Here is a 57,671-nt window from a genome sequence, read left to right as displayed (position 1 = left end):
TCATCGCCGTCGTCTTTGCCGGCTGGCTGACCCGCAAGCGCTGGAGGGACGCGCTCATTGTCGGTCTGGTCATCGCGGCCCTGTGCGCGCTGGCCATGCTCTACGCGGGCTGGATCATGACGGGTGGGCTCGAGCAGCTGGGCGTGGACATGGACAGTGCCGAGGTCCAGGCTGGCACCGACGTCCTGGCGAGCATCCCCTGGTTTATCAGTAATATCATGATGTGGGCCGGGGGCACCGTGTCTGCCGTCTTCCTCTCCATGGCGGTTCCGGCGGCCTTCATCGGTGCCCGCCTGGCCGACACCGACCTGCTGTCCCACCCCGAGCGCCACCGCAGCAGGCTCGTGACCGTCGGCGCGGCTGGTATGGGGATCGGCGTCCTGGGCGCGCTGCACTCGGGGCTGGTTGGCGCGGGGTGGGCGCAGCCCTTCCTCCTGGACGAGGCCGCGACCTACGTGACCGGCCTGGCCGGTGCCTGCGGCTGGCTGGCCCTGCTGGCGCTCTACGCTGGCGGCCCCACTCCTGACGGGACCCTGCACGGCCTGCGGCGCATGGCCTCGGCGGTGGGGCGACGCTCCATGACCGCCTACCTGAGCCAGACGGTCCTCTTCCTCCTCATCTTCGTGGTGGTGCCTGCGGTGCTGGGCACCGAGCTGGTGGTGGGGCCAGCCACTGCGGGCATGATCGCCGTCGCCGTGTGGCTGGTGACCGTGGTGGTCTGCGTGCTGCTGGAGAACGCGGGACGTCCTGGCCCCTTTGAGGTCGCCCTGCGTACCGCCGTGGCGCGCAGCGCGCGGCCCCGGGCTGCTGTCCCGGCACCCGGGCAGGAGGCGTGGTCTCCCGCCGGGGCGGTCGGAGCCTGAGGGCCTGTTGCCCGGTCGGTGACCGCTGCCTCACAGCCCGGTGACGGCGCGGGTGGTGCGAGCGCCTCTCACGGTGGTACGGCCTGCAGCCGGGGCGCGAGCGGCCCGGGCGCGGCAGGCACAACCAGGGCGGACACACTGCGGGGTGGGGCACGGCCGCACCGTGCCCCACCCCGCAGTGTGTCCCGAATGTGCCCGGTGGCAGCCCGTGCGTCCCCGGTAGGCTGTCGACGCCGGAAGTGACGTCGGGTCGGGGCGTCTGCCGGGAGCCAGGGCGGGCGTCAGCGGATGCTGCCAGCGATGTCCTGGACCAGCTCCTCGGTGCGCTCGGCGCTTGAGGTAGTGACAGTGATGACGGCGTAGCCGCCGTCGCTGGTCGGAGCGATGAGGACCTCGCCCTGGGCGGGGTTGTCCGGGTTCGTGTAGGAGCCGGTGGCGGCCTCCCCGTTGGGTGTGTCCACAGTCCCGTACTGGGTCAGCTCAAGGCCCTGCTGGGCGAGGAAGTTGGTGACCTCCTCCTCGGTGGGGGGCTCGGTGTTGGAGTACACCCCTGGCTCGACGTTGACGTTCTCCGCGAAGTTGTTCTCGTCCGGCTCAGCGGCCCGGTAGAAGAGGTCCAGGGCCTCGATCTGCTGCTGGATGGTGGCGAGGTCGCTGCCCTGGGCCTCCGCGATGGCCTGAAGCTGCTCGTCGGAGTAGGCCTTGAAGTCCTCCCAGCCCTCCGGCACGGCCAGGGAGATCCCTGCCGTGGGCGCCTCCACCTCCTGGTAGCCCTCGGGGACCACCGCCTCGGCGTCCTCGGAGGAGCTCGCGGAGGCGTCCTCGGTAGAGTCCTCGCTCGCCGCAGACTCCTCAGCGTCTGTGCTCTCCTGACCCTCCTGGTCCGCCGTCTCCTCGCTTGCCGCAGCGGTCTCCTCTGCGGCAGCCCCGGTCTCCTCCTCAGAGCTGCTGCCGGCGCAGCCTGCCAGGGCCAGGGCGGCGCTGACCGCGCCGACTGCTACTGCTGTACGGATACGTGCTCGCATATGAGTTCCTCCTGGGTATTGGGTGCCGTTAACGATACGTGATCTTGTGTACGTCGGCTTGGAGGCCGGTGGGGGCGCATCCCACATCGAACTCAAGGGTTGAGCGGAATAGACTCAACTCTGATTGGGTTGGGGTGGTCAGAGCTCTCCCGGTCACGAGGCCGGGACCGACACGTCCTCACCACGCATCCTCACCACACGTCCTCAAGGAGGTCCCCATGGACACCAGCTACACCACCAAGTCCCAGGAGGCGATCGCGGGCGCCATGCAGGCTGCCGCCGCAGCGGGCAACCCCCAGATCGAGCCCGCCCACCTGCTCACCGAGCTCCTCACCCAGGAGGGCGGCGTCGCGGCAGCACTCCTGGAGGCCGTCGTCACGGACCCGGCCGCCCGACAGGGAGTAGGTGCCGCCACCCGGCGCATCCTCAGCCAGCTGCCCGCCTCCTCCGGCAGCTCGGTGGCCCAGCCCCAGCCCTCCCGCACCCTGCTGGCAGCCCTTGACGCCGCCAGCACGCAGGCGCGCGAGCTCGGGGACGACTACGTCTCCACCGAGCACCTCCTCATCGGCATCGCCGCAGGCACGGTCACGCCTGGCACCTCGGGGACCACCGCCAAGGTCCTGTGCGACGCCGGTGCCACCCCGCAGGCGCTGCGCGAGGCGCTGCCCCAGGTGCGCGGTGACGCGCGGGTCACCTCAGCCAACCCGGAGGGCACCTACAAGACCCTGGAGAAGTACGGGACCGACCTGACCGAGGCGGCCCGGGAAGGCCGCCTGGACCCCGTCATCGGTCGTGACACCGAGATCCGCCGCGTGGTCCAGGTCCTGAGCCGACGCACCAAGAACAACCCCGTCCTCATCGGTGAGCCAGGCGTGGGCAAGACCGCCGTCGTCGAGGGGCTGGCCCAGCGCATCGTCGCCGGGGACGTGCCCGAGTCGCTGACCGGCAAGCGCCTCATCGCCCTGGACCTGTCCGGGATGGTGGCCGGGGCCAGGTACCGTGGCGAGTTCGAGGAGCGCCTCAAGGCGGTGCTCAAGGAGATCAAGGACTCCGACGGCGAGGTCATCACCTTCATCGACGAGCTGCACACCGTGGTGGGCGCGGGGGCAGGCTCCGAGAGTGCCATGGACGCGGGCAACATGCTCAAGCCCATGCTGGCCCGTGGCGAGCTGCGGATGGTGGGTGCCACCACCCTGGACGAGTACCGCGAGCGCATCGAGAAGGACCCCGCCCTGGAGCGGCGCTTCCAGCAGGTCTTCGTCGGTGAGCCCAGCGTGGAGGACACCGTCGCCATCCTGCGCGGCATCGCTCCCAAGTACGAGGCGCACCACCAGGTGACCGTCTCCGACGGGGCGCTGGTGGCCGCCGCCACCCTCTCCGACCGCTACATCACCGGCCGCCAGCTGCCCGACAAGGCCATCGACCTGGTGGACGAGGCCGCCTCGCGCCTGCGCATGGAGCTGGACTCCAGCCCTGTGGAGCTCGACGAGCTGCGCCGCCGGGTGGACCGGATGCGGATGGAGGAGTCCTACCTGGAGGAGTCCGTGGGCCAGGACGACGCGGACCCGGCTGCTGCGGAGCGCCTGGAGCGCCTGCGCGGCGAGCTGGCCGACGCCACCGAGCAGCTCACCGCCCTCAACGCCCGCTGGGAGGCGGAGAAGGCCGGCCACAACAAGGTCGGAGAGCTGCGCGCCGCCCTGGACGAGATGCGCACCAGGGCGGACCTGGCCGAGCGCGAGGGCCGCTTCGAGGAGGCGGGCCGCCTGCGGTACGGCGAGATGCCGGGGCTGGAGCGCCAGATCCGGGAGGCCGAGGCCGACGACGCCCAGCAGCAGGCGGGCTCCAGCGAGCCTATGATCGCCGAGAAGGTGGGGGCCGGAGAGATCGCCGAGGTCGTGGCCTCCTGGACCGGCATCCCCGTGGGGCGACTCCTCCAGGGGGAGACGGAGAAGCTCCTCACCATGGAGGAGGTCATCGGGCAGCGCCTTATCGGCCAGCACGCCGCCGTGTCCGCAGTGGCCGACGCCGTGCGGCGCTCCCGGGCAGGCGTGTCCGACCCGGACCGCCCCACTGGCTCCTTCCTCTTCCTGGGACCCACGGGCGTGGGCAAGACCGAGCTGGCCAAGGCGCTGGCGGAGTTCCTCTTCGACGACGAGCGCGCCGTCGTGCGCATCGACATGTCGGAGTACTCCGAAAAGCACTCTGTGGCGCGCCTGGTGGGTGCTCCTCCCGGGTACGTGGGCTACGAGGAGGGCGGCCAGCTCACCGAGGCCGTGCGCCGTCGCCCCTACTCGGTGGTCCTGCTCGACGAGGTGGAGAAGGCCCACCCGGAGGTCTTCGACATCCTCCTGCAGGTCCTCGACGACGGACGGCTCACCGACGGCCAGGGGCGCACGGTGGACTTCCGCAACGTCATCTTGGTGCTCACCTCGAACCTGGGGTCGCAGTTCCTCATCGACCCGATCCTGTCTCCCCAGGAGAAGCGCAACGAGGTCATGAGCGTGGTGCAGGCCTCCTTCAAGCCAGAGTTCCTCAACCGGCTGGACGACACGATCGTCTTTGACTCCCTGACCAGGGAGGAGCTGGCGGGCATTGTCGACATCCAGCTGGAGCGCATGACCGAGCGCCTGGCCAGCCGTCGCCTGTCGTTGCGGGTGACCGAGGCCGCCCGGGCCTGGCTGGCGGACGAGGGCTACGACCCGGCCTACGGGGCGCGGCCGCTGCGCCGTCTGGTCCAGCGTGAGATCGGGGACCGCCTGGCCCGCATGATCCTCGCCGGTGAGGTCCTTGACGGCCAGGACGTGGTGGTGGACCGGCTCCCGGGGGAGACGGGACTGAGCCTGCGGGCCGAGGGGGAGGCCGCGCGCTCGGCCCCCTCAGCGCCCTCCGCCAGTTCGGCGCTGTGAGCCGGGGGCGACGTGGGTGGATGCCGGTGGCGGGGTGGCGCAGGCCCGTACGGCGTTCGCCGTCGGTGGAGCCGGTGGTCGGCATGGCGCTGATGTAGCCGAGCCGACCGCCGGTGCGGTCGAACCTGCGCACGACCAGGACGTTGCGCCCTCCCACGCGGGTGAGCCGTCGCCGGGGCACGCGGATCCCGGCGAGGTGTGCCAGGTCGAGCGCTGTGGCCTCCCAGGCCATGACGTCCCACTGGTCGTTGCTGTGCGGGAACTTGGCGATCGCGAGGCTGTCGTCCTCCAGCCGCGCGGACGCCTTTGGCCGGGCACCGCCCAGCCCCATGGTCCCCGTGTCCAGGAACTGCTTGACGGCGGCTGACGAGTCGTCACCTGAGGCCAGGTCGTCGAGTCTCCTGGAGGTCCTTCCCTCCTCGCGGGTGTGAGCGCGCTCTGCTTTCTCCATGAGGTTGCGGCCCCACCGGTCCGGGGCGCTGTCAGCGAAGGCCGGTACGAGCCCGTTGTGGTACCGGGAGCCCGCTACCAGCGGAAGAACGGGTCGATAACCGTGCCGCCGTTGGCGAGAGAGGTGGGGTCGTGGAGAAACGTCGTGGAGACCCGGCCACGGGTGCGGGTCACGTGTGCCTGGCCAACCAGCCGGGTACGTTCGGCCTCCTCGGCGAGCACCTCGACGGTGGTCACCGTGCCCGCCTCTTTGTCAGGCTCCCTGCTCGCAGGCGGCCAATGTCGCTGCTGAGCGGGTCGAGCGCCTCGACGGCCTGGTCAAGCACTCCCAGGGCGCGCAGCACCTGCGCAACCTTGCCAAAGCTGACCGAGGGGTCCCCGGTCTCGATCTTGCGCAAGGTGTCCCGCGTGGTACCAGCGCGCTCGGACACCTGCTGAGCGGTCAGTCCCAGGACCATGCGCCAGCCCCGTACGTGCTCACCGAGCTCGCTCAGCTGTCGGTCGATCCGGTAGCCGGCCATGTTCTTCTCCTTGTGCGGATATCGGTTCTCCAATGACGAGCATAGTAGTCTGACCGTGGCGTTGTGGCGGAGATTCTCGCCGTAGGAGGGCGGTGCCCCGGCTGGGGCTGTCTGCTGGCGCAGGGTGGCTGCGGCGTGCTGCTGGTGCGGAGACGAGGTTGCACATCTTCGGATGCCTGGTGGTCGCCCGGGGTGGAGGTCGGCTTGCCTGTTGAGGCTGAGCCAGGTTTAGAGATCCGCATGTTTCTGTGGGTTGCGGCAAGGTCAGTGCGTGGGGAGCGGAGGCTGCCATCCCGGGGTCCCTTGCGGTGCAGGCTCCATGATGTGCAGCAGAGTGCCTGGTGCACATCATGGGACCGGTGATGGTGTATGACCCGGGTGGTGGGCGGGTCGTTTTCCGCAGAATTGCGGGGGAGTCCGCGCCTCGCTGCGGCCAAAGATGTGCAGCCCCATACAGCAGCCAGCTAAGACAGGAGAGCTAGGGCAGGACCGTGTCCTTTTTCCGTGGGACGCCATGCCTTGGGCGTGTGTGCCGCTGCGGGTAGGGGCTTGTCGGTGTCGGTCCGGCTCCGGTGTGCTCCGGCTGGAGGGGTGGCTGAGGGTCGGTGGGGGCGGGTGTGTGGGTCGGGTCTTAGCGGCCTCTTATCGGCCTAGGTCGTGGTTGTGCTTCCGGTTTCTGGTGGGGGGCTGGGTGGGCTGGGGGGCCGTCTGGGTGGCTTGGGTGGTGATCCTGGCCAGGACCTCCTCGCGGGTCAGGGGCCGGGGTGGCTGGTCCGGCCTGGCTGGGGTGGCGCCCGTCTGGGGTGGCTGGCCTGCTTGGGGCGGCTGGGACGGCCAGGGTGGCCTGCTCCAGGACCGTGGCCACGGGCCTGCCCTGGCCGCCGATGGAGGAGCTGACCGCCCCGTGGCCCAGGGAGGGCCACCCCTCGGTGGTGGTGGCGGGCTGGGAGGGGCCGTAGGTGACCTGGTCGGACTCGTGGAGCACCACCAGCGCCCGGTCCACCTCAGCCGTCCTGGCGCGCGCGTCCTCCCGGGAGAGGTGGTGCACGTGCACCAGGTCGCCCACGACCTTGTCCATGAAGAGTTTTTTATCGTTGCGGGTGCTGGTGGAGGTGGGTTGGCGGCCCTGTGCCCTGTAGGCGCGGATGCCCTCCAGCAGGCGCTGCGCGCTGAGCAGGGACAAGGCGGAGAGCTGTCGGTCGAGCTGGCGGGTGAACTCCCTGGCCAGCTCCTGGGTGGAGTGGTGGTGGCCGGTGTGGAAGAACACCTCCACCGGCACCCGCGAGTGCCACCCCAGCGGGCTGGCCGGGGCAGCCACGGCCCCCTCCCACACCAGCACGCCCCTCCCACCCGCTCGGCCCGGGGTGAACATGTCAGACGCCACCAAGGCGGTACCCGCGCCCCCGCCACCGCCGTGGCCAGGGACCTGACCACCACCACCGCTGTGGTCGGGGGCCGGGCCACCACCACCGCTGTGGCCGGGGGCAGCGCCACCACCGGGCACACCGCCGCGGCCTGCGGGACCAGCAGTGGCGGTGGTGGGGTGGGTGGGCGCCCGCGCCTGAGCCAGCGGGGCCGGCCCCGCCAGCGCCCGGCCCCCACGACCCCACCCCCGGCCCGCCGGGGCCACCAGCACTGCCCGGGCCGCCCGCCCCCTCGTCGCTGCCGCTGCCGCCGGTGGCTCCGTTGCCCCGGTTGGGGTCGGCGCCTGCGGCGATGCTGGCGGCGACCTCGGCCGTGGCGGCGGAGAAGTCGGGGCCCAGGACGTGGTCCTGGGCCTGGGCAAGGAAGACCAGGTGCTCGACCACCCACTCGGCCCTGCTCACCCTCATAAACCCAGCCGTACCCGCATCCGCACCACCACAGCGCAGGTGTCTCAGGCAGCCACGTGGAAGCAGCGGGGTGGTCTCTTCGTGGTTCTGGGACGCGGTCCGCATGTGTATTGAGTGAGCGCAGCAAGCAACGATTATGGAAGGCGGAAGCCATGCTCGAGTTCGTAGACCTCGTTTCCCTCTGGGGCGACTTCGTCACCACCGCTGAGAGCGTCGCCGGCGCAGACGGACTGTTCACCGTCCTTGCTCGTACCGGCACGATCCCCCTCGTCCTCGCCGTCGGCTCCTGGGCACTCCAGAGGCGCCGGGGCGGGCAGGTCATCAAGGGGCGGCGCAGCACAGTCACGCTCGGCGCCCTCATCGCAGCCCTGACCCTGGCCGCGCCCAGGGTCGTCATCCCAGTCGCCCTGCTCATGCTACAGACCCTGGTGAACCTGGTTATCGCGCTCTTCAACCTGACTGGTAGTGGCGGCTGAGGGGGCAACCCGCGTCAGGCGGAGCGCGCGCTGTGGTGGATGGTGCCCGTGCCTGAGAGGTCGAGAGACAGGCACGTCAAGGCCAGCAGGGACACGGGGTAACGGCCCGGCAGGTGGGCGGTGAGCGAGGCCCGGCAAGTGAGCGAGTTGTTGAACGCGATCGCTCGCCTGGTCCGGGCCGCTGGTGTCCGTGTTGACGCCCTCGGCAGGTGGCTCAGCTGAATCACCAGCATCGGGGACCCACCCGGGATACAGCCAAGTGACTCCCCACCAGTATGTGCTACAGGCGACGGGGGCGTCAACGGCTCGAGGGTGCCCTCCCCTGGTATGCCCGCGAGGGGGCGGTGCCAGGACCCGGCCCCGTCCGGTCCGCCCCTGCCGACAGTTTGCGGGGTCGGGGTACGTCGTGCGAGGTCCGGGTGGTCGCAAGGCGCACCCCGGGTTCGTACAGCGGTTATCAGCGTGTCCTGGCGGCTGCCTGGCGTGCTGGCTCCGGAGTGGCCTGCGCTGGCTGGAGGGGCGGCTGAGGGTCTGTGGGGTGGGTGCGGGTGTGTGGGCGGGCCTAGCGGCCCAGGCCTTGGATGCGTGTGCGGTTCCTGGTGGGGGTCTGGGCCTGGTGCGGGGCTGCCGGGTCCTCGGGGGACGTCGGCGGCGACCCCGCTGGGGGTTCACAGTGGTGTCCTGGGGTGGTCAGCCAGTGCTGGTGCGGGAACGCTCCTCGTGCGGAGCCGCGAGGAGCGTTCCCGCACCAGCAATAAGGTGAAACTATGATGAATAGTTTCAAAGGGGGAAATTGCGTGGCCTTCACGAGATTCCCTAATTTTACCCACGCATCACTAAGTAGGCCTACCTCTAAATAGGGCCGGATGCTGCCTGCTTCTACCTCGACGGCTCAGGCGACGGGAGCCACCGGCGCCAGCTGACGGGCGTCTGTCACGCCGTTGGCGGCGGCGTTGTTGTTGTGGTTGTTGGCGACGTCCGTGGCGCCCGCCGCCAGGGCGTCCTCAAAGGCCATGAGCTTGGGCCTGAACTCCTCCCAGGCCGCCCGGAAGGCCTCCGCGTTGGGGCTCTCCCACACGGCGGAGGCCAGGGAGGAGTCCGTGGTGGTCTGGATGTCGTGGCACAGCTGGACGTTGTTGCTCAGGGTGTCGTAGAGCGCTGCCAGCGTGTCAAGGTCCGCCTGCAGGGACATGTCGGTGCTCCTTTGCTCGGTTGGTGGTCGGTCCGTGGGCGCGAGGACGCCTCGTGGTGCGCGCTGCTGCCGGGAGGTGCCAGGGCTGTGGGCCGCAGCTGGCTGGCAGCGCCCTGTAGTCGCGTTGCCACGCGCACCATGTCACAGGAGGGTGACGTTTCGCAAGGGTGGGTGTCAAGCAAAAAGTATAGTCATCGTCACACCCGCATCTGCCCCGCCAAAATCACGTCTGAGTTACGGTGCTGCCGGTATTTACTCAGCGACTGAGAGGTTTCTGCCCCATGGCCCAGCCCCAGGACGAACGAGGTCAGCGTCGCTTAGTGCGTGGCCTTCAGGGCGCGGGACCCGTGCGTGTCGGCCAGGGTGGTGGCGCGGCTCGCCTGCCCTCCGCGCCGCGCGAGCGGCGCCCGGCGCTGGCCGCGCTGGCCGTGTTGCTCATTCTCGGAGGTGCGCTGCTTGCTGGGATGCTGGCGCTGCGGATGGGGCAGCGCACAGAGGTGCTGGCCGCTGCCGTCACCATTGAGGCCGGGCAGGTCATCACCCAGGACGACCTGGCCTCCACGCTTGTCGCCTCCGACCTGGGCACTCTGGTCCGCCTCGATCAGGCGGAGCAGGTTATCGGCCAGACCGCGCGGGTGGAGATCAGCCAGGGACAACTGCTGGACACCTCTCAGGTCGCTGAGGACCCCCTCCCCGGGGAGGGGAGGCAGGTCGTCGGCGTCGCCCTGGAGGCGGGCCGTTTCCCGGCCACCGGCCTCAGCCCGGGGGACGTGGTTGACGTCGTTGACGTCAACGGCCGCGACGTCGTCGTCTCCGGTGCGCAGGTGCTGGATGCTGTGCCGTCCTCGGGGACGGAGGGGGAGTGGACCTCCGGGGCTGTCGTCTCCGTCATCGTTGACGCCGAGGACGCGGTCGAGCTGTCCGCCTCCGCCGCCGCCGGGGACATCGCCGTTGTCGTCACCGCGCCCGGCCGTCCCATCGGGGAGGACTGATGCTGGTCGCGATGGCCTCGGCCAAGGGGTCACCGGGAGCGTCCACCAGCGCGCACGTGCTGGCCGCCGTGTGGCCGCGGCAGGTCCTGCTGGCCGAGCTGGACCCCGTCGGCTCGGACCTGGCCTACCGGACCCGGACCCGTGAGGGTGCTCCTCCGGACGGGGACCGTGGGGTCGTCTCCCTGGCGGTCGCCCTGCGGCGCGACCCGGGTACACGGCTCCAGGACCACTTGACTGTCCTCGACGGGGGACTGGAGGCCTTGGTCGGGCTGTCGCGGCCTGACCAGGCCGCAGCGATCGGTGCCGGGTGGTCGGCCCTGGCCACCAGCCTCCGGGGGAGCGAGGGCGCCGGAGAGGCTGGAGCGGGCGCCGGGGGCGGCCGGGACGTGGTCGCCGACGTCGGCAGGATCGGCCCGGGCGTGCCCAGCCTGGGGGTGGCACTGACAGCCGACCTGACGGTCCTGGTGACCCGCCCCGGGGTAGAGCACTACGGCCACCTGCGTGAGCGCCTGGCCTGGCTCCGGGAGGAGACCGCTAGTCGCATGGGACCTGCCGCCCTGGGCGTGGTGCTGATCGCGCCGTGGAGGTCCCGTCACGAGGGAGCGGACCTGGCCCGCCTGCTCCAGGCTAGCGGCCTGGAGGTCCCCGTCCTGGGGGTCCTGGCCGAGGACGCCGCCGCAGCCGACGTCCTGGCGGGGCGCCGTCAGCGCCCCCTGGGCCGCAGCCTGCTGGTGCGCTCGGCGCGGGCACTGGCCTCCTCCATGTTGTCAATGTCCTCGACGGCTTCCACGGCTTCCATGGCCTCTGCGCCCGCTGCGCCCTCCCCGGCGTCCCCGGCCTCCGAGGCCGGGGCAACGACGGACGGAGCCCGCGCATGAGCCCCCACGGCCTTAGGGACACCGCCATCAGTTCTGTCATGACCGCCGGTGCCATCGGCGTGACCGGCAGGACCGGTGCTGCGGACACGGTGCCCGCAGGCGCCGGGGGGAGGGTGACGGACCAGGCCCTGGTGCGTGACATGCGTGAGGAGGTCGCCGACCTGCTGGCGCAGCAGCGGCGCGATGACGACGCCTCCGGTGTCCCGCCCATGACGCCGGAGGACGAGAGGCAGCTCGCCCGGGCGCTGATCGGGCGGGTCCTGGAGGAGCACGCCCGCTCCGAGGTCGCCGCCGGGCGGACCCCGATGACCGCGCAGGAGGAGGAGCAGGTCTCCCAGGGCATCCACGCCGCGCTGTTCGGCGTGGGGCGCCTCCAGCCGCTGCTGGAGGACCCGCAGGTGGAGAACATCGACATCAACGGCTGTGACAACGTCTTCATCCAGTACGCGGACGGCCGGGAGCAGCGGGGCGAGCCGGTGGCTGACTCCGACGAGGAGCTCGTCGAGCTGGTCCAGGTGCTCGGCTCCTACTCTGGTCTTGCCTCCCGGCCCTTCGACTCCGCCAACCCCCAGCTGGACCTGCGCCTGCCCGACGGCTCCCGTCTGTCGGCGGTGATGGAGGTCTGCTCCCGGCCCGCCGTCTCTGTGCGGCGCTCCCGCCTGGACCGGGTGGGCCTGGACGAGCTTGTGGGCCTGGGGACGCTGACCCCGCGCCTGGCGGCCTTCTGCTCGGCTGCGGTGCGCGCCCGCAAGAACATCATGATCGCAGGGGCCACCAACGCGGGCAAGACCACCTTCCTGCGTGCCCTGGCCAACGAGATCCCGCCCGGTGAGCGTCTGGTCACCGTGGAGCGGGCGCTGGAGCTGGGCCTGGGAGAGTTTGCCGACCTCCACCCCAACGTGGTCGCCTTTGAGGAGCGGCTGCCCAACTCCGAGGGCTCCGGCGCCATCTCGATGGCGGACCTGGTGCGCCGCTCCCTGCGCATGAACCCCTCCCGGGTCATCGTCGGGGAGGTGCTGGGCGACGAGATTGTCACCATGCTCAACGCCATGAGCCAGGGCAACGACGGCTCCCTGTCCACCATCCACGCCAACTCCTCCTCGGAGGTCTTCAACCGGATCGCCACCTACGCCATCCAGTCCGCCGAGCACCTGCCGCAGGAGGCCACCAACCTGCTCATCGCCGGGGCGGTGGACTTCGTCATCTTCCTCATCCGCGAGAACCGCTTCTCCCAGGGAGGCAGCCTGCGCCGCTACGTGGCCTCCGTGCGGGAGGTCAACGGCGTGGACGGGCGGGTGCTGTCCAGCGAGGTCTTCGCCGACGACGGATCGGGCACCGCCCAGCCAGCCGCACCTGTCGCCTGCGCGGGCGACCTGATGGAGGCCGGGTACGACCCGGCCGCCTCCTATGCGCAGGAGGCGGTATGAGCAGCGAGACGGTGGTGGGTGTCGCGGTCCTGTGCGGGCGCTGATCGGGGGAGGGTTGTTCCTCCTGGTCGGCTACCTTGTGGGCGCCGACCTGCGGCCTGCCAGGGTGAGTGGTTCCGTGGCGTCGCCCGCAGGCCTGGCCGGGCTGTCCCGCCGTGTCCTCCTGGCCGCAGGCGCCGGGGCGGCTGTCCTGGTGCTCACGCGCTGGGTGGTGCTGGCTGCGGCGGCGGCCTGCCTGGTGGGGGTGTGGCCGCTGCTGTTCGGCGGGGCCAGGCAGGAGAGGCTGGCAGCTGCCAGGATCGAGGCGCTGGCCACGTGGGCGGAGTCGCTGAGGGACACCATCGCCGGGGCGGTGGGCCTGGAGCAGGCTATCCCCGCCACCGTCCACGCCGCCGCCCCGGTCATCCGCCAGGACCTGGCCCTCCTGGCGGACCGCATGCGGGTGCGGGTTCCTCTTCCTACGGCGCTGCGCCAGCTTGCCGACGACCTCGACGACCCCACCGCCGACCTCATCGTGTCCGCCCTCATCATGAACGCCCGCCTGCGCGGGCCGGGGCTGCGCCAGCTGCTCGGCGCCCTGGCGGACACCGCCCGTGCCGAGCTGGACATGCGTCAGCGCGTGTCGGCGTCCCGCGCTGGGACCCGTCGCTCCGCCCAGATCGTCATCATCTTCTCCGTGGTGGTGATGCTGGGGCTGGCCCTGTTCAACCGGAGCTTTGTGGCCCCCTACGAGTCCGCCCAGGGCCAGCTGGTGCTCCTGGTGGTCGTCGGTCTGTTCGCTGCCGGGATGCTGTGGATGCGCCGCCTGTCCGGGGTCCGGCTGCCCCGGCGGTTCCTGACCGTGACCGCTGGCCAGGACGGGGGTGAGCGCACGTGATCACCTGGGTCCTCCTGGGCGGGGCGCTCAGCGGGGCGGGCCTGCTGCTCCTGCTCCTGGTCCTGCTGCCTCCTGCCGTCCAGCCGGCTGCCGGGCTGGCCGAGCTGGACACGCGGCGTGACCAGGAGCGGCTGCGCCGCGACGTGCGTCGCCTCGGCCCCGGGGAGGTCGCGCTGCCCGAGTGGGTGGACGTGCTGGGTATCCGCGCCGCCGCCGTGGTCCGGCGGCTGGGCACCGACCTGTTCTCCCTCAACGCGGACCTGGCCGTGGTGGGGCGCTCCCTGGAGCGTCACCTGGTGACCTCCGTGCTGGTGGGCCTGGGTGCCCTAGTGGCCCCGCTCCTGGTCGTCGGCCTCATGCAGCTGATGGGGGTGCCCCTGGGCTGGTCCGTCCCCGTGGTCGTCAGCCTGGTGCTGGGCCTGGCGGGACTGGCGCTGCCCACGCTGCGCCTGCGCAGCCAGGCCGAGGAGGCCCGCAGGGACTTCCGCCACGTGGTGGGCTCCTACCTGGATCTGGTCTCCATGTCCCTGTCGGCGGGGCGCGGCGTGCCCGAGGCGCTGGACGCCGCCTCCGCCCTGTGCGACGACCCGGCGATCGTGCGTATCCGTGACGCCCTGGCCGTGGCCCGGCTGCGCGGGGAGACCCCCTGGGCAGCCTTGGGCCAGCTGGGTACCCAGTTGCGCATTGACGAGCTGCGGGACCTCTCCGCCGCCCTGGCTCTGGTGGCGGAGGACGGGGCCAAGATCCGCGAGTCGCTGGCGGCACGGGCCTCCAGCATGCGCCGCAGGGACCTGGCCGACGCTGAGAGCAGGGCAGGAGAGGGCTCTGAGTCCATGCTCGTGGCCCAGCTCGTCATCGCCATGGGGTTCATCGTGTTCCTCGTCTACCCGGCGCTGAGAGGAATTATGGGCAGCACCTTGTGACACCGTCAGTACCCGGACCGCCCCGGGAAGAGGCGCCCCGGAAGGACAGCACCGGAAAGACGCTCCAGAAAGACAGTCCAGAAGACGGCACAGAAAAGACGGCACAGAAACACGACACAGAAAGAGAGGGCAACCCATGCTCCAGCTGCTGTGCACGCTCCAGGTGGTCGCGCAAGGCCTGCGTGACCACCTCACCCAGACCGCCCGGCACCTGCCCGACGACGACAGGGGCGTGTCCACCGTTGAGTGGGTCATCATCACCGGGTTCCTCATCGTGCTGGCCGCCGTGGTGGGGCGAGCCATCTACGCCATGGTTGACGGCGCTTCCAGCAACCTGCAGCTGCCCTCCCTCACCTGAGGCAGGCGCTCGGAAGCGCTCGATCGATGGGGCTGGGCACGCAACCTCCTTCCCCTGGCCCACGGGCGCTGTCAAGAGGCTCCGGGCAGGCGCCGCAGGCAGAGACAGGAGGGGCAGTGACGGAAGAGAGCCGGAAGAGAGACGGGGAAAATGATGAGGGGAGGACATGGCGTGCCGGACACACCGGGTGCCCAGGCCGTGCAGTCACGGCACCGTCTGCGCGTCCTGGCGGGGCGGCTGCGGGGGCAGGAGGGCGCCTCCAGCGTCGAGCTGCTGGTCTTCTTCCCGCTGCTCATGCTCATCATCCTGCTGACCGTCCAGGTCGCGCTGAGCTGGTACGGCAACGAGGTGGCGATGATGACGGCCCGTGAGGTTGCCCGCGAGGTACGCAACGGTGGCGAGGTCGCCTCCGCGCGGGAGGACGGACGCCGCTACGCCCACCAGGTCGGGGGCAGGGCGCTGACCGACCTGGACGTGCACGTCAGCGTCACCGGCCAGGAGGTCGTGGTCAACGTCGAGGGCGAGGCCATGACTGTCCTGGCAGGCCTGGTGCCGCGCGTCCACGCCTCAGTCACCGCGCAGCGCGAGACCTTCCGGGAGGACCTGTGAGACCACGCCTACCTGTCCGGGGAGACGGCCTCGACGGGCAGCGGGGGACGCTGTCGGTGGAGATGGTCGTCCTGGTCCCGGTCCTGCTGGTGATGGTGCTGCTGGCCGTGGCCGGGGGCAGGATGGTCTCCGCCGAGGGCATGGTCCAGGCAGCCTCCCGTGACGCTGCCCGGGCGGCCTCCATGGAGCGCTCCACCGGCCAGGCCCGTGCTGCGGCCGCCCGGAGCCTGGCCGCTGCGGACACCGCCCGCGCCCAGTGCTCGGCACGGGTTGTTGACGCGGACTTCGGGCGTGGGGGCACGGTCACGGTGGGGGTGGGCTGCCGGGTGCGTCTGTCCGACCTGGGCCTGGTCTTCCTGCCCGGGACCACCACCGTCACCGCCGAGTCCACGGCACCGGTGGACACGTGGAGGGGGACCCGATGAGCGCGGCCAGCCTGGTGGCAGGGGTGACGGGGGCGACGACAGTGGCAGGGATGACGGTGAGGAGGATGACAGTGGTGGCAGTGACGACGGCGGAGAGGGGAGACGGAACTGAGCTGAGCGGTCTGCGCCGCCAGCGCGGCTCCCTGTCCGTCTTCGTCGTTGTCATCGCTGCCGTGCTGCTCCTCCTGGCCGGGCTGTGCATTGAGGGCGGTCGCGTGCTCAACGCGCGCGCCACCCTGACCGACCAGGCGGAGCAGGCTGCGAGGTCCGGTGCCCAGCAGCTGGCGGACCACGGCGTGCGCCAGGGCAGCGAGGTCACCCTGGACACCCGGGCGGCAGGCCTGGCGGCCCGCTCCTACCTGGCAGGTGTCGGGTTGTCGGGCAGCTCGGAGGTCTCGGTGGGTCCGAGCACGGTGACGGTGACCGTGGAGCGTGACGTGCCCACCGCCATGCTGCGCCTGGTGGGACTGCGCTCGGTCCACGTCACCACCACCGGTGAGGCGCGTACCGCGACAGGAATCTACGAGGAGGGCGACCTGTGAGCCTCTCGGCTACCCGCCAGCACACCCGTGACCAGCCCCGGGGCCCCGAGCGCTTCCGGGTGCCCGAGGGAGGCTACCGCGCCCCGGTGTGGCGCTGCCTCCTGTCCGCCGTCGTCCTGGTGGCGGTGGTGGCCGGGGTCCCTGTCCTCCTGGTGCTCACGGCGGGTCTGCCCCCGGTGCCACAGGAGCCTGACCTCTCCGTGCTGACCCGGGCCGTCACCGTGGGGACACTCGTGGACCTGCTGGTGTGGGCGGCGTGGCTGGCCTGGCTGCAGTTCACGGTGTGCACCGTGGTCGAGGCGGCCTCCGCCCTGCGCGGTCGGGGAGTGCCCAGGCATCTGCCGCTGTCCGGCCTGACCCAGTCAGTGGTGCGCCGCCTGGTGGTCTCCACCCTGCTGCTGACCTCCCTGGGCACGGTGGCCGGACCCGTGGTGGCTGCTGCCCCGCAGCCCTCCCTCCCGGCGGTGGCCGCTGCCGACAGCGGCGCCGCGGCCAGTGCCTCCGGCGCAGCGGAGGAGGCTGCTGCCTCAGGCCAGGAGGGTGAGACGGGTCAGCCCCAGGAGGGCGTGCGCTACATGGTGGGTGACGTCGAGCTGGACCCTGGCACCGGCGCCGAGCTCGTGGGCCAGCGGGTCTACGTGGTCCAGCCGCCGCAGGGCCGTTACCACGACAACCTCTGGGACATCGCCGAGCGGACCCTGGGTGAGGGCCGCGCCTACAGCCAGGTCTACGAGCTCAACGCCGGGCGGGAGCAGCCTGACGGCCGCCGTCTGGAGCTGGCCCGGCTGATCCAGCCCGGGTGGCTGCTGGTCATGCCGGAGTCCGCGCAGACGGTGGACCGGGTGGTGGCGGTCCCGGTCCGGGAGCAGGCGCCACCCGCCCCGTCCCAGCGCGACGGCGCCTCCCAGGAGCAGGGCGCCGGTGCCCAGGAGGGGGCTGGCCGCCCTGACGGTGCTGACGGCATGAGCGGCAGTGGCGGTGCTGCCAGTGCTGATGATGTCGCCCCCGCCCGGGTCCCCGCCGTCGGGGGCCTGCTGGCGGCCGCCCTGGTGGGCCTGCTGGTGCGCAGGCGGCGCCTGGGGCTGGCCGGGGAGGTGGGTCAGGACGCGGCCGAGCTGGAGAGGCTCCTGCGGGTGGGGGCGGACGCGGAGCGGTCCCGCCGCCTGGACGCCGTGCTGCGGGGGCTGGGCGGGTTGTCCCCGGTGCCACGCCCCTACGCGGTGGTCCTCAGCGACGAGTCCTGCCTCCTGCACCTGCCTCGGCCCCTGCCTGAGGCACCCGCCCCCTGGCAGGTCCGCAACCAGGGCCTGACCTGGGTGCTGCCTGCGGGCCAGGAGCCCGAGCCGGGCGCGGCCCCGCCTCTGGTGCCCGGGCTGGTCACCATCGGGCGTGACGCCCAGGGGGCCGACGTCCTCATCGACCTGGCCTCCGCCGACGGTGACATCTGCGTGACCGGGGACCCCGCCATGGCTGCCGAGGTGGTGGGGGCGCTGGCCCTGGAGCTGTGCACCAACCCCTGGTCCTCCCAGGTGGTGGTGGCTGGGGCGGGGCTGCCTGCCGCCCTGCACGACATGCTGGGCGGCAGGCTGCACTCCCCTGAGGACCTGGTACGCGGCTCGCGTGCGCCCGGTGGCGATCCCGTGCTCAGCGGGCCACGGCCGGGGGCTGTCAACGCCGTCATGCTGGTGGCTGGCGGGGAGGTGCCGCTGCCGCTGCCGCCCGGGGGCAGGACCGCCCTGGTGCGTGCCGGCGCCAGCCAGGGCTCACGTTGGCGGATCGAGGTTGACGCCTCCGGCAGTGCCCGGATCGACCCGCTGGGCCTGGTGGTGACCGCGACCCGCGCCACGGGGGAGGAGGTCGCCGCGCTGGCCGAGCTCCTGGCTCCCGCCCCCGTGGACAGCACGCGGCCGCCCGTGCCCGACCCGCCCCGGCCCCCGGTGGACGCCGCCGCCCTGCGGGCCGCCCCGGTACGCGTCCACGTGCTGGGACGCACCCTGGTGGAGGCGGCGGGTCCGGTGGAGCGGCGCCGCCGCAGCCTGCTGACGGAGGCGGCGGTGTGCGTGGCCCTGCACCCGCAGGGGGTCCGTCCCGACGCGCTGGCGGCGATGCTGTGGCCCCTGGGGGTGACCGGCGACGTGGTCGAGGCGACTGTGGAGCGGCTGAGGCGGTGGCTGGGCCACGACGTCCAGGGGGTGCCCCACCTGCGTCAGGACGCACAGGGACGTCTGGTCATGGGGCCGGGCGTCGTGACCGACTGGGACGTGCTGCGCTGCCTGCTGGGCTCCTCGCGCTCCAGCCCGCCCGGGCGTGAGGCCGCCCTCCTGAGGGAGGCGCTGCGGCTGGTGCACGGGCCGGTGGGGCAGGACGCGCCCGCAGGGCGGTACAGCTGGCTGGCCCGGGTGCGGGTGGCCCGGCAGGTGGAGTCCCTGGTGGTGGACGCCGCGCACCGTCTGGTCGTGCTGATCGGGGACAGCGTCCCCGACGCCGCGGCCGAGGCTGTGGACCGCGGGCTGCGGGTGGTGGACCTTAGCCAGGTCCTGTGGCGTGACCGGCTGCGCCTGGCCGCCCGGAGAGGAGACGAGGAGCTGCGGTGCCAGGTGGACGCGCTCCTGGACGCTGCGGGTGCTGAGGACCTGGCGCTGGTGGACCCGGCCACGGCCGCGCTCGTGGAGGACCTGGCCCCGGGCCTGGGCGTGCGCAGGGAGCCCGCGTGAGCGGCCGGTGCCGCCAGGTCCGGGGGAGGAGGCGGGTGGCGTGCAGCTGTTTGTGAGCGCGGTGCGCCCGCAGGCGGGTGAGCCGGTGACCCGGGACCTTGTCGTGGCCGCCCAGGGCGACTCCACCGTGGGGGACCTGGCGGTGGCGCTGGACAGGAGCCTGCCCCTGGGGGACGTGGCAGCCGCTGAGGGGCAGGCTGGGGGCGCGGCGCTGCGGCTGGTGGTCTCGGCTGGCCAGGCCCGCAGGCAGGAGGGTCCCGTCGTGGACCTGTGGGCGGGCACGACCCTCCTGGACCCCGGGGAGCTGCTGGCTGGCGGGCCGGTCCACGACGGGATGGTCCTGGGGCTGGGGGCTGCGGTGCGGGAGGGTGCCGAGCTCGGCGAGCCCGGCGGGGTGGTCGAGCTGAGGGTGGTGTCGGGGTCGGGGGCAGGTGCCGTCCACCGGCTGGGCCTGGGCACCTACACCTTGGGCGGGATCGGCTGCGACATCGCCCTGGAGGGCCTGGAGGACCTGGCGGAGCGAGAAGCCCTGGAGTGCCCGGAGGGCCTGGGGGACCTGGACCCGGAGGGGGCGCAGGGGCCGGAGCCGCCCAGGGTGGCTGCCGTGGTGGCTACCGTCTCGGTTCGGGTGGGCGGTGCGGTGGTGCTGTCGGTGGACCCGGAGGTGGCCGGGCGCATGGCTCCTGTTCCGCCGCTGCGGCGTCGCCGCCTGCCCGGGCCGCTGGTGCTGGAGTCCCCAGACGAGGCGGGTGAGGGCAGGGACGGCGGCAGTACCAGGCGCAGGAGGCGCACGCTCAGAGGCGGGGCCGGCAGGCGCGGGCTGGGCAGGCGTGGCCGCCGCCGTGGGCAGGAGGAGGCCGCGCCCGTGCTCCGGGGGCGTGAGGAGGTGGACCCTGACGCCCCGCGCCACCTTGTCGAGCTGGACCGCCGCCCGGTCTCCCGGGAGGTCTCCTGGAGGGAGGGGGCGGTGCTGCGGGTGGGGCGGACCCTGCTGACCGTGGGGGCGCTGCCGGAGGCGGACGCGGTGACCAGCCCGACCCCGGAGGACACCACGCTGGACTTCAACCGGCCGCCGAGGCTGGCCCGGCCCGGGCGCAGGACGGAGTTCGCCCTGCCGCGTCCGCCCCAGCGGCCGCGCAGGCAGCCCTTCCCCTTCGCGATGATGGTCTCGCCCATGGTCATGGGGGCGGGCATGTACCTGGTCACGGGGCGGGTGTACTCGCTGCTGTTCATGGTGCTCTCCCCGGTCATGATGATCGCCAACCGCATCCAGGGCCGGTCGGGCGCCAGGCGGACCTACCGGGAGAACCTGCGCCGCTACGAGCAGCAGCGCGGCGAGGTGGAGGAGGCCGCCTTCAGGGCGCTGAGTGAGGAGCGCCGCCTGCGCCGCGCCGACTCCCCGGACCCGGCTGAGGTCCTGCTGCGTGCCACGGGGCCGCGCTCCACCCTGTGGGAGAGGCGGCCCACCGACCCGGACTGGCTGGAGCTGCGCGTGGGCACGGCGGACCTGCCCAGTGACGTGGTGCTCCAGGACCCCGACCGTGCCCGGCACGAGGAGGAGCTGCGGTGGACGGCCCCGGACGTGCCGGTGACGGTGCCGGTGGCCCGCACGGGCGTGGTGGGGGTGTGCGGGGCGCACCGCCACCGGCTGGCCTCCTGGTTGACCGCCCAGGCGGCGGCCCTGCACTCCCCTGCCGAGCTGGAGATGGTGCTCCTCATGGACCCGGGACAGGGGGAGGAGGCCCGCTGCCGGTGGGAGTGGGCGCGGTGGCTGCCGCACCTGCGCGGTGCCGAGGGCGTGGGCGCGCGGGTACGGGTGGGCGTGGACGAGGAGTCGGTGGCCCGGCGGGTGGCCGAGCTGGTTGACCTGGTGGACGCGCGCCGTGAGCAGGGGGAGGCTGCCGGGACGGGGGTCGTCCCGGCAGAGCAGGTGCTGGTGGTGCTGGACGGGGCGCACGCGCTGCGCCAGCGTCCCGGCATGGTCCACGTGCTGCGCGCTGGCCCGTCGGTGGGCGTGCGCGTGGCGTGCGTGGACACCGACCGCACCTGGCTGCCCGAGGAGTGCCGGGCGGTGGTGGAGGCGGGCCTGGCGGGTGCCAGCGTGTCTGTCACGGGCAAGGACGAGGTGGAGCAGGTCCTGGCCGACCTGGTCCCGCCCGGCTGGTGCGAGCGGCTGGCCCGCTGCCTGGCCCCGGTCAACGACGTCTCCACCCAGGGGGCCGAGGGTGCTGTGCCCTCCTCCTCGCGCCTGCTGGACGTGCTGGACCTGCCCGAGCCTGACGCCCAGGCGGTGCTGGAGAGGTGGCGCCAGGTGGGGCGCACCACCCGGGCTGTCATCGGTGAGGACGCCGAGGGGCTGTTCAGCGTGGACGTGAGCGCCCACGGCCCCCACGCCCTGGTGGCCGGGACCACCGGCTCAGGCAAGTCCGAGCTGCTGCAGACCCTCATCGCCTCCCTGTGCGTGGGCAACACCCCGGAGGCGATGACCTTTGTGCTGGTGGACTACAAGGGTGGGGCAGCCTTCAAGGACTGCGCCCGCCTGCCCCACACCGTGGGCATGGTCACCGACCTGGACGGGCACCTCACCTCGCGGGCGCTGGAGTCCCTGGGGGCGGAGCTGCGGCGGCGTGAGCACCAGCTGGCGCGGGCCGACGCCAAGGACATTGAGGACTACGTGGCCGCTGCGGGGCCCGACGACGAGCCCATGCCACGGCTGATGATCGTCATCGACGAGTTCGCGGCCCTGGTGGCTGAGCTGCCGGAGTTCGTGGAGGGCCTGGTGGACGTCGCCCGGCGGGGGCGCTCCTTGGGGGTGCACCTGGTGCTGGCCACCCAGCGGCCCGCCGGGGTGGTCTCCGCTGAGATCAAGTCGAACACGAACCTGCGTATCGCGCTGCGGGTCACTGATGAGAACGACTCCCAGGACGTGGTGGAGGCCTCCGCCGCAGCCCGTATCCCGCCCAGCCTCCCGGGGCGGGCCTGGGCGCGCCTGGGGCACGCCAGCCTGCGGGCCTTCCAGTCCTCCCGGGTCGGGGGCCGCCCGGCCGGGGCGGTGCCGCGTGCGAGCCTGCGTGCCCTGCCCCTGACGCTGGCCGAGTTGTCCCACCCCGAGGCGGCGGCCCCGGAGGTGGAGGAGGACGCCAGCGTGCCCACCGACCTGGCCACCCTGGTGACCGCGGTGGGGGAGGCCTATGAGTCCCTGGGTCGGCTCGCGCCCCACAGTCCCTGGCTGCCGCCCCTGCCGGAGGTGCTCACCCTGGAGGAGGCCGTGGCTGCCCGGGGGCAGGGAGCCCGGGACCAGGGCGGTCAGGGGCGGGAGGGGCGAGGCGGCCAGGAGGCGCAGCCCCCGCAGGGGCGGGCAGGCCAGGACAGTGCCCAGGAGGCGGCCCCGGACCCGCGCGGGGAGGGGTTCCTGCCGCCGGTGGTGCTGGGGCGGGAGGACGTGCCCGGGGAGCAGGACCAGCGGCCCATGACCTGGGACTACACGCGTGGGGGCCACCTGGGTGTGGCGGGTGCGCCCAGGTCGGGGCGCTCGGCGCTGCTGCGGCTGGTGGCCGTGGGGATCGCGCGCAGCGCCTCGGCGGCCGAGGTGCACCTCTACGGCATCGACGCCGGTGCGGGGGCGCTGCTGCCGTGCCTGTCCCTGCCCCACTGTGGGGCGGTGGTGACCCGGGGTGAGTCCGACCGTATCCGGCGCCTGCTGGCGCTGCTGTCTGGTGAGGTGGCGCGTCGTCAGCAGTACCTGGCGAGCCGGGGGCTGGCCTCCCTGGCGGAGCAGCGGGTGGTGGCGCCCGAGGGTGAGCGCCTGCCCTACCTGGTGCTGCTCATCGACCGGTGGGACTCCTTCACCGCCGTCTACGAGACCACCGACGGGGGAGCGTTCCTGGACCAGGTGGAGGCGCTGATGCGTGAGGGTGCTGCTGTGGGGCTGCGGGTGGTGGTCACCGGTGACAGGCGGCTGCTGCGGGGGCGGTTCGGGATGGCCCTGGAGGACCGTCTTCTGCTGCGTATGCCTGAGGCCGAGGACTTCGAGGCGGTGGGGATGAGGCCCCGTGAGGTGCCCCAGGGCATGCCGCCGGGGCGGGGGTTCCGGGCCGGGGTGGAGGCGCCCCGGGAAGTGCAGGTGGCCCTGCTGGAGGCGGACGACTCGGGGGCGGCCCAGGCTGCTGCCGTGCACGATGCTGCCAGGTGGGCGGCGGACCACTGGGGCGAGGTGCCGCGGCACCGGCGCCCCGGTGGGGTGGACGACCTGCCGGTGACGATCAGCGCTGTCGAGGCGCGCCGACTGGGGCCAGCGCTGGCCCGAGGACTTGTTCCGCTGGCGGTGGGTGGGGACACTCTGGAGCTGGTTCAGGTGGACATGGCTGATGTGGGCAACGCGGTCCTGGTGGCCGGACCACGCCGTTCAGGGAGGTCCACCGCGCTGCTGTTCGCTGTCCAGGGAGCGCTGAGCACGGGAGTACCGGTGGTGCTGGTGCTGCCTCGGCGCTCGCCGCTGGCTGCGCTTGAGGGCCACCGGGGTGTGGTCGGTGTGCTGGGGCCAGAGGCGAGGGCCGAGGACCTGGACAGGCTGGTGGGCGGGAGCGACGCGCCCACCCTGGTGGTGGTTGATGACTACGACGTCCTGGGCAATGACCACGCACTGTGCCAGGCAATGATGCGTCATATGCGCGCCAGCCGTGACACGGCTGGCGGGTTGCTAGTGGGGTGCGGGGTAGATGAGGCCCAGGGGATGTTTGGCGGGCTGATGGCAGCGGTCAAGAGGACCCGCACCGGGCTGGTCCTGGCGCCTCGGGCTGCTGAGGACGGGAACGTGCTGTCGGTCCGGCTGCCCCGCTCGGTGGGTGGTCCTGCCCCCAGGGGGCGGGCGGTCTTTGCCTCTGCTGCGGGCTGGTCCTGGGTTCAGGTGCCTAGGGTGCAGCAGGAGGCGCGTGGGACTGCTGGGTCGGACTGGCGTGGCGGGGCTGGGGGTGAGGGGGCGCGGCAGTGACCGTGACGTGATATGTTACGTGACTGATAGTCTGTGTGATCCCGTGCGACGTCCGAAGGAGGGCAGGTGGCCGTGTCTGAGAGTGATGAGGACCGGAAGGAGGACCTGGAGGCTTTGAAGGAGACTGTGGAGTCTAAGAACGTGTACCTGGGATTCGTTGAGAGTGTCGGGGGGCCGAGCACCTCCCCGGGGGAGTACCGGGCGCGCAAGATCAACGCTGATGACACCTGGAGCGGTCCGCTGGCTGATGACAAGGCTGATGCGGTCAGGGAGGGTGTCCAGGGCCTGGCTGAGGTGTTCACGGGCCTGGCTGATGACATCCAGGCGGCTATTGACGGCCTGTCGTGAGGGTTTGCCGTGTCGGTGGGTCCCGGCCTGCCGCAGCCCGCGTGAAGTTAAGGAGGTAAGGGTGACGTGGCCACGATTTTTCTTGATCCTGAGAGGCTTCAGGTCCAGATTGACAAGCTGTTCTCGGTGGCTGACAGGTGCGACGAGGCGCGCAGGAGCATCGACCAGAGGTCGGAGGAGCTGGGTGACCCCTATGAGGGGATCGACTTCTTCCCTCTCAGTGCGTCCAACGCCGCGAACAACCTGCGGGCGTGCGCCGAGGATGTCCGCGGGGTCAAGGACACGATTGTCGAGCTCAATGAGAACGGGGTCGCTGCCATGGACGCCGAGGGTGTCATCACGTGCACGATTCCTGACGACGTGACCATCGAGTCGGTCCGGCAGCTGGCCGACTGGGGCCAGGGTGTGGTTGATGGTCGTGAGTTGGAGGAGCTGGTGGGTGGTGGGGTGCCTGGTAGTGGGCGGTCCTACGAGGAGGTGCTGGCCTCGGTCAGGGCGGGTGTGGAGGGGGATCCTGCCTATGCGCAGGCGCTGGTTGACCAGGTGGGTGGTGAGGGGCTGACGGGTCTGCCGCTGGAGGCTGAGGACTACGTGACTCGTGACAGCGCCTACGGGCAGGTGAACGAGCGCCCGGGTGCGGGTGTGGAGCTGGCTGGTCTGCTGGGGCGTGCCCTGGCTGGGGCGTCCCGGGCGTGGGGGGAGGACAGGGCGCGTGAGGTGGCTGAGGAGATCGGGGACTGTGTGGACGGTGAGGGGGACTACGGGAGGGTCACCGTGGTCAACGAGATGCTGGGCGTGGGTCAGGGGGGTGGTGAGGTCGTGTTCGGCACGGCCTTCCTGACCGCGCTGGGGGCCAGGATGGAGCAGGTCGACCAGGGGGCGCTGGACGTCTACGCCGCTGAGCGTGGTGCCCAGACTCCTGTCGGCACGTATGCCAGGCAGGTGATCGGCCCGGCCCTGGCGGACGGCTCGCTCAACTCCCTCCAGGGGGTCGTGACCGCCATGACCGCCAACCCCCAGGCCGCCAGGCAGTGGCTGGCGCCGGTTGACTCGGGGGGCTCGGTAGACAGTACGGACACGGCTGACCGTATCGGTCAGCTGATGGGCTATGACGACATCGGGGACAACCAGTGGACCGATGACTGGCTGAGAATCGCCGACGCCGTGTCGGCCACCAGTCCCGCTGTCAATGGGGGCGAGGACGGTATAAACGGCAAGGATACTGCTGCTGTGGTCTCGGGGGTGCTCAACGGTGTGGGTGAGAGCGGTGAGGCGCTGGTCCTGTCGGGCATGGGCAGGGCACTGGTAGGCCAGACCCTGGCGCGCTATCCCCTGGGGGTGACCTGCTCGGTCGAGGGTGATCAGGCTGGGTTCACGATGCTTCCCAACCCGGAGGCGTCGTGGTCTGCTGATCTTCCTGAGCAGCCTGTGATGTCGCATCTTGCTCTGTCGAACCTGCTGGGTCAGGTGGGGCAGGACGATGGCGTGACTGTTGATCTGCAGGCCTCGTTGACCGCCTTCAACAACGAGCGTGTCGCTGTGGTGGTCGAGGACATCAAGAACGGGAGCCAGGGCTACGAGTCCTTTGCGGAGATCCTTCAGGAGCAGGGACGGACTGATGGGTTCTTCCGGGGTGCGGTGGCCAGGACCGGCGAGCAGGTCGGCGCTGACGCTGACGAGCGTGTGCAGGCCTATGTTGACACGGCTGCCGCCCTGGCTGGCCTCATCCCCGTTGCTCCGGGGGCTGGCGGGCTCATTGACGCTGCGGCGAGCTTTACCAAGTCCCGGGTGGTAGATGCGGCCAGCAGCTCGGCCAGCAGCGCCCTGGCGGGCCAGGAGGCGGAGGCCAGGAGCCGGAACCAGCAGCACTACGTGGAGAGGGAGACCTTCAGCGAGGTCGTTACGACGCTGACCCTACTGCGTAGCGGGCTCTACACCGACGACGAGATGGTCCAGATCGTGCGGGGGGCCAGCAGCGACGTGAGCTCGGTGCTGGACCCGTCTGGCAACGTCCTCATCGAGGCTGTCTCTGATGCTCAGGAGGAGGACCTCTCGGTGCTCAGTGACGAGCAGTACCAGGCCCTGGCCGATATCGGCGGGGTCCTGCCCTCCGACGGCAGGCCTGGGCTGTCCGACATTACTGACAGAGTTGCCGGTGAGTACCGCGAGGGACATGATGACGCTTGTCCCGGCAGCGGGAACCCTCCTGCACCGAGGGGGCGGTGAGGGGTGGTCGTGGTGCGTGGTCCTGGTGCTGTGCGGGGTTGTCTCGTGCGTGCTGGTGTGGTTCTGCTGGTGTGCGTGGTGGTGGGGGCGTGCTCGGTGCTGCCCTGGGGTGGTGGTGACGGCGGGGACGTTGGGGCGGTGGCGCCTGCGAGCGTGTCGGTGGAGGAGGCGGAGTTTGGGTGCGTGGGCGTGCCCACCTCCTCGTTCGAGGTGGTGCTTGAGGAGCCGGTGACCTTTGAGCAGTCGGTGCGCTACCAGGACGACTGGGGGATCCGGTATGTCAACTGCGCTGCATACGCGGCAGAAGGACGCAGTGTCAGCCCGGTGGTGATAGCCTCCTTCGGGCGGATGTACCCTGGCAAGAGCCCGGTCAATCAGGCCTCGGCCTGGCAGTCGGGGCAGGAGGGTGAGCCGTTTGGTGTGGCGGGTGTGGACGGCGAGGGGGAGGTGGCTCTGGATGACTACGATGGCACTACTGGGCCTGGTGGGTCGGCGGTGTTCGTGTGCGGGGACCGCTACGTGGTGGCCTCGGTGCAGCCGGGTCACGGGATGCGGGGGGACAGGCGGGCCAACCTGGTCAACCTGGCGACCTCGATGACGCCGTGGGTGTGCCAGGGCGAGCCCGTGCCGGGGGCGGGACAGCGCTTCGAGGACCTGGAGGGGGAGCTGTGAGCGGTCAGGACGCGGGTGTCCGGGAGAGGACGGGCGTGCGGGGCGCGCGCCGGGCGGGGGCTGGGGCGCCGTGGCTGCGCCAGCACGGGGTGGCCCTGGTGGTGCTCGTGCTGCTGGTGGTGGGCCTGCTGGCGGAAGGGCTGGTCCTGGCCTGGCGGGCAGGTCGGCTGGATGGCTCGGCCCAGCCGACGGCTACCGCGTCGGTGGGGTCTTCCCCGCTGGCGCAGGAGACGCTGTGCGAGGTGTTCTCCGCCCGGGAGCTGGAGCGGGTGCTGGAGATGCGGGTCTACTCCGTCTCCTACAGCCACCAGCCGCAGGGGGTGCTGCCCGGTGGCGGGCAGGGCTACTCCTACTCGTGCCGGCTGGAGTCTGACCAGGACCCGTTGGGGCGGCTGAGCCTGGACTACTCCGCCTCCACCAGGGTGGTGCGGGCGGGCAGCGACACGGTGGAGTTCGACGACATCCCGCAGGTCTACCTGAACGCGCGTGTGGAGGAGCTGGAGCTGGAGGGCGTGGAGGGCCAGGGGTGGGCCTGGAACTTAGGACGGGTGACTGCGCTGGTGGCCTGGCGCTACCCTGACGGGCACACCGCCCTGGCCCGGCTGAGCTGCTGGGATGGGTGCTCCTGGGGGCCCGGCCCGGGAGAGGACGACTACGAGCTCGGGTTCCGTACCGTGCTGGCTGGTGCCCTGGCGCGCCTGCCCCAGGTAGCCTCCGGTCCTGCCCGCAGCGGGAGCCTCCCTGCTGGCCCAGGGTCGGCCTCCCCGTCGGCCTCGTCCTCGGCCAGTCCCTGACGCGCGCGGGCGGAGACTTCCTCGGCAGCCGGGTGGTCTGAGCGCTGACACACTGGGGCGGGGCTGCTGTGGTTGTCGGCCGCTGGTGGTGGGTCTCAGTCGGGGTTGGTGGTGAGGGTCTGGACCTCGGCGACGGGGATGTCGTGGGTGCTGGTGGCGCGGGCTGGGCGTCTCCCGTGTTTCTTGCGGGTGTTCTTCCGGAGTGACCGCCTGTGATGGTAGCGTAATCCACGTGACTGTCCGAGCGTTACTTAGCCTGAGGTTGTGGCCGTCCTCCGGGGAGGCGTCCTGTGGGCGGCCACCCTGGTCTACCCTAGTAGGGTCGGAGTGGAGAGGGGTTGGTGGTCTTGGCTGAGGAGGGCGAGGGCGCGCAAGATTAACGCTGATGACACCTGGAGCGGTCCGCTGGCTGATGACAAGGCTGATGCGGTCAGGGAGGGTGTCCAGGGCCTGGCTGAGGTGTTCACGGGCCTGGCTGATGACATCCAGGCGGCTATTGACGGCCTGTCGTGAGGGTTTGCCGTGTCGGTGGGTCCCGGCCTGCCGCAGCCCGCGTGAAGTTAAGGAGGTAAGGGTGACGTGGCCACGATTTTTCTTGATCCTGAGAGGCTTCAGGTCCAGATTGACAAGCTGTTCTCGGTGGCTGACAGGTGCGACGAGGCGCGCAGGAGCATCGACCAGAGGTCGGAGGAGCTGGGTGACCCCTATGAGGGGATCGACTTCTTCCCTCTCAGTGCGTCCAACGCCGCGAACAACCTGCGGGCGTGCGCCGAGGATGTCCGCGGGGTCAAGGACACGATTGTCGAGCTCAATGAGAACGGGGTCGCTGCCATGGACGCCGAGGGTGTCATCACGTGCACGATTCCTGACGACGTGACCATCGAGTCGGTCCGGCAGCTGGCCGACTGGGGCCAGGGTGTGGTTGATGGTCGTGAGTTGGAGGAGCTGGTGGGTGGTGGGGTGCCTGGTAGTGGGCGGTCCTACGAGGAGGTGCTGGCCTCGGTCAGGGCGGGTGTGGAGGGGGATCCTGCCTATGCGCAGGCGCTGGTTGACCAGGTGGGTGGTGAGGGGCTGACGGGTCTGCCGCTGGAGGCTGAGGACTACGTGACTCGTGACAGCGCCTATGGGCAGGTGGAGGAGCGCCCGGGTGCGGGTGTGGAGCTGGCTGGTCTGCTGGGGCGTGCCCTGGCGGGGGCGTCCCGGGCGTGGGGGGAGGACAGGGCGCGTGAGGTGGCTGAGGAGATCGGGGACTGTGTGGACGGTGAGGGGGACTATGGCAGGGTCACCGTGGTCAACGAGCTGCTGGGTGGGCAGGAGGTGGTGTTTGGTGCTGAGTTCCTGAGCGCGCTGGGGGCCAGGATGGAGCAGGTCGACCAGGGGGCGCTGGACGTCTACGCCGCTGAGCGTGGTGCCCAGACTCCTGTGGGCACGTATGCCAGGCAGGTGGTTGGTCCCTGCCTGGAGGGCGGCTCGCTCAACTCCCTCCAGGGGGTCGTGGAGGCCATGAGCCACAGCCCCCAGGCCGCCGCCCACTGGCTGGCGCCTCAGGGGCTGGGTTCTGATGCTGATGCTGTTGCCCGTATCCGGGGTATCGCTTCGCGCTCCAGTATCGGGGACAACCAGTGGACCGACGCGGTGGTGGGGATGGCCCAGGCGGTGAGCGCCCTGGGTGACATTGACACTGCTGCTGCCACGTCTGCCCAGGTTGCTCTGGCTGACCAGGCGGCTGTGGCGGTGTCGGGCCTGCTTAACGAGATCGGTGAGACCGACGACCTCGCGTTGAGTCGCTCCGCGCGTGACAGCATCAGCCGGGTCCTGGCCGTCTACACCCCCGGCATCTACAATTCTATAGAAGAATACGGGGACCTAAGAGGCTCAGGCGTTGACACTTACACAATGTCCAGTGAGCAGTTCGGAGGTTCCTATTGGGGTGGTGTGCCGTCTCAGGCGTTGTTCTCGAACTGCGCCCTGTCTTCGCTGGTCGGTGTGGTTGGTCAGGACGATCACGGTCTGGATCCACTCACCGAGCGGCTCAGTCTTGTCAACGACAGGAGGTTCGCCCACGCTACGGATGTCTATGAGGCGACGGGGCGGTCGGGTGACCTGGAGGACGCTGTAGGGGGTCTTCTGCGTGCGCAGGGTTTTGTTGCCGCGTCTATTAGTAAGGAGGCGGTCCGTCAGGGCGAGGACGCTGACGCGCGGGTCAACTCCTGGATCGACGGGCTCATGGGCCTCACGGCCCTTATCCCTGGAGTAGAGGGCGCCGGTAAGGCGGTAACCAGGATCATGAATTACACTCAAGCTAATGCCAAAGATTCTATAACTACCGCTCTCAAGGAGAAACTCGTAACCCACGCCCAGGAGGCGGTAACTGAAGGTGCTGACCTCGAGGCTGAGTGGCAGGATAACGCTAATCGCGCTGTTATCCTCCAGTTGATCGCTTCTGGTACTGTCACGTCGGAGCAGCTTGCTGCCTGGGGTGAGGCGGAGAAGGCTGGTGTACTCATCAACGAGGACGGGACTCTTAGGTGGGAGCTCCTCGGCTCCTCTGACGAGGCCGACCAGGAGAGGGTGAGGAATGCCTTCGAGCACCTGGCCGACCAGTTCCCGACTACTGCTGACCCTGCAGTCAGTGATGCCTACGAGGACAGTTCCGACTCTTTCGACCAGGGTGCCAGTGCCGCCAGGGGCGGCGACGACGGCCCCAGCAGGTTCGGGGGCTGAGGTAGATGCGAGGTCTGGTTGATGCGGTTGCGAGACGTGTGAATGGAGTGGACGCCGGCCGAGGCTGGTGGGTTGTTGTGGTGCTGGTGGTGTGTGTCTTGGGGGTGGGGCTGCTGCCGGTGCCGGTGTCGTCGTCGGGCGGGGGCTCTGGTGTGGTTGATGGTCGTGAGCTGGAGGAGCTGGTGGGTGGTGGGGTGCCTGGTAGTGGGCGGTCCTACGAGGAGGTGCTGGCCTCGGTCAGGGCGGGTGTGGAGGGGGATCCTGCCTATGCGCAGGCGCTGGTTGACCAGGTGGGTGGTGAGGGGCTGACGGGTCTGCCGCTGGAGGCTGAGGACTACGTGACTCGTGACAGCGCCTATGGGCAGGTGGAGGAGCGTCCGGGTGCGGGTGTGGAGCTGGCTGGTCTGCTGGGGCGTGCCCTGGCGGGGGCGTCCCGGGCGTGGGGGGAGGACAGGGCGCGTGAGGTGGCTGAGGAGATCGGGGACTGTGTGGACGGTGAGGGGGACTACGGGAGGGTCACCGTGGTCAACGAGCTGCTGGGTGGGCAGGAGGTGGTGTTTGGTGCTGAGTTCCTGAGCGCGCTGGGGGCCAGGATGGAGCAGGTGGACCAGGGTGTGGTGGATGTCTACGCCGCTGAGCGTGGTGCCCAGACTCCTGTGGGCACGTATGCCAGGCAGGTGGTTGGTCCCTGCCTGGAGGGCGGCTCGCTCAACTCCCTCCAGGGGGTCGTGGAGGCCATGAGCCACAGCCCCCAGGCTGCCGCCCACTGGCTGGCGCCTCAGGGGCTGGGTTCTGATGCTGATGCTGTTGCCCGTATCCGGGGTATCGCTTCGCGCTCCAGTATCGGGGACAACCAGTGGACCGACGCGGTGGTGGGGATGGCCCAGGCGGTGAGCGCCCTGGGTGACATTGACACTGCTGCTGCCACGTCTGCCCAGGTTGCTCTGGCTGACCAGGCGGCTGTGGCGGTGTCGGGCCTGCTTAACGAGATCGGTGAGACCGACGACCTCGCGTTGAGTCGCTCCGCGCGTGACAGCATCAGCCGGGTCCTGGCCGTCTACACCCCCGGTGTTGATCTGTCTGTTCAGGAAAGAGGTGGCAGGTCGGGGGCAGGAGCCAGCACCTACGCTGCTGCTACCAGTGAGTTCGGAGGTTCCTATTGGGGTGGTGTGCCGTCTCAGGCGTTGTTCTCGAACTGCGCCCTGTCTTCGCTGGTCGGTGTGGTTGGTCAGGACGATCACGGTCTGGATCCACTCACCGAGCGGCTCAGTCTTGTCAACGACAGGAGGTTCGCCCACGCTACGGATGTCTATGAGGCGACGGGGCGGTCGGGTGACCTGGAGGACGCTGTAGGGGGTCTTCTGCGTGCGCAGGGTTTTGTTGCCGCGTCTATTAGTGAGGAGGCGGTCCGTCAGGGCGAGGACGCTGACGCGCGGGTCAACTCCTGGATCGACGGGCTCATGGGCCTCACGGCTGTTGTCCATGACGGAGTCGGTGGCGGCAGCCGTGTCGTCTACACGCAGGCTCGTGGTGACCAGGGGCTGGTTGCTGCTCTGGGCCAGGTGTTGGCCGCTCATCCCCTGCTGGCTGCTGTCAACGGGGCTGATCTCCACTCCGAGCCCGGTCATGTGGCCAGTAAGGCCCTGGTCCTCCAGTTGATCGCTTCTGGTACTGTCACGTCGGAGCAGCTTGCTGCCTGGGGTGAGGCGGAGAAGGCTGGTGTGCTCATCAACGAGGACGGGACTCTTAGGTGGGAGCTCCTCGGCTCCTCTGACGAGGCCGACCAGGAGAGGGTGAGGAATGCCTTCGAGCACCTGGCCGACCAGTTCCCGACTACTGCTGACCCTGCAGTCAGTGATGCCTACGAGGACAGTTCCGACTCTTTCGACCAGGGTGCCAGTGCCGCCAGGGGCGGCGACGACGGCCCCAGCAGGTTCGGGGGCTGATGAGAACAGGAGGAGGTCGGCGATGGAGCGGCTCAGGACCGGTGTGGTGCTGGCGGCGTCGGGCGTCGATGGCGATGTCGGTCTTACTGCTTCGGTGGCTGCGACGGCGGTGACGCCGCCTACGGGTGTCAGTGACGTGGCCGGCGGCCTGGCCGGGGCGTGGGACTCGCCCAAGGCTGCTGAGTTTGCTGAGTCTATTGACACTGGTGTCCAGGCTGTGCGTGACAGGGTGGAAGAGGTCCAGACTGACGTGCAGTCGGCTATCAACCAGGAGGAGGACCAGGTGCCCGAGGGCAGTGACGAGGCGGACACGAAGTGGGACGAGTAGCCGTGATGAGTACCTGTCAGGCCAGGACGGAGGTGTGGTCGTGGTTTTTGTGAGCCTGGATCCGGAGAAGCTGCTGTCGTACGTGGTGGGGCTGGAGCTGTGGGCGGCGATGGCTGACACGGAGCGGTTGCAGGTGCGGGCTCGTAACGTGAACCGGGTGGGTGAGCCTGTGGTGGAGTCGGTGGAGTGGAAGACGCTGCCTGGCGGGGGCGGGGCGTGGGTCGGCGCGGCTGCTGGTGGTGGAGGTGGTGGGCCTGTGCCTGTGGGGGCGGGCGCGGGCTGGGGGCAGGCGGTGGTGCACCTCCAGGAGGTGGCCCACGAGCTGCGCACGCGTCGGCAGGAGGCTGTGGACATGAACTCCCAGGGGGTCACGATGGCGACACCTGAGGGGCGGGTGTGCTACTACCTGCCTGACGGGGCGGAGGACACCGCGGCCAACGTGGTGGCCTACAACTCCCTGGCGGTGGCGGGCGGGCGCGGCGACGCCACCGCCCTGAACCAGGCGCGGCGCAGTCCCGAAGGGGTGGCTGAGGACGGGCGCACTGTGGAGCAGGTCCTGGCGGAGATGGCCAAGCACCAGGACGTGCCCACCTACGGGGCGTCCTTCGTGAACACCTTCGGCGTGGAGGGGTTCGTGGACAACGTGCTGATGCTGCAGCAGCGCTACGGGTCGGTCGGCAGCGAGGGCTCCTTCGAGATCGACGACGCCGAGGGGCTGGGCGAGGCGGTAGGGGTGCTGGGGCACGTGCTGGCCGCGGCCACGCTCAGCGGGGTGGACCCACGTGAGGGCGAGGGGGCGTGGGCCGACCAGCTCTACGGTGCGGTCGCCGAGGAGGGCAGCAGGGGGCGCATGTCGGCGCTCAACGCGCTGCTGGCCTCCGAAGGGGCGGTCTATGCTACGGGCACGCTGGTGGACCTGGCCGACCGGCTGGAGGACCTGCCCTACGGGGGGCAGGCGGCCAGCGCTACCCCGGATTCGGTCTACGGGTGGTACGACCCGGTCTACGGGGCGGTCTACAACGAGGGGCCGGCCCTGGTGGGCTACTCCATGGACCCGTTGTACGGGGTGCTGTCGGCGATGGGGTCCAACCCGCAGGCGGCGCTGGGGTACCTGGTGCCTGACGGGGAGCCCGATGACAAGGGGCGGTGGGTGCCTGGGGAGGGGTCTCAGGAGCGGTGGGAGCTGCTGGGGTCGCGTGAGTGGGACCCGGAGGTGGGTCTGGATGGTCTGACCGCGGCGCAGGCGGCGGCCTCCTCTCTTCGTGGTGGTGCCGATGCCGCCACGGCGGGGGCGGCGACGTGGGCCACGGCGCGGTCCATGGAGATGGCGGTCAACGAGGTGTCCCTGGAGGACTACACCGAGGTGATGAAGGAGAACCTCTCCCTGCTGGTGGCCAACAGCGCCCAGGAGGCCGTCCAGGTCGCCAAAGACCAGAACCCGGTGGGGCTGGGGCTTGAGGGTGGTTCTGCTGAGGCGAAGAGCGTGGTGACCAGTTTGATGTACCGGGTGGTTGACAACGGGGACGCGGCTGTGACCATGGCGGCGGCCATGGCCAACCAGGCCCTGGGCGCCGAGGCCTCCACCCCCGAGGAGCTGCACAGCAAGTACGAGGCTGCTGCGGCGGCGCAGGCCTACCTGGGTGCTGTGGGGTCGGAGCGTGTCGCGGACCTGGAGGCCCAGGCTGCCTCGGAGGCGGCTGGGGCGCGGGAGGCGGCGGGCACGGCGGTGTCGGTGTTTACCACGGTGGCTGGTGCGGGGGTGGGTGCTGTGACCTCGGGGCCTGCTGCGCCCCTGGTGTGGAGCCTGGGGACCACCCTGGCCAGGCCGGTGGTGGTGGAGGCCCTGGCGCCGGAGACGGTGGAGGTGCTGGACAACCCCGCTGCGGGTAGTCGTAGCCTGCTGGAGGCCTACGCCTACGCGGAGGCGGCCAACAGCGGGTTCCTGCCGGAGGAGGCCCTGGCCCCGGAGCGCTTCGTGGACCCGGCAACCGGTGAGCCGTACCCGTGGTACCACGAGCCGGGGTCGGGGGACGGCCCGGTGGTCGACCTGCCTGCTGCTCCCAGTGACGACGTGGTCTCGGCGGTGCGTGGGTGGGCCGAGTCCGATGATGTCGCGAGTCTTGATGAGGACCATGTCTTGATGGATTCTGCCAATGCCATCGACAGAGGGGACAATGCTGGTGGTTCCCGAATCGAGAACAGGTCGGAGGCGGGTGGCCGGGATGGTGACCTCAGGATCGACAAGGGCTAAGGGTTAGGGGGCTGTTCTCGTGTGTGGTCGTGGTGGTGTGCGGGGTCGTTTGGCGCGTGCTGGTGGTGTGGTGCGTGGTGGTGCTGGGTGGGTGGTGCGTCGTGGTGGGTTGGTTGTGGTGGTGCTGGTGGTGGTGCTGGCTGGTGGTGGTGTGGGTGCTGGTGGGTGGTGGTGGGTTCGGGTGCATGATCCTCTGTCTGGTGTGCTGGAGGGGCTGGTGGGTGACCCGGTGGCGGCGCTGGACTACCTGGCTCCGGAGGGGCCTGCCCAGGAGGCCACGACAGCTGCGTCGGCTGCGACGGGGGGTGCTTCGGTGGGTGCTGACGGGGAGGCCGGGGCTGCTGGTGGGGGTGGTGTGCGGGATGGGGTGTGGGTTGCGTCGGGTGCTGCTGTGGAGCGGTGGGGTGGGTTGTCGTCGCGGGGGTGGGGGTCTGAGGGTCTGGAGGCTCTGGCTGGGGTGGGGGCTGTGGTGTCGTCGTTGCGTGGCAGTCAGGACCCGGTGGTGCGGGCGCGTGCCTTGTGGGTGTCTGGTCGGGTGATGGGGCTGTTTGGTGGGGTTCCTGTGGGTCGGTTCTCGGGGGAGGTCAGGCGCCAGGTGGCTGTGGTGGTGGCTAACTGTGCTCCGGAGGTGGTGGGTGTGGCCCTGGGACGGGGGAGTGGTGGTGGCCTGGGCCTGGGTGGTGGTCTTCCTGAGCGGCAGGGTGTGGTGGCGTCTGTGGTGTACCGGCTGGTGGAGGACGGGGACGCGGTGGTGACGGTGGCGTCTGGTCTGGCCAGTGTGGCGGCGCGTGGTCAGGTCTCCACGGCGGGGGGTCTGGAGGGGGTGTACTACCGGGTGGGTGCGGTGCAGGCCTTCCTGGGGGCTGTGGGGTCGGTGCGTGGGGCGGAGCTGGAGGCTGGTGGTGCGGGTGAGGAGGAGATGGAGGGGTTCTGGGGGGTGCAGCACCTGGGCCGGGCCGTGTTTACCACGGTGGTGGGTGGCCGCGGTGGTGGTGCCGGTGCGGAGGTGGCTGCGCCCCTGGTGGTGCAGGAGGGTGCCACCCTGGGTGGGCCGGTGGCGGTGGGTGGCCTGCCCGGGGCCACCGTGGCGGACCTGGAAGGACCGACTGCTGGTAGTCGTAGCCTGCTGGAGGCCTACGCCTACGCGGAGGCGGCCAACGGCGGGCTGGTGCCGCAGGAGGCCCTGACGCGGGACAAGTTCACCGACGTCAGGGGCGAGCCGTACTCGTCGTGGTACCGGGAGCCGGGGTCGGGGGACGGCCCGGTGGTCGACCTGCCTGCTGCTCCCAGTGACGACGTGGTCTCGGAGGTGCGTGGGTGGGCGGGGTCTAACTCTGTCGCGAATCTTGATGAGGACCATGTCTTGATGGATGCTGCCAATGCCATCAACAAAGGGGGCAACGCGGCTGCTGAGTTGGTGCTGGGTGCTGACGGTGAGCCGGGCGGTGACCCCGGTGACATCACCATCAACAAGGACTAAGGACTAAGGACTAGGGCTAGGGGGGCTGTTCTCGTGCGTGGTCGTGGTGGTGTGCAGAGGGGTCTGGCGCGTGCTGGTGGTGTGGTGCGTGGTGCTGCTGGTGGTGTGGTGCGTCGTGGTGGGCCAGAGGGTGAGAATGTGACTGCGTCGTCGATCCTGCTGGCCCGGGGTCGGCCTCCCCGGGTGTCAGTCCGTCGGATTCCTCCGCAGCTGCTTCCTGACGCCCCCGGGGCCGGGACCCCGGTAGCGCAGGCGGTGGTGTTTCCGGGTTTCTAGTCGGGGTTGGTGGTGAGGGTCTGGACCTCGGCGACGGGCAGGGCGGTGGTGCTGGTGGTGGTCACGGTGTCTAGGGTGCCGGTAGCGCCGTCGGTGGCGGTGTAGGAGACCTCGTAGCGGATGGAGGTGGTCAGGGGCGTGGTCCCGCCCAGGTGGGCCGAGCTGCGGGTGAACACCACGGTGCAGTCGGTGCCCTCGGCGCCCTGGTTCCAGGGGGTGCCGAAGCCGTGGCAGTCCACCTGGGCGTCGGGGGCGGACAGGTCCAGGCCGGTGGCGGTAGCGGTAACGGTGGCTGACACGGGTCCGGCGGTGGCGGTGGCGGTGACCTGGGTGGGTGTGTCCCCGGCGGCCCACACCCAGGTGTACCAGCCCACCAGGGTCGCGCCCTGGCCTCCCAGGGAGGGGTTGTGGTCCACCTCGGGTACCGGGATCTCCACCGCGTCCCAGGCCGCGGCCGCCAGCGTGGCCCCGTCCACCGGGGGCTCGGGAGGCGCCTCCCCGGCCTCGACGTAGACCGGGGGGCTGTCCCCCTCGAACTCCTCCTTCATCTCGTTGAAGGCGGTGCCGTCCATCTCCGGCGCGCGGTTCTGCCAGCAGAACGAGGTGTACCAGTGGCCCTCGGTGTCCTCGGAGTACTCCTCCCAGTCAGGGTAGTCGGACTGTATCTCCTCGACACTCTCCCCGCTGTAGTGGGCTGCCATGGCCATGTTGCGGCTGGAGCTGAGGAACTCCGCCATCTCCTCGCCTGTATAGCCCTGGACGTACTCGCACACGGGCAGCACGGTGGCCTCCACCTGGGTCGAGGTCGTAACCGGGCCACCGCCTCCGGTGCCCCCGGGACCTGCCTGGGTATAGGACACCGACACCGTGATCCGCGCGCCACCGTCGGAGGACTGGCTGGCTGCTGCCGCGCTGGACGCGTCGTCATCTCTCGCTGTCGCGGTCGTGGCGACGGGGAGGCCTGCGGCTACCAGCACCGCAGCAAGGAGGAGGGGTGCCAGCCGGTGCGAAGCCCGCCGGGCCGCTCTGCCGGGGCACCTCCTGTCCCGCCCCCGTTCACTGAAGGTGGGGCTGATCTTACTGAGGCGGCGCGTGCTCAGCACCAGTCTGTCCCCGACTCTGACCAGGCCGAGACCTTCCATCCCTCGACGCCGTAGATCAGCGTGAAGTCCGTACTGGAGGTGCCCTGAAAGCCCTCCGGGGTCTGGTCCTCTCCTGAGGAGGACAGACGTGAAACCTCTCGGTAGTCCCCGCAGGATCCCACCGTGGCTGTGAGATGGTCTGGGCTGACCTCCACCGACGCGACAGACATTGAGAAAGAGCCGTCATAGTGCTGGTCGGCCTCGGCGTACCTGTTGTAGGTCTCGGTGTAGGACTCCAGGGCGCTGCCGGTGGTGGCGGCCTCGACCTCCTCCAGGCCGTCCATGTCGCGAAGGGCCTCCCAGGTGGTACGGTCGTAGGCCACGAAGGCCAGCAGCACCTCCGCCTGGGCCTGGTCGAGGTCGTCGGGGACGGAGGTCACCGTGTAGCTGGTGGCAGGGTCGGACAGGGACTCTGCGGTGACCTCGCCGGGGTCGGGCGGGCTGGCCGGGGCCGGGGAGTCCTCCCCGCCCTCGGCCGTCTCCTCCCCTTCTTCCTCTGTCCGGTCCGGGCTGGGTGCCGCCGTGGAGGTGGCCTGGGCGGTGGACTCCTGGGAGGCCCCGGTCATCGCGGAGGTGGCCTCCTCCAGGGCGGGGATGTCGGGGTCCTGGCCGGAGGAGCAGGCCACCACACCCCCTGAGGCCAGGAGCACCGCCGCCACCACGGCAGCCAGGCCCCGGCGTCTCCCCGGGCCGGGACGGGTACCACGGATGGCGGCGTCGCAGACGTCACGGAGGATGCCGTCACGGAGGGCGGCGTCGCGGGCTTCACGGGTGTCACGGGGCTCGGCGGGCATCAGGGCCTCCCTCGGGCTGGCAGTGTGAGGACCGGCATCTGCGCCGGAACCAGCCCAAACCTATACCAGGATCACGGTCCTGTCACGGGAACACTGTCACAAAGGTAAGCGGGGTCGGGGGTGCCGCATCAGGGCCAGCAGTGCCATGATGCAGGCATGACCACCCCAGACACCCCTCCTGGCGAGGCGGGTCCCTCACACAGGCGCGGCCCCGGCAGGCCCAAGGCAGGCAGCGAGGACAAGCGCGAGCGCATCCTCAGCGAGGCGGTCGCCCTGTTCGGCTCCCGGGGCTACGCGGGCACCTCCCTGGCCGACGTCGCCGCAGCCGCCGACATCTCCAAGGCGGGCGTCCTCCACCACTTCTCCTCCAAGGAGGAGCTGTTCACCAGGGTCCTGGAGCGCCGGGACCAGCGCGACGTCGCCGAGTTCCTGGCCCAGGCCGAGGGATCGGCCGACCCCTGGCACCAGCTGGAGCGCTACATCGAGCTCCTGCACCGCAGCGCCCGCTCCCGCGAGCTGGCCGCGATCTACACGGCCACCTCCGTGTCGGTCCTGGACGCCAGTCACCCGGCCCACCACTGGATGGCCGCTCACCTGGGCAGCGCCGTGGGGCTCTTCGAGGACTGTTTCGAGGCGGGCAAGCGGGCTGGCACCGTGGACCCGCAGATGCCCTCCCGGATGGTGGCGCGCACACTCGTCGCCCTGTCCGACGGCCTCCAGCTCCAGTGGCTGTGCTCGACGACGCCGGGCAGCTCGGCCACCGACGTGCTGGAGACCACGGTGGTGGACGAGCTGCGCCTGTACGTGGACTCCCTGCGGGCGCGCTGGGCGCTCTGAGCCGCGCCCGCAAGACGCGCCGCCCGAGGGGAGTGGGACGCGCCGCGCGAGGGGAGACTCTCTGCGGGCACGGGGGCCTGCGGACAGCCGCGCACCAGCGCAGCCCAGCCGGGGGAGACTCTCTGCGGGCACGGGGGCCTGCCGTCTCCTTCGCAGCGTACTTTTTCCTCCTCGGTGTACCTTTTCCTCACAGGTGTACCGATTCCTCCTTGGTGTACCTTTTCCTCACAGGTGTACCGATTCCTCCTTGGTGTACCTTTTCCTCACAGGTGACTGACGTGCCGGTCGTGCTGTGAGGAATCGGTCATCCCGTGAGGAATCGGTCATCCCGTGAGGAATCGGTCGTGCTGTGAGGAGACGGTCACCCTGTGAGAAGGCGGTAGGCCCTGGCCCCGCCACGCCGAGGCGCGCGCACCCGTCGTGTTCTGGAACCCATGGTCCACCTCTGGACCCCGAGGGCTGGGGAGGCGTCCCGCCGACTCACGGAGCGCCGCTTCCCCTGTGGGGCAGCCTGTGACAGACTGTCCTGCGCCGCAAGGCGCCCGCCGCTTTAGCTCAGCTGGTAGAGCAGCTGTCTTGTAAACAGCAGGTCGTCGGTTCGAGTCCGACAAGCGGCTCCGCAAGGCCGCCGCCCGCCCGGGCGGCGGCCGCTCCTTCTTTGGAGGGGCGCGACTGTCTCCACACCCCAGCTCTGCGCCCTGGCGTGTGCGGTGATGCTGGACGACCGTTGTCGTGTGCTTGTGCAGGTCGACCACACTAGGTGCAGTGCCACCCATGTCGCCTAGGTCGGTACTGGTGGACGGCGTGCTTCCCATCATGTACAACAACCACGTGACTCTCTTGACAGTTCCGTTATGGCTCCGCCCAAGTGCAGGACCGCCTGCTGATGCGCTTGGCGCACTGGAGCTCGCCTTGCCCCCTCTTGTAGAGTCAGCGCCCCCAAGGTTGTTGAGGTCGCCAACAAGTCCGCCTATCGGACGGCCAGGGTGGCCCACCCCTGACCACCAGTCCCTGTCTGCGGGAGGGCGTTGCCCATGTCTCCACCGCCTCCGAGCGCGCACGGGTGGTTGCGGACGCCCTGTCGCGGCTGGCGACACCAGATCAAGACAAGTGGTGTTCGCAACAATGGAGCCGCGCGGCCCCCAGCACTTCGTTGGGAGCAGCTGACCGGGGACCGTGCAGGGCAGTGGTCCGCACGGCTCAGCGCCAACGGGAGGCTCATCGTCACCGACGAAGGCGGCTTCCCTGTCGTCGCCTGCGTCATTGAGGTCACGGATTACCACTAGTCCACGGCGTCTCTTCAAGGAGGGCAGTCTTGACTCAGCGTCCCCAACTACGTCGTGCCTACTGGCGACTTTATCGAGGAGTGGATGGAGGACCAGGGGGTGAGCGCCGCCGAGCTCTCCCGCAGGCTGGGCGTGAGCCGTAAGCACGTGAGCAAGCTTCTTCACGGAGAGGCCTCGCTCAGCCACGAGATGGCGCTGCGACTTGAGAACGTCACCGGTGTGCCTGCGCGTATCTGGAACCTCCACGAGACCGGCTACCGGGAGGCGCTGGCTCGCCGCGACGCCGACGAGGACCTGGTGAGACAGTACGAGCAGGCTAAGGCGTTTCCGTTGACGTACCTGCGTCAACGCAGGATTCGTGACGGCGGAGGTGAGAGACAAGGCCGGCACGGTACGGGATCTTCTGCGCTTCTTTGGTGTCGCGTCCCTTGACTCATTCTCCTCTACCTGGCGGCAGGGGGCGGTGGCGTACAGACGTTCCGCCGTCGGGCGAGAGAACTCGGCCGCACTTGCGGTCTGGCTGCGTGCCGCAGAGCTGAAGCCTGAGCGGCACCGACCTGCCCGAGTACGATCGCAGCCGACTCGAGAAAGCAGTTGCTGACCTGCGGGTGCTGACCGTCGAGGAACCTGCAGACGCCTTCCGTGCGGCACAGGCTCTTTTACGCGAGTGCGGCGTCGTTCTCGCCCTGGTCCCGGCCGTGCCCGGGCTGGGCGTCCACGGGGCAACGCGCTGGTGCGACGGTCGCCCTCTCATCCAGCTGTCCGGCCTATGGAAAAGTGATGACCAGCTGTGGTTCACCCTCTTTCACGAGATCGGGCACGTCCTGCTCCACGATCCCAAGGGTCTTTATCTCGCAGGGGCTGACGACTCAAAGGAAAAGGAGGCCAACGAGTACGCGGAGCTCCTGCTGATACCTCGCCAGTACCAGGACCTCATTCCCGAAGGTCGCAACCTGCAGGCTGTGCGGGACCTCGCCGCTGAGCTCGGTATCGCCCCCAGCATTGTCCTGGGGCAGGCGCAGCGCCGGACCAGCGACTACGCCTGGGGCCACAGCCTCAGGCGCCGGGTGGAACCGACGATGATGGTGCCCTAGCCGGAGGGCCTGTACCCCGGGCTGGCAGGACGTGGGAGTTCAAGAGCGCACAAAGAACCCAGACCTGGTGGACCGTGGCTCACGGCTCCACCGATGATCTGGGTCCTTTGTGGCCCTGCGAGGACGCCGGGCCTGCATCATCCGGTTATCTCCGGGAACCGGGCGGGCCTCCCCGCTCGGCTCCCCACTATCATTGCACATCGCCAGCCGGGCCGCTAGGATCCTCGCACGACAGAGACCGACGTCTCGCCGACCCCAGGTCGGTGGTGACAGGAGGACCCGGGCCTTGACGAGGGTGGCATGCTGTCCTGCATGGTGCCACTTCCTCCGCCCCGTCCCCGTTGGCCGCAACGGCCCGGCTCACCCCGGCAGGCAGGCTGAGCGTGCCGGGCACACCCTTCCCGCCCGCAGCGCCACTCCCGGGACAGCGGCCAGGGCGCCAGCCCTCGCTGTGCGCGCTCCACGACGAGGGCCGGTGCGGCTCCTGCCCCCACCTGGACACCCCACCAGGCGACCAGCTGGAGGCCAAGCAGGCCCGGGTGGCCGCCCTGCTGGGGGCGCACGTACCCGCTGGCGCGTGGCAGCCACCCTGCCCCAGCAGCCCCACCCACTTCCGCAACAAGGCCAAGATGGTGGTGGGTGGGACCTCGCGCCACCCCACCCTGGGAATCCTCGACGCCGCCGGCCACGGCACCGACCTGAGGGCCTGCCCCCTGCACGTGCCCGCCGTGCGCGACGCCCTGCCCGCCCTGGCGGACCTGGTGACCGCTACGGGGATCGCCCCCTACGACGTCCCCGGGCGCCGCGGAGAGCTCAAGCACGTCCTGGTGACGGCCTCACCCGACGAGGACCTCATGGTCCGCTTCGTCCTGCGCTCCTGCCGCCACGTGGGCGACCTGCGGGACGCCCTGCCGGACCTGCGCCGTCGGCTGCCCCAGCTGGCGGTAGCCAGCGCCAACATCCAGCCGGTGCACCAGGCGGTCATCGAGGGGCCTGACGAGCTGGTGCTGACCGAGGAGGACCGGCTCCTCATGCGCCTGCGGCTGCCACCACCGGGAGCCACGTCGGCTCAGGACCGCCCGCCGGGCGGCAGCGCACCAGGTGGCCGGGGCCGCCCCCACGAGCTGCTGCTCCACCTGCCCACCCGCTCCTTCTTCCAGACCAACACCGGCGTGGCCCAGGCCCTGTACGCCACGGCGCGCGACTGGGCCGAGGACGCCGGGCCGGGCGGGGCGGCCGGGCAGCCCCCGGCCCACGTCCGGGACCTGTTCTGCGGGGTGGGAGGGTTCGCCCTGGCACTGGCCGGGCCCGGGCGCCAGGTCCTGGGCGTGGAGGTCTCCGAGGCGGCTGTCAGCGGGGCGCGCGACTCGGCCAGGCTCATGCGGCTGGACCCGGGCGCGGCACGCTTTGAGGCCGGTGACGCCCGCTCCCTGGACCTGCTGGAGGCACCCGCTGCCCCGGGAGGCGAGGGCGCGCACCTGCTGGTGGTCAACCCTCCCCGGCGCGGCCTCGGCCCCGAGCTGGCCCGGCGTATCGAGGCCTGCGGCGTGCCGCGCGTGCTCTACTCCTCCTGCAGCCCGGCGAGCCTGGCGGCCGACCTGGGGCAGATGCCGTCCCTGCACGTGCGGCGTGCCCGCCTGTTCGACATGTTCCCCCACACCAACCACGCCGAGGTGCTGGTCGAGCTGGCCCGGACTCAGGCTCCGGCCTCGCCCTGACCCGGGCCCAGGCCCCAGCCCAGCCCGGGTTCAGCCGCCCAGCTCGGCCAGGGCGGCACGGACCTCCTCCAGACGGGCATCGACCCGCTCCTCCTTGTAGGGCAGGTCCAGGTCACGCACCCGGCCTGCCAGGTCCGCGAGGTCGCGCGCCTGCGGGAACCCGTCACCCACCAGGGCGCGCACGGCAGCCGCAGCGTCCCCATCGTCCTCGTTGTCCCCGTCATCCCCTCCTGGGGCAACCGCCCCGGCCCCGTCCGGCGTCACGGTGCTGCCCGCTGCCCGCAGCAGGTCCTCCAGGGGTGCTGTGGCCGCGGCGAGCGAGTCGACCACCGCGTCGAGCTCCCCGGCCACCAGGTCGCTGCGGGCAGCCAGGAGGTCAAGCCGCCGCGTCAGGGACGCCGCCCCGGCCTCCAGGGCGGTGCACAGCTCGGCCAGGGAGCCGACGGCGTCGTTGGCTCCCAGCTCGTCGTCGCCCTCCAGGATCTGGAGGGCGAAGAAGCCGGCAGCCAGGTTGTGCAGGCGCATGAGCGCGATGGCGAAGCGCACCGAGTCGATGTCGCCCCGCAGCTCCTCAACCTGGCCGTGCAGCGGACGCAGCTGCTCGGCGCACTCCAGGACCAGGGCGTCCACCTCGCGCCAGCCCTGGCCGGCCTGGGCCGCTGGGGGCGCAGTGGGCTGCTCCTGTGACTCGTGTGACTCCTCCTGCAGGCGGCGCAGGGCCTGGCGCAGGTCCCCCAGACGGTGCGAGAGCCGGTCGATCTGGTCGGCCCTGCGCCCCAGCAGCCCCACCAGGGTCCTGCCCTCCTCAAGGACGCCCACCAGGCCGGAGGTCTCCTCCTCCACCGCGTTCATGGCCGCCAGGACCCGGCCCACCGGCCCCGTGGCGCCGGGCCGGTCGGGGATGCCCACGCCGCTGGCCACCAGCGCAGCGACCTCCTCGGGCAGGACCTGCCGGGTGAAGCTGACGGCGTCGGCGTAGCCCAGCCCGCGCAGCTCGGCCAGGAGGGCCGCGCTGCCCGCCGCCGCGACCTGGCGACGTGTCGAGCCTGCCGCAGCCGAGGCGGACTCGACCTCACGGACCCGCTCGTAGACCTCCTCCACACGGTCACGCAGCCCCGTGAGCATCGGCAGGGTCCGCACCGACAGGTACCCGTCCCCAGAGGGGACGATCGTGGCCAGCACCCGGTAGCGGCCACCGTCGGAGGACCGGTTGGTGATGTAGGCGGTAGCCGCGTAGCCAGCCTCGATACTGTCCCACACGGAGCGGAACAGGCCTGCGGGCATGTCAGCGTGGCGCACGACGCTGTGGGGCCGTCCCACCAGGCTGCCGCGCGGGTAGCCCGACAGTCTCATGAAGATGGCGTTCGCCCGGCGGATACGGCCCCGGGAGTCCGTGGTGGAGAAGAAGAGCTCCTCGGCGTCGAAGAGGTGCTCGACGCCAGGGGAGTCGCAGGAGCCAGAGGACGGTGGGTACTCGACCATGAGCAGCCTTCCGGGTAGCAGCAGGCCCGGCGGCGTCCGGGACACCCCCCAGGCTACCCCGCGCGGGACCTGGCGACACGGTGACGCTCAGTGCTCTGCCCGCAGGGACCTCCGGCCACCCCGCGCAGGACCTGGCGACGCGACAGGACGGACACGACAGGATGTAGGCTCACCACGCCAGACTGTTTGCGCGTACCCAGGAGGAACACATGTCCGTTGAGCTCGTCACCGCCTCCGGCCCGGAGGTCGTTGAGGCCATGGAGAGGCTCATCCCCCAGCTGTCCCGCAGCGCCCCGGCGCTGACGGCCGAGCAGTGCGAGGCCCTGGTGGCCCAGGAGGGTGTCTACCTCTTCGTCTTCCGCCCCGACACCCAGGAGCAGCAGCCCGCGCCCATCCTGGGGATGCTGACCCTGGCCACCTTCACCATCCCCACCGGGCTGCGCGCGTGGGTCGAGGACGTCGTCGTCGACGCCGACGCCCGGGGCCAGGGGGCGGGGCAGGCCCTGGTGGAGGCCGCTGTCGACCACGCTGCCGGACTGGGGGCGCGCACCGTGGACCTCACCTCCCGTCCTACCCGTGAGGCGGCGAACCGCCTCTACCGCCGTGCGGGGTTCTCGCTGCGGGAGACCAACGTCTACCGCTACGCCCGGGACTGAGGGCGCTCAGGGGCGCCCGGGCGCGCTTACCGTCAAGGCGCAGCACGGCGCTGCTCTCGGGGGCGGCTGCTGGGCGGCGGTGACGGCTCCTCTACGCCTCCTCTCTACGCCTCCTCCGCCAGGAGGGAGTCGATGAGCTCGGCCATGGAGGCGACGCTGCGCTCGCAGACCTGCGCCACCTCCGGGGGTGACCAGGGCAGGGCCACGGCGTGGTCGGCCTGCGCGTGCATGTCGAGGTCGTTCCAGGAGTCCCCGATGGTCCACACCTCCAGGTCCCGGCCAGCCAGGGGGCCGGACAGGACCTGCCGGAGCCCGCTGCCCTTGGAGGAGCCCGCCGGGACGAGGTCCAGGAAGTCCTGGTTGCGGTGGCACTCCAGGACCCCGCCCCAGCGTCGGGCGACCTCAGCCCTGACGGCCTCCCGCCGGGTGTCGTCGGGTACGCGCATCGGCACCCCGATGAACTGGTGGGCGGCCATCTCCTGGAGGGTCATCGGGCTGTAGACGGGCAGGACGGAGGAGGTCCCCCCGCCCTGGGCCAGGATGTGGTCGGCCTCAATGGTGGTGGCGAAGACCGTGACCCCCGGCCACTGCGTGAACGTGGAGACGACCTCGTGGGCCACGCCGTCGGGGATGAAGCGCGCGGAGAGCACCTGGTAGCCACCGTCCACCAGGACCGCCCCGGTGAAGACGACGCCGTAGTCAAAGCCGACCCCGCAGGGCTCCAGGACGTCCCGGGTGGCGACGACGGACTTGCCGGTGTCCACGACCAGCAGGTTGCCCGCCTGCCGCCAGCGCTCCATGGCGGCGCGGTCGGCGGCTCCGACCTGGCGGTCAAAGACGATCGTGGCGTCCAGGTCGGTCACGAGAAGTCTGGTCACTGCGTCTCCTTACGCTCATGAGTCCCGTCCCCGGTGATTGTCTCAGCCGTCCTCCCGGTCACCGTCCACGCCCTCCTCCTGCGGGACGCTGCTCCTGCGGGACGTTGCGCTCCAGCTCCGCCAGCCACGCGGTGGCGGCCACGTCCGAGGGCATGCGCCAGTCCCCCCGGGGGGACAGTGACCCGCCTGCCACGACCTTGGGGCCGTTGGGCAGGGTGGAGCGCTTGAACTGGCTGGAGAAGAAGCGGCGGTAGAACACCTCCAGCCACTGGCGGATCTCCGGCAGGCTGTAGGAGACCTTCTCCGTCTCCGGCAGGCCTGGCGGCCACGTGCCCTCCTCGGCGCGGGCCCAGGCCTTCTCCGCCAGGAAGGCGATCCGCGAGGGGCGTGAGCCGTGGCGCAGCACGTGCCACAGGGTGAAGTCCTGGAGGGCGTAGGGGCCGATCCGGGCCTGGGTGGACTGGACCGGGTCCGCCTGGGTCGCGGGGACCAGCTCGGGGCTGATCTCCGTGGCCAGGACGGAGGCCAGCACCTGGCTGACGTCCTCGCCGAAGAGGCCCTCGGACGCCACCCAGCGGACGAGGTGCTGGATGAGGGTCTTGGGCACGCCCGCGTTGACCCCGTAGTGGGCCATGTGGTCGCCCACCCCGAAGGTGCACCACCCCAGGGCCAGCTCGGAGAGGTCTCCCGTTCCCAGGACGATGCCGCCGCGTGCGCCGGCGATGCGGAACAGGAAGTCGGTGCGCAGGCCCGCCTGGACGTTCTCGAAGGTGGTGTCGTAGGCCTGGGGGGACCTGTCGCCGCTGGCGTAGGGGTGGCCGATTTCCGCCAGCATCCGGGTCGCGGTGGGCCGGATGTCGAGCTCCTCAAAGCGGCACCCCAGGCCGAGCGCCAGGGCCTCGGCGTTGCTGCGGGTGCCTGGGGTGGTGCCGAAGCCGGGCATGGTGAAGGCCAGGATGTCGGAGCGGGGGCGTCCCAGCCGGTCCATGGCCCGGGCGGCCACGATGAGGGCGTGGGTGGAGTCCAGCCCCCCGGAGACGCCGACCACCAGGCGCGGGGACCCGATCGCCCGCAGCCGCTGCTCCAGGGCGGCGACCTGGATGGAGTAGGCCTCGTGGCAGTCCTGGGCGAGGCGGTCGGGGTCGGCGGGGACGAAGGGGAAGCGGTCCACGAGCCGCCTCAGGCCGATGTCCGTGCGCGGGACGGCCAGGTCCTCCTCCCCGATGACCACGGTGGTGAAGCGCGACGGGTCCCCCACGGGTGCGGCCCGGACGTCCTGCCCGCCGCCGGGCACTGCTTGGGAGCCGGGCACTGCCTGGAAGAAGGTCACGGCGTTGTCTCGAAAGGTCCCCTGACGCAGCCGCTGGGCGCGCAGCCCCTCGACATCGACGTCGGCGACCGTGGCGCGCGGGCCGTCGGCGAATCGCTCGCCCTCTCCCAGGAGCACGCCACCCTCGCAGACGAGGGTCTGGCCGTCCCAGGCCAGGTCCGTGGAGGACTCCCCCTGCCCGGCGGCCGCGTAGACGCAGGCGGCCAGGTTGCGGGCGGAAGAGGAGCGCACCAGGGCGCGACGCTCCCGTGAGCGCCCCACGGTGACCGGGGAGCTGGCGATACTGACCAGGACGCTCGCCCCCGCCAGGGCCGCCAGCGACGAGGGCGGGACCGGCACCCAGGAGTCCTCACAGACCTCGACGTGGAAGACCAGGCCCTCCACGTCACGCACGTCGAAGAGGAGGTCGGCGCCGAAGGGCACGAGCGCGCCGGGAAGCCGGGCCGTGTGGTCCTCGCCGTGCTCCTCTGCCTGGCCCCCTGCCCCGGCTCCCGGCCGCTCCTGGTGCGGTCCCTGGCGCACACCGGACAGGTGGAGGCGGGAGGTCCGGGCGCTGACGACGTCACCGGGGGCGAAGTGGCGCCTCTCGTAGAGCTCGCGGTAGGTGGGCAGGTAGGACTTGGGGACAACCCCGCGCACGCAGCCGCCCTGGATGACCACGGCGCAGTTGTAGAGCGTGCCGTGGGCGCGCAGGGGCGCGCCCACCACCAGGGCGGGCAGGAGGTCCTGGCTGGCGGCACGTACCGCCTCAATGGCTGCGAGCACCTCCTTCTCCACGACGTCCTGGAGGAGGAGGTCGTCAATGGCGTAGCCGCTGAGGCCGAGCTCGGGGAAGGCCGCCAGGCACACGCCCTGTCCAGACAGCTGCCGAGCCTGCTCGATGACGGCGGCGGCGTTGGCGGCGGGGTCCGCAGGCACGACGGGCAGGGTGACCGCTGCGACGCGCGCGAACCCCTGGTCGTAGGCTGAGCGGAACTCGATACGGCGGGGACGAGCCTGCCCGGCGGGGCGGGGCTGCGGGTCGGGCTGCTGCATGGCACCGATCCTGCCACGAACCTGCGACAGGATCGGGACGGGCCTGGGGGACGCAGCGGGGCAGACGGGCCTGCCAGGAGCAGCCACGCCGGAGGAGGCAGGGCCGGGCGGTGAGGTGCGACGGCCCTGACTGGTGGTCCCGCCCGGCACGCAGCGTGGCGGCCACCTGAAACAACAAGGGTGACCGCCACGCTCACGGATGGATGAGAAGCATCAGGGTGGGTTCCTACCGGCTCACCTCCTTCCTCTCGAGCAGGGTCGCCAGAGCCAGGCCCTGGCCCGGGGCCTGACGGCCCCCGTTCAGGACCTGCTCCTGCAGGGCAGGGGCTGGCGCCTCCCCTGCGCCCTCCTCGGGGCCGGGCAGGGCGCAGCTCGTCCCCTCCTGCGGGAGCTCCCCTCTCAGGAGGTAGGCGTCGACAGCCGCGTCCACGCAGTCCGTCGAGCCGTGACTGTAGGCGCAGTGCTTGTTGCCCTCGGCGGTCAGCAGGTGGCCCGACTCCAGCTGGTCGGCCAGGGACTGCGCCCACTGGTAGGGCGTGGCCGGGTCCTGCGTGGTGCCTACCACCAGGATGGGGGCCGCGCCCTCAGCCTTGATCTCAGCGGGCTCCCGCACGGCCTGGCGGCCCCAGCCGGAGCAGAAGGCGTCGCTCCACGCACGCTCGTTCGCCCCAAAGAGGGGCGAGACCTCTGCCCGCTGCTCGAACTGGGCCTCCCACTGCTCCAGGTCACCCTGGACGGGGTTGTCCAGGCAGTTGATGGCGTTGATGGCCGGCCTGTTGGCCAGTGAGGCTGCAGTCTGCTCGGAGGCCAGGTTGTTGAAGTACCGCTCGACGAGGGCAGAGGGGGCGCGGTCGGTGACGACGGGCCCCAGGGCCGTGGCGAGGCTGTCCCACCACGCATCGTTGTACATGGCCTGGTAGAGGAGCTCGGTCAGGTCCTCTCCACCCAGCGTCGCACCGGTGCCCGGGTCGGTGACCGGCTCATTATTCAGCGCCTGGACCACCTCAACCAGCTGGGCGGTCCCCTCCTCGGGCGTGCCGGTCAGCGGGCTGTTGCCGCGCTGCTGCCAGTAGGAGACAAAGCTGGTCAGGGAGGCCTGGAAGGAGACCGCGTCGGAGTGCTGGATGTCCGCCATGCTCATGGAGGGGTCCATGGCGCCGTCCAGGACCATGCGCCCCACGTTGCCGGGGAACAGGTCGGCGTAGACAGCCCCCAGGAAGGTCCCGTAGGAGAAGCCCAGGTAGGCCAGCTTCTCGTCACCGGACTGGGCACGCAGGACGTCCATGTCCCGGGCCACGGACTGGGTGTCCATGTGGTCGATGATCTCGGGGACCGGGGAGTGCTCCAGGCAGGCCGCCGCCTGGCTGGCCCCCTCCTGGACCGCCTGCTCCACCAGGGAGGCGCCGGGGGAAGGCTCCTGGCCCTCACCCTCCAGGGCGTCTGTCCCGCCCGCCTCCTCCAGCGTGGACTCGCCGGAGACCTCCTCCAGCGCCTCCTCCCGGCTCATGCACTCCAGTGGCGTGGACTGCCCCACGCCACGGGGGTCGAAGCCCACGATGTCGTAGCCCTGGCGCAGGTCCTCGGAGAAGTAGCCCTCAGCGGCGTCGACCAGCTCCACTCCGCTGTCACCGGGCCCGCCGGGGTTGGTGAACAGGCTGCCCTGGGACTGCCCGGAGGCGGGGAGCCGCTTGAGCGCCAGGTCGATGGTCTGCCCGGAGGGGTCGTCATAGTCCAGGGGCACCTGGACGGTGGCGCACTCGCGGGCGGCCTGCTGCGCCTCCTGCCCCTCGCCCTGCTGCCCCGCCCCGTCCTGGCCCTGGGCGTCCTGCTGGGACTCCTCGCAGGGCTGCCAGTCAATCTGGCGGCCGTAGAAGTCCTCCAGGCCCTCGGGAACCTCCTCGCTCGGAGCGGAGTCTGTGCTGTCTGTGCTGGCGGAGTCACCGGCGCCCCCACTGCTGTCTGAGCCGCCCGCCGAGGAGGCTGAGGACTCTGTGGAGGAGTCCACCGAGCTGGAGCTGCCGGCCGGCTGGGCGGCAACGGCCCCGGGGGCGGCAGATGCCACCAGTCCCGCTGCCAGCGCCACTGACGCCAGGAGCGACAGGGGTTCCGCCCAGGGGCGGTACCGACGCCGGGCGGCCACGGTCCCCGGTGGCGTCGCCCCTTCTTCTACCTGTGCTGCATGCGACACGTCACCTCGTGTCCTCGCTGTGATCTTCACGGTCCTACCGTAGAAAGCGCAGGAATGCCCTGCCATCCTCTTGGGGAACGAAGACCCGCGCCACCTGCGCTCCGCCTCTCCTCCTGAAGGACTACCCCACCTCCATCTTTAGGATGACCCTGGAGTCGTCGGCCTCCGGTCCCGGGCGGTCGGTTCTGGTGCTACCACTGTGCCTGCGTGCTGTGGTCCGGACCAGGGGCGGCTGCCCCCTCCGGCGGCATCACCACCCAGGCCAGCGCGTAGACCACCCACATCGGCCCCGGCAGGAGGGCCAGGAGCAGGACGCCCACACGCACCACCAGGGGGCGGGTGCCCCACGCCTGGGCCAGGCCGCCGCAGACACCGCCCAGGAGGCGGTGGCTCCGGGAGCGGGCGGGCAGGACGGTCCGCGTCCTGGCCCACCAGCCGCTGGCGCCGGAGGAGGCCGGACGGGACGGAGGCTGCTGGGAGGGGTGCTGCTGTGTCATGGCTCCATCCTCCCCTGCTCTGGGCCCGCCCGGTATCGGGGAGTTCCCCGACTCTTCCCTGGCCCGCCCGGACGGAGGGCGCAACCGGTACCCTGAGGAAGGTGACCTCGTCCACACCTTCCGAGCCCGCCACACCTTCCGAGCCCGCAGCCCCTGACCTGTTTCCCGCTGTCCGTGCCGTCCTGTGGGACATGGACGGCACCCTCATCGACTCCCAGCCCTTCTGGGACGAGGCCTTCGCGAGGCACTGCACCGCCCGGGGCGGCACGGTGACACCGCAGCTGGTCTCCGCGCTGGCGGGGACCTCCATCCCCGTCGCCCGGGGGGTCATCGCCGCCACCGGCGCCGCCGCCAGCCCCCAGGACCCCGCCGCCCTGGAGGTCTACGAGGCGATGGCCCGCGACGTGGAGGCGAGGGTGACCGCGCACCCGCCCCTGCTGCCGGGCGCGCGGGAGATCACCTCCGCCGTGGCCCGGGTGGGGATCGCCCAGGCGATCGTCTCCGCCTCCCCGCGCGTGATCGTGGAGCGGGTGGCTGCCGAGCTCGGCGACGTCTCTGGTACCGACGTCTTCGCTACCCTGGTCTGCGGTGACGACGGGGCAGGCTCCAAGCCGGACCCCTTGCCCTACGCCACCGCCGTGGAGCGCCTGGGGGCGACGCCGCGCGAGTGCGTCGTCGTCGAGGACTCGCCCACCGGCGCGGCCTCAGCACGGGGCAACGGCATCCGCGTGGTCCAGGTCGGCAGCAGCAAGCACTTCCCGGCTGATCCCGGGCTGGTCGTGGTCCCCGACCTGGCCTCCGTCACGCTCGACCTCCTGCTGCGTCCCTGGCCCTAGGCGCCCCCAGCGGGCTGTCGCAACAGCCCCTAGCCCTCTGCGGTGGGGGAGGCTGACGCCTCCTGCGTGGCCTCCTCGCTGGCGGCGGGGGCTGCTGAGGCCTCGGCGGCCTCCACCAGCTCGGTGATAGCGGTCTCCCCGCTGATCTGGCTCAGGTCGAGCTGCTCGCCGTCGAGGTAGACGGTGGGCGTGGCGGTGACCCCGACCGCGGAGGCCGCCTCCTGGGCGAGAGTCGTCCACTCCTCGTACGTGTTGTCGTTGACGGCCTCCTCGAACCGGGCCGAGACCTCGGTGGGCACCTGAGCCGAGGTGGCTGCGGCCACCAGGTTCTCGGTGGTCATCATGGAGGTGTCCTGGGCCTCGTAGATCCGGCCGAAGAGCTCCATCACAGCGGTGTGGAAGGCCATGGACTGGTTCGGTGCCTCGTCCAGGACGACGCCCATGGCGTTCATCGCCTGGTCAGTCCACTCCTTGCCGAGGATCGTGGAGGGGTGCAGCACCAGGGTGATCCTGCCCTGCGACAGCAGCGTGGAGATCTCTGCGGCGTGGGTCGTCTCAAAGGAGGCGCAGAAGTGGCAGGAGTAGTCAAAGTAGACGTCGAGGACCGGTGCCTGGCTGCTGATGGTGTCCAGTTCGCTGCTGGGGCCGTAGGTCCACGAGCCGTTGGACAGCACCGGCTCGGGCACCCCGCTGCGGTCGGCCCTGGTGGTGGCGATGGCTCCTGCGGTCGGGAACTGTGCGGAGCCGGTGCCACCACTGTCCTGGAGGTGGTTGTAGATCACATAGCTCGAGACTCCCGCCACCCCCACGACGGCGGCACCGAGGAGGGAGCGCCGGGCGATGGTGGCGCGCCTCTGCCTGCGGGCCTCCTGCTCTCTCAGGGCCTTGGCCCTGGCGCGAGCCTCCTCACGGCGCTGGGCCTTGGTCGGACGGGGCTGGTTCGAGGCCACCTGGAGCTCCTCTGTACTGTGCGGTGCGGATGTGGATAACGGGCTGGGAAGTGAGGACACCGGGCCGACCGGAGGACTGCGCCCGGATGTCGGGCAGGAAGGCTGGTACAGGAGTGTGCCCAGTATGAGGCAGAGTGCGCGCGCCTGTCCCGACGGTGCACGTATTGTCACCTAGGCGCCGGGTGGGAGCGCCGTCGTTCGCGGTAGGGGGACAGCGCTGTGATCTGGATCGACCCGGCCCGGTGCCTGGAGGCATGGCCCAGCCGGGCTGTCTTTCCGGGCTGTCTTTGCCAGGCAACCTTTCTTGGCCAGGCCCTTTCCGCGTCTCACCACACGGTGAGCAGTGGTTCCAGGAGCTGTTGTGCCACCTGGCCGGAGTCCTGGAGGGTGTAGAGCATCAGGCTCAGCGCCAGCACCACTGCTACCAGGGCCCACCTGGCCCGTGGCGTGGGGGCCACGGTCTCAACCAGGTGGGCTCCTCCGCGACGGGCCGGGGCGCCCCAGGGGATGAGCCACAGCAGCAGGGTGTACACGGCGACCCACAGGGCCAGCATGAACGGGAGCCTGCCACCCGGGTCGAGGAAGGACAACGGGCTCTCCAGGAGCTCGGGTGCACGCAGCGCGACGTAGGGTAGCGGCGCGGTCGCCACGAGGGTCGATGCCGCGGCGAAGGTCGTGGCCACCAGGGAGCGCAGCAGGTACCACGGCGTGGCCAGCCACATGCGTGAGCGGTCGCCCGGGGTGACCGCCCGGTTGGACAGCCTGGTCCAGCGCAGGCTGTCCTGGGCGCGTCCCACCGTCCCCGCCACGAGGGTCAGCAGCGTGACGGCCAGGACCACCCACCCTGCTGAGAAGCGCCCCGCCACGGCCAGCAGGACCAGGACAGCGACCATGGCACCCGGGTACCGTCCGGGCTCCCGCGCCCAGGCGGGCAGAGGTGCAGGAGCAGGCGCGTCGTAGGGGGGCTGGGGGTAGGGGGCCTGTGGTGGCTGCGGGCTGGCAGGAGGCGGCCCCGACAGCACTGGGGGCTGGACGGTCGTCGGCTGGTAGGGGTAGGTGCTCCCCTGGGCGGTCCCGGGAGTGGCTCCCGCTGACAGGGTGCCGGGGGGCATCGGGGCGGTCACGGGCTGGGGCGGTGGCTGGCTGGTGCCTGGCCACGGCTCCGCCGGTGCTGACGGCACCGGGGGCGGGACTGTGGCGGGGGCTGGCGCATCCGCTGGGAGGGAGAGGCTGGTCTCACCCACCACTCCCGGTGCCGGGTAGCCGTCGTAGGCCTGGGGGGCCTGGGGGGCGTAGGGCGGTGAGACGGCAGGCGCCCCGGTGACTGGTGGCACAGCAGGGGGCGCGGAGGGTGCCGCTGCGCCCGGCGAGGTCGGGGCGGGCGCCGTGACGCCGTCAGGGACAGTGCCAGCCGCACCTGCAGCGCCAACAAGGTCTCCTGGTCCCACGGCCGGGACAGTGGGGTCGGGCACGGGAGCAGGTGTCGTGGTGGTCGCCGGGGCAGCAGGGTCGGCTGTGCCGGGGCCGTACGTGGGGCCGTACCCGGAGACGTCCTGGGTGGCGGCGACAGCGGTGTTGGGGGTGACGTCAGCCGTGGCGGTGGTATCACCGCCCCCGGGAGTGCTGCCGACGCCGCTGGCGGCCCCTGCCGCCCCCGCTGCGGCGGCGAGTCCTGCTCCGGCCAGGGCGGCGGCGAGCGCCTCCTGGCCGCTGCCTCCCTCGGCGACCTCGTCGAGGACGGCCAGGAGGCCGTCAGGGCTCAGGCGCCGGTCGGCCTGGGGGGCCAGCGCGGCGGTGAAGGCCTGCGCCAGGGCAGGGCAGCCTCCCTCCAGTCCCCCCAGTTCCGGCGTCCCGGCGTAGACCCTGCGAAAGACCGCCTGCCAGGGGCCGGAGCCGAAGGGAGGCTGGCCCGTGACCGCGAACAGGAGCACCCCCGCGCAGGCGTACCAGTCCACCTGCGGGGAGGGCTCCCCGCCGTCGAGCATCTCGGGGGGGATGAAGCCCGGGGTGCCGGTGACCTGGCCCGTCTGCGTGAGGCGGCTGTCGTCGGCGACCTGGGCGATGCCGAAGTCGATGAGGACGGGCCCCTGGGCACCGAGCATGACGTTGGAGGGCTTGAGGTCGCGGTGGATGACCCCGGCGGCGTGGACGGCCCTCAGCGCCTCCACGAGCCCGTGGGCGAGGTCCGCCAGGTCGCCGGCGTCCCGGCCCAGGTCGTAGGCCCCCTCGCGGTCCACCTCGTGCTGGAGGGTGGGGCCGTCCACGAGCTCGGTGATGACGAAGGTGACGTCCAGGCCCTCCCCGGAGCCGTCACCGGTCTCGACGTCGAGGACGCGGGCCACGCGCTCCCCCCGGACACGCGCCAGGACCCGGGCCTCGCGCTCCAGGCGGCGCCGGGCCACCGGGTCGGCGGCGATCTGGGGGTGGAGGATCTTCATGGCCACACGACGGCCGTCAGCGTCCGCAGCCTCCCACACCACGCCCATGCCCCCGGCGCCCAGACGACGCAGGAGGCGGTAGCCGCCGACGTCGCTGCCCGCGCGCAGGCCGCGCAGGGGCGGTGCCCCGCTCGTCGGCACCCCGGGATCGTAGCTCATGTCCCCACAGTACCGGCAGCGTGGCGGGGACGGGGCCAGTCAGCCCCGGTGCAGGACTCGTGAGATCAGGTGCGAGACTCGTGAGATCGGGGCTGGTCAACGGGCGAGGAGTGTGAAAGCATGTCCCTGCCGCAGGGAGGCCCTACCTCCCGGCGGACCGTGTCAATGCGGACACGCATCGGCACCTTTCACCACGGATCGTCTGGCACGTACCTGCCAGTGAAGGGAAAGCGCACATGGCAACTGTGACTTTTGAGAACGCGACGCGCGTCTACCCGGGCAACGACCGCCCCAGTGTCGACGCCCTCAACCTCGAGATCGCCGACGGGGAGTTCCTCGTCCTGGTCGGCCCCTCCGGCTGCGGAAAGTCCACCTCCCTGCGGATGCTCGCGGGCCTGGAGGACGTCAACTCCGGCCGTATCCTCATCGGTGACCGTGACGTCACCGATGTCCAGCCCAAGGACCGTGACATCGCCATGGTCTTCCAGAACTACGCCCTGTACCCGCACATGTCGGTCCACGACAACATGGGGTTCGCCCTGAAGATCGCAGGCACTCCCAAGGACGAGATCGACAGGCGCGTGCGGGAGGCAGCCAAGATCCTGGGTCTGACCGACTACCTGGACCGCAAGCCCAAGGCCCTGTCCGGCGGCCAGCGCCAGCGTGTGGCCATGGGACGGGCTATCGTGCGCAAGCCAAAGGTCTTCCTCATGGATGAGCCGCTGTCCAACCTGGACGCCAAGCTGCGTGTGCAGACCCGCACCCAGATCGCCTCCCTCCAGCGCTCGCTGGGTGTCACCACGGTCTACGTCACCCACGACCAGACCGAGGCCCTCACGATGGGCGACCGCATCGCCGTCCTCAAGGACGGCGTGCTCCAGCAGGTGGGCACCCCCCGCGAGATGTACGACAACCCCGCTAACGAGTTCGTCGCGGGCTTCATCGGCTCCCCGGCGATGAACCTGGGCCAGTTCACCGTCGACGGTGACACCGCCACCACCGGGGAGGCCAGGATCCGCCTCTCCCAGGCCACCCTGGACGCCCTCACCCCCGAGGACGACGGCAAGGTGACCATCGGCTTCCGCCCGGAGTCCCTGGACGTCGTCTCCTCCTCTGACGAGCACTCCATCCCGGTGCGGCTGTCCTTCGTGGAGGAGCTCGGCTCGGACGCCTACATCTACGGTGAGCTCGTCGGGGCCGAGGACTCTGAGGCAAAGCTCGGCTCCGGTGAGGACTCCAGCCAGATCATCGTGCGGGTGCCTCCCAGGACCGCCCCCGAGCCCGGGGAGACGGTCCACGTGCGCAT

The 57,671-nt window shown here is 70.9% G+C and carries 47 protein-coding genes, 1 tRNA gene and 1 pseudogene (2 of these 49 running past the window's edge); 33 read left to right on the top strand and 16 right to left on the bottom strand.

Annotated features, from left to right (window positions below):
* Positions 1-863, top strand: the 3' portion of a protein-coding gene (locus tag CWS50_RS11650; protein ID WP_127842924.1) for a DUF418 domain-containing protein. It extends 481 nt beyond the left edge of the window; 863 of the gene's 1,344 nt are visible here — the last part of the coding sequence; the start codon falls outside the window, past its left edge; it ends in the stop codon at positions 861-863.
* A 281-nt stretch (positions 864-1,144) separates the two neighbouring features.
* On the opposite strand, the gene CWS50_RS11645 is transcribed toward CWS50_RS11650, so the two are convergent.
* On the bottom strand, positions 1,145-1,888 hold the full coding sequence (locus CWS50_RS11645) for a hypothetical protein (RefSeq protein ID WP_127842923.1): 744 nt from the start codon (positions 1,886-1,888) through the stop codon (positions 1,145-1,147).
* A gap of 218 nt (positions 1,889-2,106) precedes the next feature.
* Between CWS50_RS11645 and clpB the strand changes: the two genes are divergently transcribed.
* Entirely contained in the window at positions 2,107-4,794 is a 2,688-nt protein-coding gene (clpB, locus tag CWS50_RS11640) for an ATP-dependent chaperone ClpB (RefSeq protein ID WP_127842922.1), read from the top strand.
* A 124-nt stretch (positions 4,795-4,918) separates the two neighbouring features.
* Here clpB and CWS50_RS13700 read toward each other — a convergent pair.
* A pseudogene (locus CWS50_RS13700) lies at positions 4,919-5,065 on the bottom strand (type II toxin-antitoxin system HipA family toxin); the annotation flags it as partial.
* Here CWS50_RS13700 and CWS50_RS13695 point away from each other — a divergent pair.
* Complete coding sequence (locus CWS50_RS13695; RefSeq protein ID WP_243118330.1) at positions 5,010-5,225, top strand: hypothetical protein; 216 nt, start codon at positions 5,010-5,012, stop codon at positions 5,223-5,225. The pseudogene CWS50_RS13700 and the gene CWS50_RS13695 overlap by 56 nt on opposite strands.
* A 94-nt stretch (positions 5,226-5,319) precedes the next feature.
* Here the strand turns inward: CWS50_RS13695 and CWS50_RS13690 are convergent, their stop codons facing one another.
* The 4 genes from CWS50_RS13690 to CWS50_RS11620 all read right to left on the bottom strand — a co-directional run bounded on the left by CWS50_RS13690 (position 5,320) and on the right by CWS50_RS11620 (position 7,597).
* A complete protein-coding gene (locus CWS50_RS13690) occupies positions 5,320-5,481 on the bottom strand; it encodes a hypothetical protein (protein WP_243118329.1) in 162 nt (53 codons plus the stop codon).
* Positions 5,478-5,765, bottom strand: coding sequence for a helix-turn-helix domain-containing protein (locus CWS50_RS11630; protein ID WP_127842921.1), 288 nt, complete (start codon positions 5,763-5,765; stop codon positions 5,478-5,480). Before CWS50_RS11630 ends, CWS50_RS13690 begins: the two co-directional genes overlap by 4 nt.
* Before the next feature lie 631 nt (positions 5,766-6,396).
* Positions 6,397-7,149, bottom strand: a complete 753-nt coding sequence (locus tag CWS50_RS11625) for a polymorphic toxin type 15 domain-containing protein (RefSeq protein ID WP_127842920.1) — start codon at positions 7,147-7,149, stop codon at positions 6,397-6,399.
* Entirely contained in the window at positions 7,139-7,597 is a 459-nt protein-coding gene (locus tag CWS50_RS11620; RefSeq protein ID WP_127842919.1) for a hypothetical protein, read from the bottom strand. Before CWS50_RS11620 ends, CWS50_RS11625 begins: the two co-directional genes overlap by 11 nt.
* 152 nt (positions 7,598-7,749) lie before the next feature.
* Between CWS50_RS11620 and CWS50_RS11615 the strand changes: the two genes are divergently transcribed.
* Positions 7,750-8,073, top strand: coding sequence for a hypothetical protein (locus tag CWS50_RS11615; RefSeq protein ID WP_127842918.1), 324 nt, complete (start codon positions 7,750-7,752; stop codon positions 8,071-8,073).
* Between the two features lie 892 nt (positions 8,074-8,965).
* On the opposite strand, the gene CWS50_RS11610 is transcribed toward CWS50_RS11615, so the two are convergent.
* Entirely contained in the window at positions 8,966-9,265 is a 300-nt protein-coding gene (locus CWS50_RS11610; RefSeq protein WP_119835563.1) for a hypothetical protein, read from the bottom strand.
* A gap of 281 nt (positions 9,266-9,546) precedes the next feature.
* Here CWS50_RS11610 and CWS50_RS11605 point away from each other — a divergent pair, with 281 nt between their 5' ends.
* The 21 genes from CWS50_RS11605 (at position 9,547) to CWS50_RS11505 (ending at position 36,769) form a co-directional block, all read left to right on the top strand.
* A complete protein-coding gene (locus CWS50_RS11605) occupies positions 9,547-10,257 on the top strand; it encodes an SAF domain-containing protein (RefSeq protein ID WP_127842917.1) in 711 nt (236 codons plus the stop codon).
* On the top strand, positions 10,257-11,135 hold the full coding sequence (locus CWS50_RS11600) for a CpaE/TadZ family protein (RefSeq protein WP_243118328.1): 879 nt from the start codon (positions 10,257-10,259) through the stop codon (positions 11,133-11,135). The genes CWS50_RS11605 and CWS50_RS11600 overlap by 1 nt, the downstream gene beginning before the upstream one ends.
* Entirely contained in the window at positions 11,132-12,562 is a 1,431-nt protein-coding gene (locus CWS50_RS11595) for a TadA family conjugal transfer-associated ATPase (protein WP_243118327.1), read from the top strand. Before CWS50_RS11600 ends, CWS50_RS11595 begins: the two co-directional genes overlap by 4 nt.
* 31 nt (positions 12,563-12,593) lie before the next feature.
* Complete coding sequence (locus CWS50_RS11590; protein WP_243118326.1) at positions 12,594-13,439, top strand: type II secretion system F family protein; 846 nt, start codon at positions 12,594-12,596, stop codon at positions 13,437-13,439.
* Positions 13,436-14,362 (top strand): type II secretion system F family protein, encoded by a 927-nt coding sequence (locus tag CWS50_RS11585; protein WP_127842915.1) that lies wholly within the window; start codon positions 13,436-13,438, stop codon positions 14,360-14,362. Before CWS50_RS11590 ends, CWS50_RS11585 begins: the two co-directional genes overlap by 4 nt.
* Positions 14,363-14,498: 136 nt before the next feature.
* Positions 14,499-14,720 carry a hypothetical protein gene (locus CWS50_RS11580; protein ID WP_127842914.1) on the top strand — a complete coding sequence of 74 codons (222 nt, stop codon included), beginning with the start codon at positions 14,499-14,501 and terminating at the stop codon, positions 14,718-14,720.
* A gap of 171 nt (positions 14,721-14,891) precedes the next feature.
* Positions 14,892-15,329 carry a TadE/TadG family type IV pilus assembly protein gene (locus CWS50_RS11575; protein ID WP_243118325.1) on the top strand — a complete coding sequence of 146 codons (438 nt, stop codon included), beginning with the start codon at positions 14,892-14,894 and terminating at the stop codon, positions 15,327-15,329.
* The gene (locus CWS50_RS11570; RefSeq protein WP_243118324.1) at positions 15,326-15,754 is read left to right on the top strand and encodes a TadE/TadG family type IV pilus assembly protein; all 429 of its coding nucleotides are present in this window, start codon (positions 15,326-15,328) and stop codon (positions 15,752-15,754) included. Before CWS50_RS11575 ends, CWS50_RS11570 begins: the two co-directional genes overlap by 4 nt.
* The gene (locus tag CWS50_RS11565; protein WP_243118323.1) at positions 15,751-16,296 is read left to right on the top strand and encodes a pilus assembly protein TadG-related protein; all 546 of its coding nucleotides are present in this window, start codon (positions 15,751-15,753) and stop codon (positions 16,294-16,296) included. The genes CWS50_RS11570 and CWS50_RS11565 overlap by 4 nt, the downstream gene beginning before the upstream one ends.
* Positions 16,293-19,010, top strand: a complete 2,718-nt coding sequence (locus tag CWS50_RS11560; RefSeq protein WP_127842913.1) for a LysM peptidoglycan-binding domain-containing protein — start codon at positions 16,293-16,295, stop codon at positions 19,008-19,010. Before CWS50_RS11565 ends, CWS50_RS11560 begins: the two co-directional genes overlap by 4 nt.
* 40 nt (positions 19,011-19,050) lie before the next feature.
* Positions 19,051-24,000: an FtsK/SpoIIIE domain-containing protein gene (locus CWS50_RS11555; RefSeq protein ID WP_127842912.1), complete on the top strand. Its 4,950-nt coding sequence runs from the start codon at positions 19,051-19,053 to the stop codon at positions 23,998-24,000.
* A 72-nt stretch (positions 24,001-24,072) separates the two neighbouring features.
* Complete coding sequence (locus CWS50_RS11550; protein WP_127842911.1) at positions 24,073-24,348, top strand: hypothetical protein; 276 nt, start codon at positions 24,073-24,075, stop codon at positions 24,346-24,348.
* A gap of 66 nt (positions 24,349-24,414) precedes the next feature.
* Positions 24,415-26,574, top strand: coding sequence for a DUF6571 family protein (locus CWS50_RS11545; protein ID WP_127842910.1), 2,160 nt, complete (start codon positions 24,415-24,417; stop codon positions 26,572-26,574).
* Between the two features lie 45 nt (positions 26,575-26,619).
* The gene (locus CWS50_RS11540) at positions 26,620-27,246 is read left to right on the top strand and encodes a hypothetical protein (RefSeq protein ID WP_127842909.1); all 627 of its coding nucleotides are present in this window, start codon (positions 26,620-26,622) and stop codon (positions 27,244-27,246) included.
* The gene (locus tag CWS50_RS11535) at positions 27,243-28,040 is read left to right on the top strand and encodes a hypothetical protein (protein ID WP_127842908.1); all 798 of its coding nucleotides are present in this window, start codon (positions 27,243-27,245) and stop codon (positions 28,038-28,040) included. The genes CWS50_RS11540 and CWS50_RS11535 overlap by 4 nt, the downstream gene beginning before the upstream one ends.
* A 264-nt stretch (positions 28,041-28,304) precedes the next feature.
* The gene (locus CWS50_RS11530) at positions 28,305-28,553 is read left to right on the top strand and encodes a hypothetical protein (RefSeq protein WP_127842907.1); all 249 of its coding nucleotides are present in this window, start codon (positions 28,305-28,307) and stop codon (positions 28,551-28,553) included.
* 66 nt (positions 28,554-28,619) lie between these two features.
* Complete coding sequence (locus CWS50_RS11525) at positions 28,620-30,764, top strand: DUF6571 family protein (RefSeq protein WP_127842906.1); 2,145 nt, start codon at positions 28,620-28,622, stop codon at positions 30,762-30,764.
* 104 nt (positions 30,765-30,868) lie between these two features.
* Entirely contained in the window at positions 30,869-32,710 is a 1,842-nt protein-coding gene (locus tag CWS50_RS11520; RefSeq protein WP_341472748.1) for a DUF6571 family protein, read from the top strand.
* A 22-nt stretch (positions 32,711-32,732) separates the two neighbouring features.
* Positions 32,733-33,038 carry a hypothetical protein gene (locus tag CWS50_RS11515; protein WP_127842904.1) on the top strand — a complete coding sequence of 102 codons (306 nt, stop codon included), beginning with the start codon at positions 32,733-32,735 and terminating at the stop codon, positions 33,036-33,038.
* A 40-nt stretch (positions 33,039-33,078) separates the two neighbouring features.
* Positions 33,079-35,289: a DUF6571 family protein gene (locus CWS50_RS11510; RefSeq protein WP_127842903.1), complete on the top strand. Its 2,211-nt coding sequence runs from the start codon at positions 33,079-33,081 to the stop codon at positions 35,287-35,289.
* Between the two features lie 49 nt (positions 35,290-35,338).
* Positions 35,339-36,769 carry a DUF6571 family protein gene (locus CWS50_RS11505; RefSeq protein ID WP_127842902.1) on the top strand — a complete coding sequence of 477 codons (1,431 nt, stop codon included), beginning with the start codon at positions 35,339-35,341 and terminating at the stop codon, positions 36,767-36,769.
* Positions 36,770-37,041: 272 nt separating this feature from the next.
* On the opposite strand, the gene CWS50_RS13050 is transcribed toward CWS50_RS11505, so the two are convergent.
* Both CWS50_RS13050 and CWS50_RS13045 read right to left on the bottom strand, forming a co-directional pair.
* Complete coding sequence (locus tag CWS50_RS13050) at positions 37,042-38,022, bottom strand: hypothetical protein (protein WP_243118322.1); 981 nt, start codon at positions 38,020-38,022, stop codon at positions 37,042-37,044.
* Between the two features lie 119 nt (positions 38,023-38,141).
* Positions 38,142-38,981: a hypothetical protein gene (locus CWS50_RS13045; RefSeq protein WP_164860138.1), complete on the bottom strand. Its 840-nt coding sequence runs from the start codon at positions 38,979-38,981 to the stop codon at positions 38,142-38,144.
* 156 nt (positions 38,982-39,137) lie between these two features.
* Between CWS50_RS13045 and CWS50_RS11490 the strand changes: the two genes are divergently transcribed.
* The 5 genes from CWS50_RS11490 to CWS50_RS11470 all read left to right on the top strand — a co-directional run bounded on the left by CWS50_RS11490 (position 39,138) and on the right by CWS50_RS11470 (position 43,916).
* Complete coding sequence (locus CWS50_RS11490) at positions 39,138-39,818, top strand: TetR/AcrR family transcriptional regulator (RefSeq protein WP_127842901.1); 681 nt, start codon at positions 39,138-39,140, stop codon at positions 39,816-39,818.
* A gap of 544 nt (positions 39,819-40,362) precedes the next feature.
* Positions 40,363-40,435 (top strand) — tRNA-Thr (locus tag CWS50_RS11485).
* Between the two features lie 723 nt (positions 40,436-41,158).
* Complete coding sequence (locus tag CWS50_RS13685) at positions 41,159-41,536, top strand: HigA family addiction module antitoxin (protein WP_243118321.1); 378 nt, start codon at positions 41,159-41,161, stop codon at positions 41,534-41,536.
* A gap of 176 nt (positions 41,537-41,712) precedes the next feature.
* Positions 41,713-42,198: an ImmA/IrrE family metallo-endopeptidase gene (locus CWS50_RS13680; protein WP_243118320.1), complete on the top strand. Its 486-nt coding sequence runs from the start codon at positions 41,713-41,715 to the stop codon at positions 42,196-42,198.
* Positions 42,199-42,647: 449 nt separating this feature from the next.
* Positions 42,648-43,916, top strand: a complete 1,269-nt coding sequence (locus CWS50_RS11470) for a class I SAM-dependent methyltransferase (RefSeq protein ID WP_243118569.1) — start codon at positions 42,648-42,650, stop codon at positions 43,914-43,916.
* Positions 43,917-43,946: 30 nt separating this feature from the next.
* On the opposite strand, the gene CWS50_RS11465 is transcribed toward CWS50_RS11470, so the two are convergent.
* Positions 43,947-45,398 carry a PAS domain-containing protein gene (locus CWS50_RS11465; protein WP_127842899.1) on the bottom strand — a complete coding sequence of 484 codons (1,452 nt, stop codon included), beginning with the start codon at positions 45,396-45,398 and terminating at the stop codon, positions 43,947-43,949.
* Between the two features lie 209 nt (positions 45,399-45,607).
* Here CWS50_RS11465 and CWS50_RS11460 point away from each other — a divergent pair, with 209 nt between their 5' ends.
* Positions 45,608-46,054 (top strand): GNAT family N-acetyltransferase, encoded by a 447-nt coding sequence (locus CWS50_RS11460; RefSeq protein WP_127842898.1) that lies wholly within the window; start codon positions 45,608-45,610, stop codon positions 46,052-46,054.
* Between the two features lie 104 nt (positions 46,055-46,158).
* Here the strand turns inward: CWS50_RS11460 and CWS50_RS11455 are convergent, their stop codons facing one another.
* The 4 genes from CWS50_RS11455 to CWS50_RS11440 form a co-directional block, all read right to left on the bottom strand.
* Positions 46,159-46,932: an HAD family hydrolase gene (locus tag CWS50_RS11455; RefSeq protein WP_127842897.1), complete on the bottom strand. Its 774-nt coding sequence runs from the start codon at positions 46,930-46,932 to the stop codon at positions 46,159-46,161.
* A 58-nt stretch (positions 46,933-46,990) separates the two neighbouring features.
* Positions 46,991-49,297: an NAD(+) synthase gene (locus tag CWS50_RS11450; RefSeq protein ID WP_127842896.1), complete on the bottom strand. Its 2,307-nt coding sequence runs from the start codon at positions 49,295-49,297 to the stop codon at positions 46,991-46,993.
* A 226-nt stretch (positions 49,298-49,523) separates the two neighbouring features.
* Positions 49,524-51,485, bottom strand: a complete 1,962-nt coding sequence (locus CWS50_RS11445; protein ID WP_127842895.1) for an alpha/beta hydrolase — start codon at positions 51,483-51,485, stop codon at positions 49,524-49,526.
* 191 nt (positions 51,486-51,676) lie between these two features.
* Positions 51,677-51,982: a PspC domain-containing protein gene (locus CWS50_RS11440; RefSeq protein WP_127842894.1), complete on the bottom strand. Its 306-nt coding sequence runs from the start codon at positions 51,980-51,982 to the stop codon at positions 51,677-51,679.
* Between the two features lie 158 nt (positions 51,983-52,140).
* Between CWS50_RS11440 and CWS50_RS11435 the strand changes: the two genes are divergently transcribed.
* The gene (locus CWS50_RS11435; protein ID WP_257495168.1) at positions 52,141-52,818 is read left to right on the top strand and encodes an HAD family hydrolase; all 678 of its coding nucleotides are present in this window, start codon (positions 52,141-52,143) and stop codon (positions 52,816-52,818) included.
* A gap of 29 nt (positions 52,819-52,847) precedes the next feature.
* On the opposite strand, the gene CWS50_RS11430 is transcribed toward CWS50_RS11435, so the two are convergent.
* Positions 52,848-53,768: a DsbA family protein gene (locus CWS50_RS11430; protein WP_127842893.1), complete on the bottom strand. Its 921-nt coding sequence runs from the start codon at positions 53,766-53,768 to the stop codon at positions 52,848-52,850.
* A gap of 326 nt (positions 53,769-54,094) precedes the next feature.
* The gene (locus CWS50_RS11425; protein WP_127842892.1) at positions 54,095-56,365 is read right to left on the bottom strand and encodes a serine/threonine-protein kinase; all 2,271 of its coding nucleotides are present in this window, start codon (positions 56,363-56,365) and stop codon (positions 54,095-54,097) included.
* Between the two features lie 236 nt (positions 56,366-56,601).
* Between CWS50_RS11425 and CWS50_RS11420 the strand changes: the two genes are divergently transcribed.
* Positions 56,602-57,671 carry the 5' portion of an ABC transporter ATP-binding protein gene (locus tag CWS50_RS11420; protein ID WP_127842891.1) on the top strand. The gene runs 58 nt beyond the window's last position, so only the first 1,070 of its 1,128 coding nucleotides appear in the window; it begins with the start codon at positions 56,602-56,604; its stop codon lies off the right edge, out of view.

The organism is Actinomyces wuliandei (assembly GCF_004010955.1).
Classification (GTDB): Bacteria; Actinomycetota; Actinomycetes; order Actinomycetales; family Actinomycetaceae; genus Actinomyces; species Actinomyces wuliandei.
Note: the sequence above shows the minus strand (reverse complement) of the source record. Positions and strands in the feature narration are given on the sequence as shown.

Coding starts and splice junctions, on each gene's coding strand:
- CWS50_RS11645 (WP_127842923.1), bottom strand. CDS start 1,888: ATGCGAGCACGTATCCGTACAGCAGTAGCAGTCGGCGCGGTCAGCGCC.
- clpB (WP_127842922.1), top strand. CDS start 2,107: ATGGACACCAGCTACACCACCAAGTCCCAGGAGGCGATCGCGGGCGCC.
- CWS50_RS11630 (WP_127842921.1), bottom strand. CDS start 5,765: ATGGCCGGCTACCGGATCGACCGACAGCTGAGCGAGCTCGGTGAGCAC.
- CWS50_RS11620 (WP_127842919.1), bottom strand. CDS start 7,597: ATGAGGGTGAGCAGGGCCGAGTGGGTGGTCGAGCACCTGGTCTTCCTT.
- CWS50_RS11615 (WP_127842918.1), top strand. CDS start 7,750: ATGCTCGAGTTCGTAGACCTCGTTTCCCTCTGGGGCGACTTCGTCACC.
- CWS50_RS11610 (WP_119835563.1), bottom strand. CDS start 9,265: ATGTCCCTGCAGGCGGACCTTGACACGCTGGCAGCGCTCTACGACACC.
- CWS50_RS11605 (WP_127842917.1), top strand. CDS start 9,547: ATGGCCCAGCCCCAGGACGAACGAGGTCAGCGTCGCTTAGTGCGTGGC.
- CWS50_RS11600 (WP_243118328.1), top strand. CDS start 10,257: ATGCTGGTCGCGATGGCCTCGGCCAAGGGGTCACCGGGAGCGTCCACC.
- CWS50_RS11595 (WP_243118327.1), top strand. CDS start 11,132: ATGAGCCCCCACGGCCTTAGGGACACCGCCATCAGTTCTGTCATGACC.
- CWS50_RS11580 (WP_127842914.1), top strand. CDS start 14,499: ATGCTCCAGCTGCTGTGCACGCTCCAGGTGGTCGCGCAAGGCCTGCGT.
- CWS50_RS11565 (WP_243118323.1), top strand. CDS start 15,751: ATGAGCGCGGCCAGCCTGGTGGCAGGGGTGACGGGGGCGACGACAGTG.
- CWS50_RS11515 (WP_127842904.1), top strand. CDS start 32,733: ATGGAGCGGCTCAGGACCGGTGTGGTGCTGGCGGCGTCGGGCGTCGAT.
- CWS50_RS13045 (WP_164860138.1), bottom strand. CDS start 38,981: ATGCCCGCCGAGCCCCGTGACACCCGTGAAGCCCGCGACGCCGCCCTC.
- CWS50_RS11490 (WP_127842901.1), top strand. CDS start 39,138: ATGACCACCCCAGACACCCCTCCTGGCGAGGCGGGTCCCTCACACAGG.
- CWS50_RS11465 (WP_127842899.1), bottom strand. CDS start 45,398: ATGGTCGAGTACCCACCGTCCTCTGGCTCCTGCGACTCCCCTGGCGTC.
- CWS50_RS11460 (WP_127842898.1), top strand. CDS start 45,608: ATGTCCGTTGAGCTCGTCACCGCCTCCGGCCCGGAGGTCGTTGAGGCC.
- CWS50_RS11450 (WP_127842896.1), bottom strand. CDS start 49,297: ATGCAGCAGCCCGACCCGCAGCCCCGCCCCGCCGGGCAGGCTCGTCCC.
- CWS50_RS11440 (WP_127842894.1), bottom strand. CDS start 51,982: ATGACACAGCAGCACCCCTCCCAGCAGCCTCCGTCCCGTCCGGCCTCC.
- CWS50_RS11425 (WP_127842892.1), bottom strand. CDS start 56,365: ATGAGCTACGATCCCGGGGTGCCGACGAGCGGGGCACCGCCCCTGCGC.